The sequence below is a fragment of the Paraburkholderia sp. SIMBA_027 genome (assembly GCF_046535315.1).
Lineage (GTDB): Bacteria > Pseudomonadota > Gammaproteobacteria > Burkholderiales > Burkholderiaceae > Paraburkholderia > Paraburkholderia tropica.
Genome location: NZ_JAWRWY010000003.1, coordinates 1 through 57,671, shown reverse-complemented (window position 1 = coordinate 57,671; position 57,671 = coordinate 1). Strand labels below are relative to the sequence as shown.

45 protein-coding genes and 2 pseudogenes (1 of these 47 running past the window's edge) are annotated in these 57,671 nt (G+C 66.7%); 16 read left to right on the top strand and 31 right to left on the bottom strand.

Annotated elements, in window-relative coordinates; translation table 11 throughout:
- The 14 genes from hypF to SB764_RS05820 all read right to left on the bottom strand — a co-directional run.
- A protein-coding gene (hypF, locus tag SB764_RS05885) for a carbamoyltransferase HypF (RefSeq protein WP_410862923.1) crosses the window boundary here: on the bottom strand, window positions 1-1,975 show its 5' portion. The gene continues 416 nt to the left of window position 1, outside the view; 1,975 of the gene's 2,391 nt are visible here — the first part of the coding sequence; the start codon lies at window positions 1,973-1,975; its stop codon lies beyond the left edge, outside the window.
- 28 nt (window positions 1,976-2,003) lie between these two features.
- Complete coding sequence (hypB, locus tag SB764_RS05880) at window positions 2,004-2,837, bottom strand: hydrogenase nickel incorporation protein HypB (protein ID WP_410862921.1); 834 nt, start codon at window positions 2,835-2,837, stop codon at window positions 2,004-2,006.
- 63 nt (window positions 2,838-2,900) lie between these two features.
- A complete protein-coding gene (gene hypA / locus SB764_RS05875) occupies window positions 2,901-3,242 on the bottom strand; it encodes a hydrogenase maturation nickel metallochaperone HypA (RefSeq protein WP_322007007.1) in 342 nt (113 codons plus the stop codon).
- Window positions 3,235-4,320, bottom strand: a complete 1,086-nt coding sequence (locus tag SB764_RS05870; protein ID WP_410862919.1) for a HupK protein — start codon at window positions 4,318-4,320, stop codon at window positions 3,235-3,237. Before SB764_RS05870 ends, hypA begins: the two co-directional genes overlap by 8 nt.
- Window positions 4,317-4,838: a [NiFe]-hydrogenase assembly chaperone HybE gene (gene hybE, locus SB764_RS05865; protein WP_410862918.1), complete on the bottom strand. Its 522-nt coding sequence runs from the start codon at window positions 4,836-4,838 to the stop codon at window positions 4,317-4,319. Before hybE ends, SB764_RS05870 begins: the two co-directional genes overlap by 4 nt.
- The gene (locus SB764_RS05860) at window positions 4,825-5,043 is read right to left on the bottom strand and encodes a rubredoxin (protein WP_234775089.1); all 219 of its coding nucleotides are present in this window, start codon (window positions 5,041-5,043) and stop codon (window positions 4,825-4,827) included. The genes hybE and SB764_RS05860 overlap by 14 nt, the downstream gene beginning before the upstream one ends.
- Window positions 5,043-5,921, bottom strand: a complete 879-nt coding sequence (locus SB764_RS05855; protein ID WP_410862916.1) for a hydrogenase expression/formation C-terminal domain-containing protein — start codon at window positions 5,919-5,921, stop codon at window positions 5,043-5,045. The genes SB764_RS05860 and SB764_RS05855 overlap by 1 nt, the downstream gene beginning before the upstream one ends.
- The gene (locus SB764_RS05850) at window positions 5,918-6,355 is read right to left on the bottom strand and encodes a hypothetical protein (RefSeq protein WP_065065320.1); all 438 of its coding nucleotides are present in this window, start codon (window positions 6,353-6,355) and stop codon (window positions 5,918-5,920) included. Before SB764_RS05850 ends, SB764_RS05855 begins: the two co-directional genes overlap by 4 nt.
- Window positions 6,352-6,723 carry a HypC/HybG/HupF family hydrogenase formation chaperone gene (locus SB764_RS05845; protein WP_410862914.1) on the bottom strand — a complete coding sequence of 124 codons (372 nt, stop codon included), beginning with the start codon at window positions 6,721-6,723 and terminating at the stop codon, window positions 6,352-6,354. Before SB764_RS05845 ends, SB764_RS05850 begins: the two co-directional genes overlap by 4 nt.
- 5 nt (window positions 6,724-6,728) lie before the next feature.
- Window positions 6,729-7,415, bottom strand: a complete 687-nt coding sequence (locus tag SB764_RS05840; RefSeq protein WP_065065322.1) for a HyaD/HybD family hydrogenase maturation endopeptidase — start codon at window positions 7,413-7,415, stop codon at window positions 6,729-6,731.
- A 1-nt stretch (window position 7,416) separates the two neighbouring features.
- Entirely contained in the window at window positions 7,417-8,148 is a 732-nt protein-coding gene (cybH, locus tag SB764_RS05835) for a Ni/Fe-hydrogenase, b-type cytochrome subunit (protein WP_065065323.1), read from the bottom strand.
- A 20-nt stretch (window positions 8,149-8,168) separates the two neighbouring features.
- On the bottom strand, window positions 8,169-9,959 hold the full coding sequence (locus SB764_RS05830) for a nickel-dependent hydrogenase large subunit (protein ID WP_065065324.1): 1,791 nt from the start codon (window positions 9,957-9,959) through the stop codon (window positions 8,169-8,171).
- Window positions 9,956-11,074 carry a hydrogenase small subunit gene (locus SB764_RS05825; RefSeq protein ID WP_110325681.1) on the bottom strand — a complete coding sequence of 373 codons (1,119 nt, stop codon included), beginning with the start codon at window positions 11,072-11,074 and terminating at the stop codon, window positions 9,956-9,958. The genes SB764_RS05830 and SB764_RS05825 overlap by 4 nt, the downstream gene beginning before the upstream one ends.
- A 163-nt stretch (window positions 11,075-11,237) precedes the next feature.
- Window positions 11,238-12,284, bottom strand: coding sequence for a HoxN/HupN/NixA family nickel/cobalt transporter (locus SB764_RS05820; RefSeq protein ID WP_065065356.1), 1,047 nt, complete (start codon window positions 12,282-12,284; stop codon window positions 11,238-11,240).
- Window positions 12,285-12,979: 695 nt separating this feature from the next.
- Between SB764_RS05820 and SB764_RS05815 the strand changes: the two genes are divergently transcribed.
- Window positions 12,980-13,861, top strand: a complete 882-nt coding sequence (locus SB764_RS05815; RefSeq protein WP_110325679.1) for a peptidyl-prolyl cis-trans isomerase — start codon at window positions 12,980-12,982, stop codon at window positions 13,859-13,861.
- Between the two features lie 165 nt (window positions 13,862-14,026).
- Here SB764_RS05815 and SB764_RS05810 read toward each other — a convergent pair whose 3' ends face one another.
- Window positions 14,027-16,057, bottom strand: a complete 2,031-nt coding sequence (locus SB764_RS05810; protein WP_110325677.1) for a methyl-accepting chemotaxis protein — start codon at window positions 16,055-16,057, stop codon at window positions 14,027-14,029.
- Window positions 16,058-16,473: 416 nt separating this feature from the next.
- Window positions 16,474-19,086: a heavy metal translocating P-type ATPase gene (locus tag SB764_RS05805; protein WP_410862911.1), complete on the bottom strand. Its 2,613-nt coding sequence runs from the start codon at window positions 19,084-19,086 to the stop codon at window positions 16,474-16,476.
- A gap of 287 nt (window positions 19,087-19,373) precedes the next feature.
- Here SB764_RS05805 and SB764_RS05800 point away from each other — a divergent pair, with 287 nt between their 5' ends.
- The gene (locus SB764_RS05800) at window positions 19,374-20,807 is read left to right on the top strand and encodes a DUF1254 domain-containing protein (RefSeq protein WP_065065328.1); all 1,434 of its coding nucleotides are present in this window, start codon (window positions 19,374-19,376) and stop codon (window positions 20,805-20,807) included.
- Window positions 20,808-21,141: 334 nt separating this feature from the next.
- On the top strand, window positions 21,142-24,987 hold the full coding sequence (locus tag SB764_RS05795; protein ID WP_410862909.1) for a DUF748 domain-containing protein: 3,846 nt from the start codon (window positions 21,142-21,144) through the stop codon (window positions 24,985-24,987).
- A gap of 118 nt (window positions 24,988-25,105) precedes the next feature.
- Here SB764_RS05795 and SB764_RS05790 read toward each other — a convergent pair whose 3' ends face one another.
- The 4 genes from SB764_RS05790 to SB764_RS05775 form a co-directional block, all read right to left on the bottom strand.
- Complete coding sequence (locus SB764_RS05790; RefSeq protein ID WP_065065330.1) at window positions 25,106-25,567, bottom strand: SCP2 domain-containing protein; 462 nt, start codon at window positions 25,565-25,567, stop codon at window positions 25,106-25,108.
- Between the two features lie 25 nt (window positions 25,568-25,592).
- A complete protein-coding gene (locus SB764_RS05785; RefSeq protein ID WP_074980968.1) occupies window positions 25,593-26,480 on the bottom strand; it encodes a U32 family peptidase in 888 nt (295 codons plus the stop codon).
- 34 nt (window positions 26,481-26,514) lie between these two features.
- The gene (locus SB764_RS05780) at window positions 26,515-27,549 is read right to left on the bottom strand and encodes a peptidase U32 family protein (RefSeq protein ID WP_124260434.1); all 1,035 of its coding nucleotides are present in this window, start codon (window positions 27,547-27,549) and stop codon (window positions 26,515-26,517) included.
- Window positions 27,550-27,781: 232 nt separating this feature from the next.
- Complete coding sequence (locus tag SB764_RS05775; protein WP_110325665.1) at window positions 27,782-29,320, bottom strand: PLP-dependent aminotransferase family protein; 1,539 nt, start codon at window positions 29,318-29,320, stop codon at window positions 27,782-27,784.
- 177 nt (window positions 29,321-29,497) lie between these two features.
- Here SB764_RS05775 and SB764_RS05770 point away from each other — a divergent pair, with 177 nt between their 5' ends.
- From SB764_RS05770 to SB764_RS05755, 4 genes are all read left to right on the top strand, one after another.
- Entirely contained in the window at window positions 29,498-30,601 is a 1,104-nt protein-coding gene (locus SB764_RS05770) for an ABC transporter ATP-binding protein (protein ID WP_065065334.1), read from the top strand.
- 87 nt (window positions 30,602-30,688) lie between these two features.
- The gene (locus SB764_RS05765) at window positions 30,689-31,714 is read left to right on the top strand and encodes an ABC transporter substrate-binding protein (RefSeq protein WP_410863146.1); all 1,026 of its coding nucleotides are present in this window, start codon (window positions 30,689-30,691) and stop codon (window positions 31,712-31,714) included.
- 113 nt (window positions 31,715-31,827) lie between these two features.
- On the top strand, window positions 31,828-33,105 hold the full coding sequence (locus SB764_RS05760; protein ID WP_410862906.1) for an ABC transporter permease: 1,278 nt from the start codon (window positions 31,828-31,830) through the stop codon (window positions 33,103-33,105).
- Between the two features lie 13 nt (window positions 33,106-33,118).
- On the top strand, window positions 33,119-33,958 hold the full coding sequence (locus SB764_RS05755) for an ABC transporter permease (RefSeq protein WP_065065337.1): 840 nt from the start codon (window positions 33,119-33,121) through the stop codon (window positions 33,956-33,958).
- A gap of 62 nt (window positions 33,959-34,020) precedes the next feature.
- On the opposite strand, the pseudogene SB764_RS05750 reads toward SB764_RS05755, so the two are convergent.
- Window positions 34,021-35,495: pseudogene (locus SB764_RS05750) on the bottom strand (amidase).
- A 394-nt stretch (window positions 35,496-35,889) separates the two neighbouring features.
- Between SB764_RS05750 and SB764_RS05745 the strand changes: the two are divergent.
- The 6 genes from SB764_RS05745 (at window position 35,890) to SB764_RS05720 (ending at window position 42,269) form a co-directional block, all read left to right on the top strand.
- On the top strand, window positions 35,890-36,621 hold the full coding sequence (locus SB764_RS05745; protein ID WP_065065339.1) for an AzlC family ABC transporter permease: 732 nt from the start codon (window positions 35,890-35,892) through the stop codon (window positions 36,619-36,621).
- Window positions 36,614-36,913 carry an AzlD family protein gene (locus SB764_RS05740; protein WP_065065340.1) on the top strand — a complete coding sequence of 100 codons (300 nt, stop codon included), beginning with the start codon at window positions 36,614-36,616 and terminating at the stop codon, window positions 36,911-36,913. Before SB764_RS05745 ends, SB764_RS05740 begins: the two co-directional genes overlap by 8 nt.
- 191 nt (window positions 36,914-37,104) lie before the next feature.
- Complete coding sequence (locus SB764_RS05735) at window positions 37,105-38,028, top strand: LysR family transcriptional regulator (RefSeq protein WP_183713496.1); 924 nt, start codon at window positions 37,105-37,107, stop codon at window positions 38,026-38,028.
- 141 nt (window positions 38,029-38,169) lie between these two features.
- Window positions 38,170-39,639, top strand: coding sequence for an FAD-dependent tricarballylate dehydrogenase TcuA (tcuA, locus tag SB764_RS05730; protein WP_183713499.1), 1,470 nt, complete (start codon window positions 38,170-38,172; stop codon window positions 39,637-39,639).
- On the top strand, window positions 39,626-40,876 hold the full coding sequence (tcuB, locus tag SB764_RS05725) for a tricarballylate utilization 4Fe-4S protein TcuB (protein WP_410862903.1): 1,251 nt from the start codon (window positions 39,626-39,628) through the stop codon (window positions 40,874-40,876). The genes tcuA and tcuB overlap by 14 nt, the downstream gene beginning before the upstream one ends.
- Before the next feature lie 82 nt (window positions 40,877-40,958).
- Window positions 40,959-42,269 carry an MFS transporter gene (locus SB764_RS05720; RefSeq protein ID WP_074980961.1) on the top strand — a complete coding sequence of 437 codons (1,311 nt, stop codon included), beginning with the start codon at window positions 40,959-40,961 and terminating at the stop codon, window positions 42,267-42,269.
- Window positions 42,270-42,291: 22 nt separating this feature from the next.
- On the opposite strand, the gene SB764_RS05715 is transcribed toward SB764_RS05720, so the two are convergent.
- Genes SB764_RS05715 through SB764_RS05695 form a run of 5 tightly spaced genes read right to left on the bottom strand, consistent with a single transcriptional unit; the run spans window position 42,292 to window position 47,638 of the window.
- Window positions 42,292-43,770: an efflux transporter outer membrane subunit gene (locus SB764_RS05715; protein ID WP_410862901.1), complete on the bottom strand. Its 1,479-nt coding sequence runs from the start codon at window positions 43,768-43,770 to the stop codon at window positions 42,292-42,294.
- Window positions 43,771-43,777: 7 nt separating this feature from the next.
- Window positions 43,778-44,920 carry an ABC transporter permease gene (locus SB764_RS05710; protein ID WP_065065346.1) on the bottom strand — a complete coding sequence of 381 codons (1,143 nt, stop codon included), beginning with the start codon at window positions 44,918-44,920 and terminating at the stop codon, window positions 43,778-43,780.
- On the bottom strand, window positions 44,917-45,870 hold the full coding sequence (locus tag SB764_RS05705) for an ABC transporter ATP-binding protein (RefSeq protein WP_065065357.1): 954 nt from the start codon (window positions 45,868-45,870) through the stop codon (window positions 44,917-44,919). The genes SB764_RS05710 and SB764_RS05705 overlap by 4 nt, the downstream gene beginning before the upstream one ends.
- 26 nt (window positions 45,871-45,896) lie before the next feature.
- Complete coding sequence (locus SB764_RS05700) at window positions 45,897-46,901, bottom strand: HlyD family secretion protein (protein ID WP_065065347.1); 1,005 nt, start codon at window positions 46,899-46,901, stop codon at window positions 45,897-45,899.
- On the bottom strand, window positions 46,898-47,638 hold the full coding sequence (locus SB764_RS05695) for a TetR/AcrR family transcriptional regulator (protein WP_124260573.1): 741 nt from the start codon (window positions 47,636-47,638) through the stop codon (window positions 46,898-46,900). Before SB764_RS05695 ends, SB764_RS05700 begins: the two co-directional genes overlap by 4 nt.
- Before the next feature lie 270 nt (window positions 47,639-47,908).
- Between SB764_RS05695 and SB764_RS05690 the strand changes: the two genes are divergently transcribed.
- Window positions 47,909-48,511, top strand: a complete 603-nt coding sequence (locus SB764_RS05690) for a response regulator transcription factor (RefSeq protein WP_065065349.1) — start codon at window positions 47,909-47,911, stop codon at window positions 48,509-48,511.
- 214 nt (window positions 48,512-48,725) lie between these two features.
- On the opposite strand, the gene acnA is transcribed toward SB764_RS05690, so the two are convergent.
- From acnA to SB764_RS05665, 5 genes are all read right to left on the bottom strand, one after another.
- On the bottom strand, window positions 48,726-51,443 hold the full coding sequence (gene acnA, locus SB764_RS05685; RefSeq protein WP_110325653.1) for an aconitate hydratase AcnA: 2,718 nt from the start codon (window positions 51,441-51,443) through the stop codon (window positions 48,726-48,728).
- Between the two features lie 87 nt (window positions 51,444-51,530).
- The gene (locus SB764_RS05680) at window positions 51,531-52,985 is read right to left on the bottom strand and encodes a bifunctional 2-methylcitrate dehydratase/aconitate hydratase (protein ID WP_321871492.1); all 1,455 of its coding nucleotides are present in this window, start codon (window positions 52,983-52,985) and stop codon (window positions 51,531-51,533) included.
- Between the two features lie 19 nt (window positions 52,986-53,004).
- Window positions 53,005-53,541, bottom strand: coding sequence for a hypothetical protein (locus SB764_RS05675; protein ID WP_065065352.1), 537 nt, complete (start codon window positions 53,539-53,541; stop codon window positions 53,005-53,007).
- Between the two features lie 314 nt (window positions 53,542-53,855).
- Window positions 53,856-54,872 carry an HpcH/HpaI aldolase/citrate lyase family protein gene (locus SB764_RS05670; RefSeq protein WP_410862898.1) on the bottom strand — a complete coding sequence of 339 codons (1,017 nt, stop codon included), beginning with the start codon at window positions 54,870-54,872 and terminating at the stop codon, window positions 53,856-53,858.
- Between the two features lie 240 nt (window positions 54,873-55,112).
- The gene (locus SB764_RS05665) at window positions 55,113-56,096 is read right to left on the bottom strand and encodes a malate dehydrogenase (RefSeq protein ID WP_065065354.1); all 984 of its coding nucleotides are present in this window, start codon (window positions 56,094-56,096) and stop codon (window positions 55,113-55,115) included.
- Window positions 56,097-56,650: 554 nt separating this feature from the next.
- On the opposite strand from SB764_RS05665, the gene SB764_RS05660 reads away from it, so the two are divergent.
- Window positions 56,651-57,454: a GntR family transcriptional regulator gene (locus tag SB764_RS05660; protein WP_373681571.1), complete on the top strand. Its 804-nt coding sequence runs from the start codon at window positions 56,651-56,653 to the stop codon at window positions 57,452-57,454.
- Between the two features lie 148 nt (window positions 57,455-57,602).
- Window positions 57,603-57,671, top strand: a pseudogene (locus SB764_RS05655) (succinate dehydrogenase, cytochrome b556 subunit); the annotation flags it as partial.

The following is a 57,671-nucleotide window of genomic DNA, read 5'->3' as shown; positions in this document are numbered from 1 at the left end:
TATAGCTTTGCTCCGCGCAGACGCCCGCGAGTCCGGCGATGGCGTCGAACCAGCGGCCGAGGCTCGTGGTCGGCGGGCAGTGGAAGCCGCTGGCGAGTTGCGCGCGCAGACGTGCGGCCGTGGCGGCGTCGATGCCTGGCGGGATGCGGTTCTTGGTGCTGGCTTGCACATCGGCACGATCAAGCCGATCGAGTCGATCGAGCAGCGCGAGCGCCATGCGCGCGGGCGAGCGCGCCGCCAGATCGCCGCCGGGCAGCGCCAGCGGCGTGAGATGACCGAGACGCGTCGCACGGCCGGGATCGACGCGCAGCAACTCGCCGCCCCACGCCGTGCCGTCGTCGCCGTGACCGAAGCCGTCGAGCGCGACGCCGAGCGCCGCATCCGCGTGACCGTGCTCGGCCAGCACGGCGGCGATGTGCGCGTGGTGATGCTGCACCGGCACGACAGGCACGTTCCAGCGCGCGGCCAGCGTATGAGCGAGGCGCGTCGAGTAAAGATCGGGCTGGAGGTCGCAGGCGAGCGCGGCGGGCGGCGCGCCGCAGGCATCGACGAGCTGGTTCGCGGCGGCGTCGAGCGCGGCGCACGCCGCCGCGCTCGTGAGGTCGCCGAGGTAAGGCGAGACGAACGCGCGCGCGCCTTGCGTGAGCGTGACGGTGCTTTTCAGATGCGCACCGAGCGCGAGCACGGACGGCCCCGCGTGCGGCAGCGCGAGCGCTTGCGGCGCGTAACCGCGCGCGCGCCGCAGCGGCAGCGGCGCTTGCGGGGCGGCGGCGTCAGCGTGGTCAGCGTCGTCGGCGTTGGCGGCGAGCAGCACGCTGTCGTCGCAACGCGCGACGATCGCGCGGTCGTGAAACAGCATGGCATCGGCGATACCGGCGAGCGCGTCGCGCGCGTGCGCAGGATCGATTTCGAGCGGCTCGCCCGAGACGTTCGCACTCGTGGCGACCAGCAGCGTGGGTTGGTTCGCGTCCCGCCAGGCGTCGCCCGACGGACGGCCGAGCGCTTCGTGGAACAGCAGATATTGAAGCGGCGTGCACGGCAGCATCACGCCGAGTTGCGCGAGACCGGGCGCGATGCCGCTGAGCGCGTTGTCGTCGCATCGCGCGGCGACGACGACGGGTCGCGCGGGCGCGTCGAGCAGCGCGCGCGTGGCGGCGTCGCAGACGATCCAGCGGGCCGCCGAAGCGGCGTTGAGCGCGAGCAGCGCGAACGGTTTCGCGGGCCGCCGCTTGCGGGCGCGCAGACGCGCGACGGCGTCGGGCTGCGTCGCGTCGCAGATCAGCTGGAAGCCGCCGAGTCCTTCGACCGCGACGATCTCGCCGCGCGCAATCGCTCGCCACGCGTCAGCGACGGGATCGGTGTGATCGGCGTGATCGCGGCGCGCGCTGCCCAGCGGTGCTTCGAAACGCACACGCGGTCCGCAGACGGGGCACGCGATCAGTTCGGCGTGAAAGCGCCGGTTCGCGGGATCGGCGTAGTCGGCGGCGCAATCGGCGCATGGCGCGAACGGCGCCATGCTCGTGTTGGCGCGGTCGAACGGCAGCGTGCGCGTGACGGTGTAGCGCGGGCCGCAATCGCAGCAACTGTTCAGCGCGTAGCGATGGCGGCGGTCGCCCGCGTCGAAGATCTCCGCGAGGCAGGCGTAGCAGATTGCACTGTCGGTTGCCATTTCGCCGTCGCGCGCGTGCGTCTCGCCGCTTTCGACGATACGAAAACCCGGGCGCCCCGCCGTATCGAGCGGTTGCGCGCGTTCGGTATCGATCGCATCGATGCGCGCGCGCGGCGGCGCTTCCTGCGCGAGCGCTGCGCGAAACGCGCTCAGCGCCGCGCGCGTGCCCTGCACGTCGATCCGCACGGCGCTCGCGTCGTTGCGCACCTCGCCCGTCAGGCCGAAGCGTTGCGCGAGCCGCCAGACGAACGGTCTGAACCCGACGCCTTGCACGATCCCGCTCACGCGCAGTTGCTCTCGCCTCATCGCCGTGATGTCCTTGACGGTTGTACGCCTAGCGCGCGTCGGGACGCAGCGCCCGCGCCGCACCGCAGCCTGCGCGAATCCAGTCGAGCCATTGCGCGAAACCCTCGCCCGAACGCGCGGACACGCACAGCGCCTGAATACGCGGATTGACGCGGCGCGCGTAATCGAGCGCGGCATCGACGTCGAAGTCGAGGTGCGGCAACAGGTCGGTCTTGTTGAGCAGCATGAGGTCGGCGGCGGCGAACATGTCGGGATACTTGAGCGGCTTGTCCTCGCCCTCCGTCACCGAGAGCACGACGACCTTGTGCGCCTCGCCCAGATCGAACGACGCGGGGCAGACGAGGTTGCCGACGTTCTCGATCAGCAGCAGGCTGTTGTCGAGCGGCGGCAGGCGGTCGAGCGCGTGACCGACCATGTGCGCGTCGAGGTGACAGCCTTTGCCCGTGTTGATCTGCACGGCGGGCGCGCCGGCGGCGCGTACGCGCTCGGCGTCGTTCGAGGTTTGCTGATCGCCTTCGATGACGGCGATCGCGAGTTCGTCCTTGAGCGCTTCGATCGTGCGCACCAGCAGCGAGGTCTTGCCCGAGCCGGGACTCGAAACGAGGTTCAGCGCGAACGCGCCGTGCGCGCGCAGACGCGTGCGATTGGCCAGCGCATAACGGTCGTTCTCGCGCAGGATGTCCTGCTCGATGCGGACGCGGCGGCCGGGCGCGTGGTTGTGTTCGTGCGCGTGGTTGTGATCGTGATCGTGCGCATGTTCGTGCTCGTGCCCGTGCGCATGTTCGTGTTCGTGCGAATGCTCGCGCATCTGCGCCCCTTCGATTCGCACGTTGTCCGGGCCGCAGCCGCAGGTCGTACACATGATGATGTCCTTTCTCGATGCGTCCGGCGCGAACCGGACGCGTTGGATTTCGCGCCGACGCACTCAGTCGACGATCATGCCGGCGACGCGCAAGGTGTCGCCGCCGGTCACGGCCAGTTGGTAGCTGCCGCAGGCGGGGCAGGGTTCGCCGCGGCGCGCGAGCGCCACGTCGTCGCCGCAGCGCAGGCACACCGCCTGGCCCGGCGGTTCGGCGACTTCGAGCCGCGCGCCGTGAGCGATCGTGTCGCGCAGCACGACGTCGAGCGCGAAGCGCAGCGCGCCCACATCGACATTGGCCAGTTGCCCGATTTCCAGTTCGAGCGTGCGCACGCGCGTGGCGTGCTGGCGCGCGGCCTCGCGCTCGACGAGGTCCAGAATGCTGTGCGCGATGGCCATTTCATGCATACGGCTGGGCTCCTTGTAACGCTCCCGAATCGATGACGTGCGCCGCGCCGCGCTGCACGACGATCTCGTGCGCCACGCAGGGGTCGAGCAACAGCGCGAGACGGGCGGCGCGGCGTTGCGCGTCGTCCCAGCTACGCTGCGCGAGCGCCTGGCGCAGCAAGGCGGGCACGCCGAAATTCCATTGCGTGGGCGGCACGATGCGCCACGCGGCGATCACGCCGTGCTCGACGCGCGCCACGTGCACGAGCAGGCCGCGTGCGCCGCGCGCCCAGCCGATGCCGAGCGCGCCCGCGCGCCAGCCGCCGGAGACGGGCGGTGCGTCGTCGCCGTGAGCGCAGTAGTGCGCGAGGCGTTGTAGCCGCGCGATCAGCAGGCCGGATGCGAGATCGGGCATCCACGTGGGCGTGTCCCAGAGGTCGGCGTGCGGCGGCGCGTCGGCGTCGGCGGGTCTTGTCGACGATGAACCCGGCGCACACGGTATGCACGGCGCGCCCGCAAGCAGCGCGACGCCCGCGCGATCGACGTAATGCAGCACGCCCGCCGACGTCGCGATGCACGCGCGGTCGGCATCGTGCAGCAACGTGTTGAGCCAGCGCGCCGGGACGCGCGTGCCGCGCGCGGCCCAGGCGCGTTGGCCGCGGCTATCGAGCGCGAGCCACTGCGCGGCTTGCATGCCGAACACGTGGTCGGCGCACCAGGCCGCAATGGCCGCGTGCGAGTCGAGCTGCGGCCAGAGCGCGAGCGTGCCGGGCGCCCATTGTTCGCCGAGTTCGCCGGGCAGATCGATGAGCCAGCGGCGCAGTGTTTCGCGCGCGGCTTCGAGGCGCACGCGCGCATCGCGCCGGGCGTCGAGCGCGTGCAGCGGGCCCGGTTGCGCGGCCGCGAGCGCCCAGTGAGCCGCGGCGCAGTGCGCATGACGGCACAAGGCGAGCGCGGCGGGCACGAGCGCTTCCGCTTCGGCGACGCGCGCGCCGATCAGCAGGCGTTCGACAGGCAGCGGCTGCCATTCGGCGCTCACGTCGCGGACGCATTTGCTGTCGCCGCGCAGTGTCAGCGTGAGAACGTGGCTGCGGTTCATGGCCGGAGTCCGAACAAACGGCGGCGGCGCGGGTCGGCGGGCGGCGCGGGCGTGGCGACGGCAGCGACGGTGGCATCGGCCGACGCTTCCGGCTCGAACAGCAGACGCAACACTTCATGCGCGGTGGCGAGCGCGCTGGCCTGATCGGCGAATTGTTGGGCGGGCGAAAACAGCGAGCATTGCCGATACTCGCCGAGCGCATCGAGCCGCGCGGGCACGAACGCGAGCGTCGCGCCGGGCAGCGTCACGTCGATGGCGTCCGCCGCGCGCCAGGCCGCGAACGGCGCGTCGTCCGTGGGCAGTTGCAGCAGATTGATGCCCCACGGTGTGACCAGCACGCCGATCCAGCTCGACTGCCAGAGGCGAAAGCCCACGGCCGCGACCGCCAGGCGCGGATTCAGATACGGCAGATCGCGCATGCGCGTGGCGGCGATCTGCGCGAACGCGGCTTCGACGCGGCGCGACGGATCGTGCGCGGGATCGGTGGCGGCGCGGCGAACGACGTCAGGCGCGTGCATCGTCGAGCACCATGAATTGCTCGCGCGCGCCGTCGCAGACGGGGCATTTCCAGTGCGCGGGCAGCGCCGCGAACGGCGTGCCGGGCGCGATGTCCCAGACCGGATCGCCGAGCGCGGGATCGTAGACCCACCAGCAGATCTTGCATTCGAGCCGGCTGGCGGGGCGCAGCGCGCCGTTGTCGCCGAGGTAGCTGCCTTCGAACATCAGTGCGACTCCAGCCATTGCACGATTTCGCGCAGATGCTGCAACGAATCGCGCAGATCGTCGGGCGCGGCGAGCACGACTTCGGGCAGGCGCGTGATCTCGACGGTGTCGAGCAGCACCTTGCTCGTGCCGTCGAAATATCGCACGCGCCAGACGTGGCGCAGCGCCGTGGCCATCACCATGCATTTGCCGTAGCCGGTCGAGAACAACCCGACGCGCCCTTCGCCGAGCATGCCTTCGAGCCACGCGAGATCGTCGGGGCTGACCGGCAGCAGACTGAAGTTGATGGTGTGCTGGCCCGCGCCGCCGGTTTGCACGGCGCGCGCGTGGATGGCGGCGATTTCGCTGGCGAGCGAGGGCGCGTTCATCAGCGTGGCTTCGCCGACGGGCGGAATGGCCGCGTGCGCCGCGCCGCGCGCCGACGCTTCGAACACGACGGACGGCGCGGGCGCGATCTCGACGTAATCGGCGATGCGCTCGCCTTGCGCGCCGAGCGTGATCACGCGCCAGACGCCCGCGTAGCGCGCTTCCTGGATCTGCACGGTCGCGCCGTCGTCGCATGCGACGCGCGCCGAGACTTCGCCTTCGCCGAAGACCTGCGCGAGCAGGCGATGCGCGTCGGTGTCGAGCGCGTCGAGCGGAAAGCGGATGGCTTTGTCCGGCGACGCCAGGCTTTCGAGCGCGTCGATCATGCCGTGCAGCAGATGCAATACGGCGGCGGCGCCAGGCTCGCCCGGCTCGGGGAACGCGGGCGCGCGCCAGGTCTCGACTTCGACGGGCAGCGGCAGACAGGACCAGGCTTCGTCGCCGGGTTGCTGCGGCTGCGAGCCGGGGCCGCTCACGAGCGGCAGGATGGGAATGAAATCGGCGCGGTTCATCGCGTGACTCCCTTGGTTTCCGTGACGCCTGTGGCGGCGCCCGAGGCGCACAGTCGCGCGAACGCCTGCACGTATTCGCGCCAGTCGCGCAGACCTTCGATCGTGCCGGCGAGCGCGCCGAAGTGGAGGAACACCAGCGCGGGCTGGCGCAGCACGCCGAAGCGCCGCGCGAGCGCGACGGCGGCGGGCGGGCAGGCGTAGGCGACCGTGAAGGCGTCGTCGCCGAATTGACGCAGCAGCTCGGGCAGGATCACGAGCAGGTCGGCGAATTCGGGGCGCTGCGCGGGATTGTCGAGCGGCAGCAGCACGAGTTGCGCGGCGCGCGCGGCCACGCCGTCGAGCGTGTGCTCGTCGACTTCGACGTAGCCGTGGCGCGCGAGGCGTTCGCGCAGCGTGTCGAGGGTCGGGCCGCCGGAAAGCGTTGCGAGCGTCATGATGGGGTATCCGAAGTGTCCGGTGAGGCCGCGCCGTGGGCGGAACCGTGCGCGGCGCGCGCCCGCAGATGCGCGGGCAACGGCGGCTCGCGGTTCGTGAGGTCGGCGAAAAAGCGGTCGAGGCCCGCTGCCGCCTGCGTGCTGTCGATCTCGCCGCGTGCGATGGCTTCGAGCGCGTCGAGCGCCGCGTCGATGTCGCGCGCGCGGTCGGCGTCGATCACCTCGCGCGCCGCGCCGAGGAAGGTGAGCACCCACGCGCCCGCGGGTAGCGGGCCGGTGAGCGCGAGGTCGACGGCGCACGCGCCGTGACGCGTGACCGCCTGCGCGACGAGACCTTCGGCGCAGACGATGCGTGCGGGAATGCCCATGCACATCAGACGTTCTCCTGTGGGCGCCAGAAGCGCGTGTCGCCGTCGCGGTTCGCGAGGCGCTCGCTCGGGCGTCCGTTTTCGTAGGCCGCGAGCGCGAGGCTCGCCGCGTTCAGCGGCTCGGCGCCAGAAGGTGACGCGGAGGAAGCCGGCCGCGCGCGCGGCGCGGCCTGCCAGCGTTCGAGGAAACGACAGGCTTGCGCGATAGCCGGTTCGATCTGCGCTTTCACGGCGTCGCGCAGGCTGCCGCCGAAGTCGTCGAGTTCGACCGGCTGCACGCCGATCAGCACGATTTCCTGCGGATAGTTGCCCTTGAGTTGCGCGCAGGCGAGCACGTCGGCGAAACCCATCTGATGCAGGCTCATGCGGCGCGCCTGCAGGCAAACGGGTACCTCGTCGCCTTCGCGCACGTCGAGCGTGCCGGGCGCGAGACCGAAGTCGATCGCGTCGAACACGATCAGCTTGTGCGCCGACTCCACGAGCGGCAGCAGCGCGAGACCTTGCGTGCCGCCGTCGACGAGTTCGACGTTCGGCGCGCAGGCGTATTGCGCGTTGAGCGCCTCGACGGCGCGCACGCCGAAGCCTTCGTCGGCCCACAGCACGTTGCCGATGCCGAGCACGACGATGTGCGGCGGCGCTGCTTGAGGCGCGCTTTGCGGCACGTCTTGCGAATGAGAGATCGAGTCGCGCATGTCAGTTCTTGAACATGCGGAAGCCGCTGATCATCGTCGAGATCATGCTTTGCTTCGACATGATGTCTTCGCGAATCGCCGCATACACGTGGATCATCACGAACAGCACGATGCTCCACATGCCCAGACGGTGCCAGCTATGCAGCGCGAGACTGTTGCCGCCGACGAGCGAGATGACCCAGCCGAACGTGTGCGAGGCCCAGCTCGTCGTGCCGAGGCCTTCGCCATAGAGCGCGAAGCCGCTCACGCACATCAGCACCGCGACGATGAAAAAGCCGCACATCGCGAGTTGACCGAGCGGGTTGTGGCCGACATATTTCTTCGGATAGCGCGCGAGGAACAGATACCAGCGGAACTCGTAAAAAAGTTCGCGCCACCACTGCGGATCCCAGACCGGCACGAGAAATATCTCGCGCGAGAAGTGATTGCCGAAGAACGCCCAGCACACGCGGAACACGAGCCCCACGGCGAGCACGTAACCCGCCGTGAAGTGCGCGAAGCGCAGCCAGCCCATCATGAAATGCGCGCTCGCCTCGCCCGAGAGCGTGGGAAAAACCGGCTTGCCGATCAGAAAGCCCGTGCCGGTCAGCACGATCACCGCGAGCACGGTGAGCCAGTGCCACAGCCGCACGGGCGCCTGATACACGTAGACCGACGTGACGCGCTTGCCTTCGAATTCGGCAGGCGCGTTGCCATCGAAACTGTAGGTCTTAAGTTGCTTTTGCCTGGACATTGCGACCTCGCTTGCGCGCCTCAGCGCACCTGAACGTTGACGAGTTCCTCGCCCGCCGGCCCGATCACATGCGTCGAGCAGGCGAGACACGGGTCGAAGCTGTGCAGCGTGCGCAGGATTTCGAGCGGCTCGTCGGGCTTCGCCATCTTCGTGTTCATGAGGCTGGCCTCGAACGCGCCGATCTGGCCTTGCTCGTCGCGCGGCGAGCCGTTCCATGTGGTCGGGACGATGCACTGGTAGTTGTCGATCTTCGTGTCGCGGATCTGGATCCAGTGACCGAGCGCGCCGCGCGGCGCTTCGGTGAAACCGACGCCCTTGACCTGCGCGGGCCACGACGCGGGCTCCCATTTGTCGACGTTCGCGGTGGCCGTGTCGCCGGCTTTGAGATTGCCGATCAGGCGGTCGAAGAAGTACTTCATCTTCGTGGCGGCCCAGTCGGCTTCGAGCGCGCGCGCCGCCGTGCGGCCGAGCGTGGAATTGAGCGCGGAAACCGGCGCGCCGAGCTTCGCGAGCAGCGCGTCCACCGGCTCGCGAATGTCCGCGCGATTCTGGTGATAACCGATCAGATAGCGCGCGAGCGGCCCCACTTCCATCGCGTGGCCGCGCCAGCGCGGCGCCTTGATCCACGAATACTTGCCCGATTCGTCGATCTGCTCGATCTTCGTGCGATGGCCCTTGGTCGCGCCGCCCAGTTCGAAATGCGGCTCCGTCACGCCCTCGAACGGATGCAGGCCCTGCTTGCCGTCCGGATAGCGATACCACGAGTGCGCGACGAACTCCTGCACTTCCTCGGGGTTGTGCAGATCGACGGGCAGGATCTCGTTGAAGTTGCCGTTCACCACGGCGCCGCGCGGCACCAGCAGGTTCTTGTCGCCGTAGTCGTTGGCGTGGTCGGGGAAGTCGCCGTACGAGAGCACCGATTGCCCCGAAATGCCGCCGCCGATCGCGGCCCAATCCTTGTAGAACGAGGCGATGGCGACGACGTCGGGCAGATACACCTGCTGCACGAATTCGATCGTGCGGTCGATGATCTGCGAGACGAGATTCAGGCGCTCCATGTTGACCGCGCCGACCGCGCCCACGTCGTCGATATTGATCGCGCAGGGCACGCCGCCGACGAGCCAGTTCGGATGCGGATTCTTGCCGCCGAACACCGTATGCACCTTGACGATTTCCTTCTGGAAATCGAGCGCTTCGAGGTAATGGGCGACCGCCATCAGATTGGCTTCGGGCGGCAGCTTGTAGGCCGGATGGCCCCAGTAGCCGTTGCGGAACGGCCCGAGCTGGCCCGAATCGACGAAACGCTTCAGCCGCGATTGCAGATCGCGGAAGTAGCCCGGCGAGGACAGCGGCCAGTCGGAAATGCTCTGCGCGAGTTCGGAGGTGCGCTTCGGGTCCGCGTTGAGCGCGCTCACCACGTCGACCCAGTCGAGCGCGTGCAGGTGATAGAAGTGCACGAGGTGGTCGTGCACCCACAGCGTGGCCTGCATGAGATTGCGGATGAGATTCGCATTCTCGGGAATCGCGATGCCGAGCGCGTTCTCCACCGCGCGCACCGACGTGAGCGCGTGCGTGCCCGTGCAGACGCCGCAGATGCGTTCGACGAAGGCCCACGCGTCGCGCGGATCGCGGCCGCGCAGGATCACTTCGAGACCACGCCACATCGTGCCCGTGGAGACGGCGTTGGTGATGACGTTGTTGCTGTCGAGATTGACTTCGCAGCGCATGTGGCCTTCGATGCGCGTGACCGGGTCGACGATCACGCGGCGGCCGCTGTTGTCGAGCGTGAAGCCCTGGGTTGCGTAGCTCATTGCCGCGGCTCCTGATGGTTATTGTTGTCGTGGATCTCGTGCAGCGGCTTGAGGTCGTTGCGCTTGAGCACGGTGCTCTTGATCGCGCTGACGACCGCATGCGCGGCGATGGCCGCGCCCGCCACGCCGGCGACGCTCATGCCGATGCGGTCGGCGTTCTGCTCGATGCCGAACTGGTTGATGTCGACCACGCGGTCGTAGAAGGAACCCTTGTCCCAGAAGCCGTTTTCGGAGCAGCCGAGACAGCCGTGGCCCGACTGGATCGGGAACGACACGCCGTCGTTCCAGCGCACCGTCGAGCAGGCGTTGTAGGTGGTCGGGCCCTTGCAGCCCATCTTGTAGAGGCAGTAGCCCTTGCGCGCGCCTTCGTCGTCCCAGCTTTCGACGAACTGGCCCGCGTCGAAGTGCGGACGCCGGTAGCATTTGTCGTGAATGCGCTGGCCGTAGAACATCTTCGGGCGGCCCTGGCGGTCGAGCGGCGGCAGGCGGTCGAACGTGACCATGTAGGTGATCACGGCGGCCATCACTTCGGGAATGGGCGGGCAGCCCGGCACCTTGACGATGGGCTTGTCGAGAATCACGTCGGCGATCGGCGTGGCGCGCGTGGGATTGGGCTTCGCCGCCTGCACGCAGCCCCACGAGGCGCACGCGCCCCACGCGATGACGGCCTTGGCGTCGGCGCTCACGCGCTTGAGCTTTTCGACGAAGGGCTCGCCGCCGGGGAAGCAGAACATGCCGTCTTCGTTGAGCGGCGGATTGCCTTCCACGGCGACGATGTAGTTGCCCTTGTACTTCGTGCGGATGTCTTCGAGGATCGCCTCGGCCTGGTGGCCGGCGGCGGCCATGATCGTGTCGTCGTAGTCGAGCGAGATCATGGAGAGAATCGCGTCCTTCGCGAGCGGGTGCGCGCTGCGGATGAACGATTCGGTGCAGCACGTGCATTCGAGCCCGTGCAGCCAGATCACCGGCGTGCGCGGACGGGTTTCGAGCGCGTGTGCGATGCGCGGCACGAACGCCGAACCGAGACCGAGCGCGGTGGCCGTGAGACTGCAGAACTTCAGGAAGCTGCGCCGCGTCACACCCTGTGCGCGCATGGCGTCGTAGAACGTCTCCAAGATGGCCTCCTTGATGGACCGTGTGGGCTGCGAAAAAATGGAATGATCTGGCCTGGGTGGCCATCTTGTTTTGACCGGAGTCAATTCAGATTGGCTATCGGATAATTCCGATGCGTGAGGGCTTATTCAGCGGCACGCCGAGATGCGGGACTGTCAGAATTCGTCAGGAATGACCGGCCGGCGTGCGCGATGCGGGAGTGCCGGATCGGGCGCGAAAGCGCGCCATCGAGGCGAGCCAGCCGGCGGCGAACAAACCGGCCACGATGAACCCGCCGAGACCCAGCTGGTCGCCGAGCGTATCGGCGGCGCGCCAGACGCCGCCTTCGAGATGGAGACGCTGGCCGATCAGCGAGAGTGCTTCGATGCCGCCCACGACGACCGCCACGACGACCGAGAGCGCGGTCATCGACAGGTTGTAGCGCAGCTTGCGCAACGGGTCGTCGAGCGCCCAGCCGTAGGCGCCCAGCATGAGCAGGCTGTCGGTGGTGTCGGCGAGCGTCATGCCCGCGGTGAAAAGCGCGGGGAACACGAGGATCGCCCAGATCGGCAGGTCCTGCGTGGCGCTCGCGGCGGCGATGCCGAGCAGGCCGATCTCGCTCGCGGTGTCGAAACCCAGACCGAACAGGAAGCCGAGGAAATACATATGCCAGCCGCGCGTCACGAGCCGCATGAGCGGACGCAGCAGCCGCGCGATCAGACCGCGGCCCGCGAGCAGCACGTCGAGATCGGCTTCGCTCCAGGCTTCGCCGCGCCGTACGCGCCGGTAGGTGCGCAGGACCGAGCGCAGGATCAGCAGATTGAATAGCGCGATGGCGAACAGGAACGCCGCCGAAACGCAGGTGCCGATCAGCGCGCCGGTGTCGCGAAAGCGCTCCAGAGGACCTTGAAACGAGGCGGCCGTCGCGGCGATCGCCATGGTGGCGATGACAACGATCGTCGAATGGCCGAGCGAGAACGCAAGGCCGACTTCGAGCGGACGCTGCCCGGCTTGCATGAGCTTGCGCGTGACGTTGTCGATGGCGGCGATGTGATCGGCGTCAAACGCGTGGCGCAGACCGAGCGACCAGGCCAGCAGGCTCGTGCCGAGCAGCGCGGGATGATCGCGGAAAACGCAGATGGCCCACAGCCACGCACCCGTATTCAGGGCCAGCAGGAAGGCGTAGAGGGCGGCGATCTTGTGGCGCAAAGGCGGCCGGGAGGCGGGCGTCATGAAGCGGTGCTCGGGCTGGTGCGGGGTGCCGGGCGCCTGGCGCGTTGGCGAATCGGCGCTCAGGCGAAATTGAGCGCGCACGGTAACAGCATCGAGTGATTGCGAGCGCGGGTTTTGCGTGATGGTTGATCGGGCGCAAGGGGGCGGTGCGCGCGGATTTTGGCGGGGTGCCGGAGGATGATGAGCGGACAGTGTGAGCGGATGGATTCGCCGGCGTGTGCGGTGCTCGCCGAAAGTCTGGCGCGAACTTCGCCGCCGCTTCGCAGCCCCTGCGCAGCACCCCAAAGTTTTCCACAGTTTTCGTTGATAGCCCTGTGAGTAACCTTGGGGTGAGTGCGCCAACTTGCTGATGAATAAGCGTTTTCCCCCGCGATGCCCCGTTTTGGCACACCCCGCCGTGTGCCGCAAAAACAGGCACCATCTTGTCCACAGAAATTGTTGGCAGCCCTGTGGACAAGCTGTCTGCATCTCTGCCAGGCCGTTGATCTGGCAGCGATTCCTCGCAACGGACACTCAGTAAGCCACCTCAGCAGATCCATTCATGTGCTGACCTAAGTCACATCCCGGGTGACTACTTTTTAGCTTTGACACTTGCTGACGCATTCCTGAGCGAAGTTCCGCTAGATTCCCTCGATTGGCCTTCCGCCGCGAAGCGCACACGCATTCAAACCTTGGAGTTCCCCGCAGTGATCCGCATGTCCCACCTGATCCGCACGCTGTGCGTGACCGCATTCGCTTCCGTGGCTGTCAGCACCGTGCTGCCCACGCTCACCCACGCGGCCGGCGAATCCGGCGCGACGTCGCAGTCGGCGGCGTTGCCGGCCGGCGCGGTCGCCGTCGTCAACGGCGTGGCCATTCCGCAGTCCGCGCTCGACGACACCGTCCGCAAGGTCACCGCCAACGGCGCACCCGACGCGCCGCAACTGCGCGCAGCGCTGCGCGACGGTCTGATCGCCCGCGAACTGCTGCGTCAGCAAGCCGTCCACGACCACTTCGACAAGCGCCCGGAAGTCGCCCAGGCGCCCGAGGCCGAGAAGACCGACATGGCGATCCGCGCGTGGCTCGAAGCGAACGTGCGCGCCGCCGATCCGACCGAGCGCCAGATCAAGGCGCGGTACACCACCGTGAACGCCGAACTCGGCCAGTACGAGTTCAAGCCGCAACTGATCGTCGTTGCCGATCAGGCCGCAGCGCAAAACGCGATCGCGCAATTGAAGGCAGGGCAGACGTTCGACGCCGTGGCGAAGCAGGTCAGCCTGGCGCCGTCGAAGGCGAACGGCGGCCAGATGCCGTGGGTGAGCTTCAAGACGCCCGTGGTCGACGGCAAGACGCGCGGCGTGCCGACGGACGTCGCGCAAGCCCTCGCGCAGTTGCAGGTGGGCGGCGTCGCGCCGCAGCCGGTCAAGTCGGACGACGCGTGGGTCGTCGTCAAGCTGCAGGACAAGCGTCCGATGAAGGTGCAGAGCTACGCCGAAGTGAAGGACGAAATCCGTCGTCAACTGAAGGCCGAAGCGCTGGACGCCGCTGTGAACCAGCGCGTGCAGTCGCTCGCGAGCCGCGCGACCATCGTGCGTTAAAACCTTTGCGCGAAGCCGCGTGCTTTGCGGCCATATTCGCGGCCAACTTCGCATGCCGAATTTCGTATTCCAAAATTCGCAGTCGATAAAAAAAGCCGGACGGCGCGCCATGCGCCGTCCGGCTTTTTCGTTGCGGCCCGCGCGCCGAAGCGCACCAACTTTTGCCTAGCCGCGCACCTTGAACACGCTCACGAGTTCCGCGAGCGTCGCGGCCTGTTCGGACAAAGCGGCGGCGGCGCGCTCGGCGTCGCCGACCAGCACGGCATTTTGCTGCGTGGCCTCGCCGATCTGCGAGACCGCGATGTTCACCTGCTCGATGCCGCCCGACTGTTCGCGCGAGGCTACGCTGATCTCGGCGATGATCGAGCGCACCTCTTCCACGCGCGTGACGATCGCGCGCATCGTCGTGCTCGCTTCGCCCGCGATACGGTAGCCGGTATCGACGGTCGAGGTCGATTCGGTGATCAGTTCCGCGATCTCCTTGGCCGCTGCCGCGCTGCGCTGCGCGAGCGCGCGCACCTCGCTCGCCACCACGGCGAAGCCCTTGCCGTGCTCGCCCGCGCGCGCCGCTTCCACGGCGGCGTTGAGCGCGAGGATGTTGGTCTGGAACGCGATGCCGTCGATCACGCTCGTGATGTCGCCGATCTTCTGCGAGGCGCGGCTGATGTCCTGCATCGTCGCCACCACGCGTTCGACGGCGCGGCCGCCTTCGAGCGCGGCCTCGGCGGCGCCCGTCACCACGGTGTTGGCGCGTTGTGCGTGGTCGGCGTTCTGCTGCACGGTCGAGGTGATCTCTTCCATGCTCGCGGCCGTTTCTTCGAGGCTGCTCGCCTGACTCGCGATCCGTTCGGCGATCTCGCCGCTGCCCTGGGCGATGCGCGAGGTGCCGTCGCTCATTTGCGCGCTCGCGCTGCGCACCTGCGAGACGATCTGCGCGAGCCCCACGCCGATGCCGTCGATCGCGCGCGTGAGGCGGCCGATTTCGTCAGCGCCCTGGTTCTGCGCGTCGTCGAGCGAGGGGGATGATACGGATGATGCTTGCATCGACTGCGCGCCGTGCGGATCGAGCGACGCGCCGATGCGCACCGTGAGGTCGCCCGCCGCGAGCCGGCCGGCGGCGTGCGCGGCGGCGTCGAGCGGCTGGCTCACCATGCGGCGCGCGGCGTAGATCGAAAGCGCGGCGAACAGCACCACGAGCACGAAGCCGATCGCGGCGAAGCGGTTACGCGTGGCGTTCACTTCGGCCATGATCTCGTCGCGCGGCACCACGCCGCCCACGAGCCATTGCCATTGCGGCGCGCTCACGAACGAGACCAGTTTCGCGCGTGAGTCGCGCTCGCCGAGCGAGGCGTCCGCGCCCGTGAACTCGAAGGTGCCTTCGCCGGCTTCGAGCATGCGCGTGTAGGGCGCGTTGGCGTCGTCGTAATGCTTGCCCGCGTCGGCCGGATGGACGATGAAATTGCCGCGCGTGGCGCCGTTCGACGCATCCAGCACGAAGTAATAGCCGGTCTGGCCGAGCTTGAGCTTGCCGATTTCCGACTTGATCGCGTCGATCTGCTTGTCGACGTCGACGCCCACGAACAGCGCGCCGATCACCTTGCCGCCGGCGTCTGTGATCGGCCGGTATTCGGTGATGTATTGCTTGCCGAACAGTTGCGCGAGGCCCGCGTAGCTGCGTCCGCCGACGATCGGCTCATAGGCCGGGCCTTTGCGGTCGAGCAGCGTGCCGATCGCGCGCGAGCCGTCCTGCTTCTTGAGCGAGGTCGTCACGCGCACGAAGTCGTCGCCGCTGCGCGCGAACACGGTCGCGATGGCGCCGCTGCGTGCGAGGAATTGATCGGGGATCGAGAAGTCGAGATTCAGCACGTGGTCGCCGACCTTGAAGGTCGGCGTGGCCTTGCCGTTGATGTCGACGGTCTGCGTGGGATCGAGCGCGAACTCGCCGGGCAGGAAGCTCGCAAAGAGCGACATCGAGCGGTCGACTTCGGCGTCGAGTGCGCTGTCGATGAGGGCGATCGTCGAGGCGACCGAATGGTCTTTCTCGGCGATGCGCGCGCGCACCTGGTCGCCGACCTGGTTGGCGGCGCTGTTCGTGAGCGCCCATGTGAAGGCCGCGAAGATCGCGGCGACGAGCACGCACGAAAGTAGCGCGAGCCGCACGCCGACGCTCGTGCGTCGCTGGACGGATGGAATCATTGAAGCGGTTCCTGAAAAGAATAATGCGGAGGGACCGGGCGCTTTCGAAGCGCTGGCAAACGATTTACGGCCAGCTTCGTGAATCCTTGAGGGGTACGCGAAAAAATGTGCGGCGATGCAACGAAACGCGCGGCACAGACAGGAAAATCCGCGATACATCGCGATTTTTGCGTTATATCTTCGGATGAATATCGCTCGCGGCGCGCGTGCGCACGATGCATCAACCGCAATAATTGCGCGTTAGCCACGCGTTAGCAGCATGCACTCAATACTTCGCACACGAAAATAATGCATTCCGATCCGCGCAATAAATGGGAATGCACGGCGCAACAAAAAAAGCGCGCGACGGCGGTGACCGTCGCGCGCTCAGTTTGAACAATGTGTTTGAAAAAGGATCGTGCGCTGAGGCGGGCGCTTTAGCGTTTGTCGCGCCAGGTGCGCAGCAGCAGCGCATTGGTCACGACGCTCACGCTGGAGAACGCCATCGCCGCGCCTGCGAGCATCGGATTGAGCAGCCCGAAAGCGGCGAGCGGAATCCCGATCAGGTTGTAGACGAAGGCCCAGAACAGGTTCTGCTGGATCTTGCGCCACGTGCGCCGCGAGATGTCGATCGCCGCGGCGACGAGCGCCGGGTCGCCGCGCATCAGCGTGATGCCGGCGGCGTTCATCGCCACGTCGGTGCCGGTGGCCATGGCGATGCCGATGTCGGCGGCGGCCAGCGCGGGCGCATCGTTGATGCCGTCGCCGACCATCGCGACGATCGCGCCGCTGCGAATCTTGAGGTCGCGGATCGTGCGCGCCTTGTCGTCGGGCAGGACCTGCGCGTGGACTTCGTCGATGCCCAGTTCGGCGGCCACGGCATGAGCGCTGCCCGCGTTGTCGCCGGTCACGAGCACGCTGCGGATGCCCATCGACTTCAGACGCGCGATGGCGTCGCGCGCGGTCGGCTTCACGGTGTCGCCGAATGCGAGCAGGGCGAGCACGGTGTCGGGTTTTGCATTCGGATTTGCCTCCGATTGCGCGTTCGACTGCGCGCCGGACTGCGTCCCGATCAACCACGAAATCGTGTTGCCTTCGGCTTCCAGCGCCGTGGCGCGCGCCGCGAGCGCGGACGGCACGTCGAGCGCGAGTTCCGCGACCCAGCGCGCGCTGCCGATGGCGAGCTGCCAGCCTTCGACCTGCGCCTGTACGCCGCGTCCGGGCACCGCGCGCGCGTCGTCGGCGGCGGGCAGCGGCGCGCCCTGCGAGGCGTCGTCGTAGGCCTTCACCACGGCCTTCGCAAGCGGATGATCGCTGTGCTGCTGCACGGCGGCGGCGAGCGCGAGCGTCTCGTTGCGCACGAAGCCGCCGGCGGGCTCGAACGCCGTCAGCGAGGGCTGACCGAGCGTGAGCGTGCCGGTCTTGTCGAAGGCGACCACGCCGACGTTGTGCGCCGTTTCGAGCGCTTCGGCGTCCTTGATCAGCACGCCGTGACGCGCGGCTACGCCGGTGCCCGCCATGATCGCGGCGGGCGTGGCGAGCCCTAGCGCGCACGGACAGGCGATCACCAGCACGGCGACCGCGTTGAGAATCGCGGTTTCGGCGGACGCGCCCGCGAGCAGCCAGCCGCCCAGCGTGATCGCGGCGATCACGAGGATCGCGGGCACGAACACGGCGCTCACGCGGTCGACGAGACGCTGGATCGGCGCTTTTTCCGCCTGCGCGCTTTCAACGAGACGGATGATGCGCGCGAGCGTGGTTTCCGCGCCGATTTTCGTCGTGCGCACCGCGATCAGCCCTTCGCCGTTGATCGAGCCGGCGGTGACGGGCTCGCCGGGCTCCTTCGGCACCGGCAGGCTTTCGCCGGTGATCAGCGATTCGTCGACATGACTGCGGCCCTCAAGCACGACGCCGTCGGTCGGCAGGCGCTCGCCCGGCCGCACGACCACGATCGCGCCCACGCGCACCTGCGCGAGCGGCACGTCGCGCTCCGCGCCATTCTCGCGCAGACGCGCGCGTTCGGGGCGCAGCGCGTTGAGGGCGCGGATCGCGTCGGTGGTCTGGCGCTTGGCGCGCGCTTCGAGCCACTTGCCGAAGCGCACCAGCGTGATCACGACCGCCGAGGCTTCGAAATAGAGATGCGCGGTGTCGCCCGGATGCGCGAGCATCGCGTAGACGCTGACGCCCCACGCGGCCGAAGTGCCGAGCGCGACCAGCAGATCCATGTTGCCCGCGCCCGCGCGCACGGCCTTCCAGGCGGCGCGATAGAAGCGCGCGCCAAAGCCGAACTGGACGATCGACGCGAGCACGAGCTGGGCGGCGGCGGGCAGCATCCAGTGCAGACCGAGCCAGTGGCCGAACATCGGCACGACGAGCGGGGCGGTGAGCACGGCGGCGATCAGCACGGCGCGCAGTTCGCGGCGCGCGGCGTCTTCGGCGGCCGCGGCGCGTGACGGCGCGCCGCCGTGGGCGGCCGAATCCGTGGCGGCGTGAGCCGCGGACCCGGCGGGCGCGTCCTTGACGATCGGCGTGGCCTCGTAGCCGGCCTTTTTCACGACGGCGACGAGTTGATCGCTCATCTCGCCCGAAAGCGGCCCGTTCAGCGTGACGGCGGCTTCCTCGGTCGCCAGATTCACGCTGACGCTCGCCACGCCCGGCACTTTCGCCAACACTTTCTCGACGCGGTTCGAACAGGCGGCGCAGGTCATGCCGCCGATGGCGAAATGGGCGATTGCCGGGGAATCGGCGTCGTTATCCGCCGATGCGGGATTTTCGTCGACAATAGGCGCGGCTTCGTAGCCGGCTTTTTCGACGGCGGCCACGAGGCGATCGGCGAAGGCCGAGGCGGCAACCTGAGCGCCTTCGGCGTCGGCATTGGCTTCGACGGTGGCTTTTTCCGTCGCGAGATTCACCGACGCGCGTGTGACGCCCGGCACTTTCGCGAGCGCTTTTTCCACGCGCATCGCGCACGAGGCGCAGGTCATGCCGTGAATTTCAAGCTCGGCGACGCGGCTGGCGGCGGCGCTGTCGGCAACGAGAGGTTCGTTCATGATGTTGGGGCGCGAACGTGAACGCGCGCAATGACGATTCGACTTCACGCAGTATCTACGTTCCCATGATGGGAAGGTCAAGGGCTCTCTCGATCCCCCTCACGCCGGGTAAAGCAGATTTACTTCCGTCAGACTTTTCACGGCAAGGCGCGGGCGATACGATACCACCCGGCGGCATTGGCACCTTGCTGCGCGCACGAGACCACGGCCCTGGGGGGGCCGCGCGCCGCGTCGGAAGCCGGTCGACGTCACTTCATGGACCGCCCCTGCTTCGCACCTATATAGAAATGAAAAGAAAACGCCGAGAGTTTCCCTTTTTCCGCACCTGCGCCGCGCTGGCGGGGATTGCGCTGATTGCCGGTTGCGCGTCCGCGCCCGCGGGCGTCGCGCCCAGGAGCAATGGCTGGGTCAAGGACGAGGTGTCGGATTCCTACGTGTTCGGCTATCCGCTCGTGCTGATGGACGTCTCGCGTGAAGCCGCCACCGGCAGCGCGCCCGGCCAGGCCGAGACGAACACGCTGCGCCACGCGCAATCGCTGCCGCCCGTCGGCGCCTCCAGCCCGCCCGAGCCGAATCTCGACACGCTGGCCTCGTCCGGCTGGTTCGACGTGAGCCGCGAGCCGGTCATCGTCGCGCTGCCCGACACCCACGGCCGCTATATGGACGCCCGCGCGCTCGACATGTGGACCAATGTGGTCTGGTCGACGGCCGCGCCGCCGAAGGAACGCGTTGCCGGTCAGAAGGCGCAAACGATTGCGTTCGTGCCGGCCGGCTGGCAAGGCACGCTGCCCGCGCGCGTGAAGCGCATCGAAGTGAGCACGCGCTACGTCTGGTTCCTCGCGCGCATCCAGACGCGTGGCGGCGGCGATATCGCGGCCGTGCGCCGCCTGCAACGCGGCATCCGCGTCGCGCCGCTGTCGGCCTGGGACGAACACGGCAAGCGTGGCGCGCAAGCCGATGCGTCCTCGGGCGCGGGCCTGAGCGGCGACCCTGTCGCCACGGGCGCGCCGGGCGCGCAGGTCGCGGCGCTCGACGCCAACGGCTTCTTCACGCGTCTCGCGCAGGCGATCGACGACAACCCGTCGATGCCCGACGATCCGCACGCGATCAAGATTCTCGGTGACATCGGCGTGCACGCGGGCGAGACGGCGCAACTGCCGTCCGGCTCGAAGGACGCCGCGCTCGTCGCGGCCGGTTTCGAGGACGGCCGCGCGCGCGTCGCCACGCCGCCCGCGAATCTGCTGGCGGGCAACGGCTGGCTCTGGATCGGCGACGACGCGGGCAACTACGGCCCCGACTACGCATTGCGCGCCTACGCGGCCTACACCTCGCCGGGTCTGCCGACGAGTCTCGACGAAGTGCGCGCGCGCGTCGCCCAGGACAGCGACGGCCACACGCTCAACGGCGCGAACCGCTACGTGATCCACTTCACCGCGAAGCAACTGCCGCCGGTGCGCGGCTTCTGGTCGATCACGGCCTACACGACCGACGGCGCGCTCGACAGCGACGGCCCGGTGCGCGTCGCGTTCGGCGACCGCAACGGCGCGCGCCGCAACCGCGACGGCTCGCTCGACGTGCACGTGAGCGCCGAGCGTCCGCGCGGCGGCGCCAACTGGGTGCCGGTGCCGAAGGGCGATTTCCGCCTCGTGCTGCGTCTGTACGCACCGAAACCGCAAGCCACCGACGGCTCGTGGCAACCGCCCGCGGTCGAGCGTCAGTGACATCGACGCGTCGATGAAACGCGCATAGAGCGGCGGCGCCATCCTCCCCGGATGTGCGCCGCAGTTTTTTTGTCGGAGCGGATGCCGTGCGCCTGACGGACACGCGCCGCCACCGCGCGCGCCGACGCCAGCAAACCGCTCACCACGCGGGTCGCCGCGCGCGCGGATGTGCCGCCGCGTCATCGCGCGCCGGCTGCGAAGCCCATGACGCCGGGCGTTTTACTGCCGCGCAAAACGGCATCGGGCCTATACTTCCGGCTGTCGGACTTTTCCGACAAAACGCCCCAGTCTTTCACTCTGCGACAACGTACTGTCGCGTCATTGGCCAGCAAGCATGGCAAGCATCAACAAAGCATCGCTGACGACTTCCCTGCAATCGGTACGCGCCGTCGCGCGCGCGCCCCGCACACGACGCATCCTTACGGGCGTCCTGATCTTCCTCGTGGTGTTCGGCCTGCTCGGTTTCTTCGCCGCGCCGCCGCTGATCCGCCACATCGCCGAACAGCAGTTGAGCAAGCAGCTCGACCGCCCCGTCACGATCGGCCGCATCGGGCTCAATCCGTACACGCTGCGGCTCGAAGCCGATCGCGTGCATATCGGCGAGCGCGGCGGTCAGGGCGACTTCTTCGACGTCGAACGGCTCGTGGTGAAGCCGTCGTGGTCGTCGCTGTTCCGCCTCGCGCCGATCGTCGACGAAGTGCGGCTCGACTCGCCGCGCGCGACCATCGTGCGGCTCGACGCGCAGCGCTTCAACTTCTCCGATCTGATCGACAAGTTCTCGAAGCCGTCCGACAAGCCGAGCAGCAAGCCCGCCGAGTTTTCCGTCTCGAATATCCGCGTGGAGAACGGCCAGATCACGTTCGACGACCGCCTGCTCAACGAGAAGCACGTGATCGACCGCTGGACGCTGGGCATTCCGTTCATCGCCACGCTGCCTTCCAAGACCGATATCTTCGTGCAGCCGATGCTGCGCGCGCGCATCGACGGCGCGAGCACGCTCGCCATTGACGGCAAGACCAAGCCGTTCGCCGTTTCGCGCGAGTCGGAAGTCGAACTGCATCTCGCCGATCTCGACGTGCCGAAGCTGCTCACGTACGCGCCGTCGAAGCTGCCGGTCACGCTGAAGAGCGGCAAGCTTTCGACCAATCTGAAGCTCGATTTCGTGATGTCGGGCGAAAAGCCCACGCTGCGCGTCTCGGGCACGACGGACCTGAACGACATCGATGCCAGCGACAACGCGGGCGCGCCGCTGCTCAACGCGCGCAGCCTGCACGTGGCGGCGAATTCGCTCGAACCGTTCAGCAACAGCTATCGCTTCGACCAGATCAGGATCGATGCGCCGACGGTTTGGGTCGCGCGCGACAAGGCCGGCGTGCTGAGCTTCGAAAAGCTCGCCAACGCGCCTGCCGCGAAGGCCGAAGCCGCCGCCGCCGCGAGCGGCGCGTCGGCGGGCGTCGCGGCGATGCCGCCGGTTGCGTCGTCGGCGTCGGCGTCGGCGGCGTCCGGCGCACAGGCTACCGCGAGCACTCCGGCCGCGCCCGCCGAAAAAGCGCCGCCGCTCGACCTCTCGATTCGCCAGTTCGCACTCACGGGCGGCACGGTGCATGTGCACGACGAGGCCGCCGCGCGGCCCGTGCAACTGGACCTGAACAACCTCACGGCGACGCTTGCCAACTTCTCGTCGACGGCGAAGCAGCCCGCCGCCTACACGCTCGCGTTCGCCGCGCCCGAAGGCGGCACGGCGCAGGTCTCGGGCAACTTCGGCATGGCCGCGCAAAGCGCCGACGCGAAGATCGCGCTCAACGCGCTCGCGCTGCCGGCGCTGCAGCCTTATATCGACAACGTCACGGCCGCGCAGATCGTCGACGGCAAGCTGAGCCTCGATGCGCTCGTCAACGCGAACTGGGCGAAGCAGCCCGCCGCCGTGACGGTCGGCGCGAGCACGCTGACGCTCGACGCCCTGAAGGTCGCCGCGCGCGGCGCGAAGGCGCCCGCGCTCGCGCTCGCGAAGGGCACCGTGCAGCTGACCCAGGTCGATCTGGCGGCGCGCACGGCGCAAGTCGCCTCGGTGGACACCACGGGTCTGGCCGTCAACGCCGAGCGCCTGAAGAACGGCAAGATCGATCTGATGGAGCTGGCGGCCACGCATGAAGCCGCGCCGCAGCGCACGGCGATTCACGCGGCGCAGAAGTCGGTGCAGGAAGGCCCGACGTGGCGCTTCAAGATCGACGCGGTGAGCGTGAACGACGGCTCGGTCAACTTCACCGACAGCACCACGCCGCGCCCCGTGAAGCTCTCGATCGCGCCGCTCGACCTCAAGGTCCAGCAGATCAGCGACGACATGAAACACGCGCTGCCGATCGAGTTGAAGGCGACCGTCAACAAGAAGGGCACGCTCGCGCTCGACGGCAACGTGAATCCCACGCCGCTGAAAGCGCAGTTGAAGATCGACGCGAACCGGCTCGATGCCGCCGCGTTCGAGCCGTATTTCGGCAACCAGCTGAACGCGGTGATCGCGAGCGCGCTGCTCAACATGAAGGGGCAGTTGTCGGTCGAGCAGGGCAAGGCGATGCGGGCGAACTATCGCGGCGACGCGGCGCTCGTGGACGTGCGCATGCTCGACAAGGCGACCTCGGACCCGTTCGCGGGCTGGCGCTCGCTCGCGCTCACGAACCTCAAGGCGAATTACGACGAGGCGCGCGGCACCGACGTCGACGCGAGCCGCGTGACCTTCGCGGGCTTCTACGGGCGCGTCCTGCTCGACTCGCAGGGCAAGCTGAACCTGAAGGACGTGGTGGCGCACGAGAGCGGTCAGGCGCAGTCGCTCACGCGCGACACCGGCGCCGCGCAGCGCGGCGGCCGCGAGCCGGTGCCGCTCACGCCGCAGGCCGCGAGCGAACCCGCAGCCGCGCCGGTGCAGACGGCGTCGGCGCCTGCCGCCGCGTCGGTCGCGGGCGCGACCGTGACGGCCGCGCAGCCGCCGAAGAATCCGGTGCGCCTGCACTTCGGCCAGCTCGTGCTGCAAAACGGCCGCGTGAACTACACCGACAACTTCATCAAGCCGAACTACACCGCCGACCTCGTGCAGATCCAGGGGACCGTGGGCGCGTTCGGCACCGAGTCGACCACGCCCGCGCCCGTCGATGTCTCGGCGAAGCTCGCGGCCAACGGCCCGATCACGATCAAGGGTACGGTGAATCCGCTGATCGCCAAGCCGTCGCTCGATCTCACCGCGAGCGCGCACGACATCGAACTGACCAATCTCACGCCGTACTCCGCGAAGTACGCGGGCTATCCGATCACGAAGGGCAAGCTCAACGTCGACCTGCACTATCAGCTCGCCGACGATCAGCTCACGGCGAACAACCACATCTTCATCGACCAGTTGACGTTCGGCGATCACGTCGACAACGACACGGCGACGAAGCTGCCGGTGCGCCTCGCGATCTCGCTGCTGAAGAACCGTCGCGGCGAAATCGACGTGAACATTCCGGTGTCGGGTTCGCTCTCGAATCCGGAGTTCAGCATTGGCGGGCTGATCTGGAAAGCGGTGCTGAACCTGATCGCAAAGGCCGTGACCGCGCCGTTCTCGCTGCTCGCGAATGCGTTCGGCGGCAGCGGCGAAGAACTCGGTTATGTGGAATTCGCGCCGGGCACGGCGACGCTCACCGACGCCGATACGAAGAAGCTCGACACCATCGCCAAGGCGCTCGACGACAAGCCGTCGATCAAGATCGATCTGATCGGCCGCGTCGATCCGGCCGTGGATACGCCTGCGCTGCGCGAGCAATACGTGGATCGTCTCGTGCGTCAGCAGAAGGTGAAGGACACCGTGGGCAACGGCGAAAGCGTGGACACCTCGGCAGTGAAGGTCGATCCGAAGGAGTACAACAAGTATCTCGAGAAGGCCTATAAGTCGGGCGACTTCAAGAAGCCGCGCAACATGATCGGCCTGACCAAGAGCTTGCCCGAGGACGACATGAAGCAGGCGCTCGCCGAACACGCGCCCGTGGACGACGCGACGCTGCGCGATCTGGCGCAGCGGCGCGCGCAGGCGGTGCAGCAGTATTTCGAGGGCAAGGTGGATCCGAGCCGCGTGTTCGTGGTGGCGCCCAAGCTCGATGCCAAGGGTATCGACGACAAGGGCGCGACGACGCGGGTGGATTTCGGCCTGAAGTAAGCGGCTGACGATGCAAAAAAGGCGCGCCCTTGTGAGGCGCGCTTTTTTATTCCTGTGCGTGCAATGGGCCGGGTTTGCGCCATTGCAGCAATACACCACGTCACTGCATTTCGAACCTTCACGGGCTTCCCGCCACCTTGCCGCGAATGCGTCCCAACACTCGCTCAAATTCGAACCACGGCCATTCGATCGAATCGAGCGAACTCTTGATGCACACGCCCAGTTCCGTATCGCCTTCCATCACGAGACGGCGGCTGAAAAAAAGCGTATCGGCATCTTCTTTACGGCGCATGAGCGCGAAAAAATCGCGCGCAACGGCGCTAATGACGAGATCGGGTTGCCCGGACGAGCGCAACGCATGAAAGGCGTTCGCCCGAAACATGAAATCGAGCACGAGGCCCGCATCTTTCACGTCGATGCGCAACGCGCGCCCCTCGATCGACGATTTCAGATCGCCGGGAAGATGGGGGCGAAGTGCGAGATTCAGCGCTCTGGCGAACAGTATCGTGCCGGGATACGCGGGTAACAGCGACAGCATGCGCTTGACGGGCGACGGAATGCGATGAAACAGTTCATTCATTTCAGGTCCTCTGCACGGCATCCATTCAGGATCGAACGAATTCGAAGCCGGGTTTCGAATGCCAATAGCCATTGCACGGCGCGGCGGGCATCAAGGGGAGCATGTGCGCCAAGGCATCCGCGGATTCGGACGGCTCGCGAATGACGCGGTGAAAGAGCGACACAAGTTCTTCGGTGTGATGTTGCTGCGGGCTGATGCGCACGATATCGACGCCCATGTTTTTCATCGTGCCGATTTCGTCGATCAGCGTGTAGATATGCGCGGTCTGCGTGGAGATGCCGTTGAGCACGAAAAGCGGCTGCAATTCGCGCGTTTCCAGCAGCATGCCGTCGGCATAGTCTTTGCACACATACTGGCAATTGTCTTTGGGGAAATTGCGGTTGCGTGCGCTGAAACAGCGTGCGGAATACGCCAGCGGCAAACGTCCATAAGCCAGCACCTCGGTTTGCATGCCGGCCGGTCGCGCATGCTGCAACGCGCGCAAATCGAACTGATGCATTTCGTGCGGCGCCACCCAGCGTTTTGCACCTGCCTCCGCGAAGATGTCGAGTGTCGGCGGATTGAAAATATTCAGCGATGCGCCTGCAACGAAGGGCTTTCCTCGCGTACGCTGCACGGCGCCCACGTCGTTGGCCTCGACGCCGTAGCAGCCGTTATCCGCGATGTCCGCAAGCACGCGCATGTCCTTGCCGGATTCCAGCAAGGTTTGCGTGCTCAGTACGACTTCCTTGCCCGCATCGGTTAAGCGTGCGGCAACGTCCATCCAGTCCGAAAACCGCATTTCGTGGCGGCGCGAACACACCACTTCGCCGAGGTAGACAATATCGACCGGCAGGGTCGCCACGCGCTCGTAGAACGCGAGCAATGTCGTGCGCGGCCAATAATATTGAACGGGTCCAAGCGAGATCTTCAAGATTGACGCTCCGTGCGATGCGCGTGGCAATGACTCATTTCCAGGGGCGATGCAGTGCGCCCAAAGTCTGCTGATGTCCTTCGGAAAGCCGCGAAAGATCCGTCTGCCAGTCGGGTTGAACGCGAAAGTGCAGCGGGTCGCGCAAACACTGGTCGATCGCTTCGCGCCAGACACGCGTGACTTGTTCGACATACGCCGAACTGCGTTGCCGTCCTTCTATTTTCACCGCGCGTACGCCCATCTCGATCAGCTTCGGCAGCAGTTCGAGCGTGTTCAGGCTGGTCGGTTCTTCGATCGCGTAATACGCTTCGCCTTCGACCACGAAACGTCCTTTGCACAGCGTCGGATAGCCGCTCTTTTCATTGACGTCGTAGCGGTCGATCAGCAGACCGTTGAGCCGCGATTCGAGTCCCGCCGCCGTCTGCAACCAGCGCACGGCTTTCGCGGGCGAACACACGCCGTTCAGATTCGGCGATTCGCCGGTCACATACGACGACAGCGCACAACGGCCTTCCGCCATCACGCACAGACTGCCGAAACCGAATACCTCGATTTCGACCGGCGTTTGGCCGATCAACTGCTCGACTTGCGACAGCGACAGCACGCGCGGCAAGACCGCGCGCGCAATGCCGAATTGCTCGTGATAGAAGTTGACCGCCTGATGATTGGTCGCCGATCCCTGCACCGATAAATGCAATCGCAACCCCGGGTGATGTCGCGAGGCGTAACGCATGAGACCGGGGTCGGCGAGAATCACGGCATCGACGCCGAGATCCGCGGCGGCATCCACGGCGCTGTGCCAGTTCGCGATCGAGTCCGGTTGCGGATAGGTGTTGAGCGCGAGAAAGACCTTGCGCTTGAGCGCATGCGCGTAGCGAATGCCGGTTTCTATCGCTTCGCGCGTGAAATTCAGCCCGGAAAAGTTGCGTGCGTTTGTCGCATCACGAAAGCCGAGATAGACACAGTCGGCGCCATTGTCGACCGCGATCTTCAGTGCGGGAAGATTGCCGGCGGGGCAGACCAGTTCGATCGGCGACGGGTCCGGTTGAGCGTCTTTGGGGAAATGCATTTTCGACTTCACTCAAGGCAAAAGCAGTCGTGAATTCAGTGCGGTGCGTCACGTCGACACTTGATTTCCAGTGGCAACGAGCGGCGCCGCGTAATCGACGAATGCTTTTATGGAGTTGGGTTGAAAATGAATATAGGCAACTACGGCACGAAGGGAAATTACCGTTTTGATATCGATGAAAAGACAAAACGGTATAGATATACCGCGATTTCTGACCTCACTTCGCTTCGCTTCACGCCGCGCGTTTCCCGAACGCATGTTTCTCGATCACGCGCGCGAGCGTGTCGAACGCTGGCTCGATGTGCTCGTGCGGCACGCATGCGTAACCGGTTAGCAATCCTTTGCGTTGCTGCTTGCCGAGATAATACGAAGCGAGTGGCCGCACGATCACGCCCGCGTCATAGGCCGCCGCCGTCACCACGCGGTCGTCGCAATGATCCGGCAGTCTGAGCACGAAATGCAGACCGGCTTCGTCGCCCATCACGGGCAGCGCGTCGCCGAAATGCCGCGTCACGGCATCGATCAACAATTGCCGACGCTCGCCGTAGAGCGTGCGCATGCGGCGTACGTGCGAAGTCAGATAGCCGTCCATGATGAATTCGGCCAGCACGGCCTGCTGCATCAATTGACCTTCGCGATACAGTTCCGCCACACCGGTGCGAAACGTCGCCGCGAGTCGTTCCGGCACCACCATATAGCCCACGCGCAAACCCGGAAACAGCAGCTTGCCGAGACTGCCCACATAGATCACGCGATCCGATTCGTCGAGCCCCTGCAGCGACGCAAGTGGCCGGCTGCCGTAGCGAAACTCGCTGTCGTAATCGTCTTCGATGATCCAGACCTTGTGCTGGCGCGCGTATTCGAGCAGCGTGCGGCGGCGCGCGAGGCTCATCACCATGCCGAGCGGATACTGATGCGACGGCGTGACGAGCGCCATGCGCGGCGGATGGCGCAGGTCCGATTCGCGCGGATTCAATCCTTCGGCATCCACAGGAATCGGCGCGAGTTTGATGCCCGAGGCCTGCAGCACGCTGCGCGCGCCCCAGTAGCACGGTTCCTCGACCCACGCGCGGTCGCCGTGGTCGGCGAGCAGCCGCACGGCAAGATCGATCGACTGATGAATGCCCGTGGTGATGATGATCTGGTCGGGCGTGCAGCGCACCGAGCGCGCGACGCGCAAATAGTCCGACAAGGCGCGCCGCAAAGGCCGATAGCCGCCGCCCGGCGCATAGGTGAGCAGATCGTGGCTCGCCGACTTCCAGAGCCGCGATTGCAGGCGGCTCCAGGTGCGCGCGGGAAACTCGGCCACGTCCGGCACGCCGGGCATGAACGCGCCCCATTGCTTGGCGGAGACGCCCGCTTCGTCGATCAGGCGCTGCCCGCGCACCGACATGTCGCCGCGCGGGCACGCCGCCGGTTCGGCATTCGCGGCATTCGCGGCCGACGCGTCGGCGCCGTCCGGCGTGGCCGCGGTCGCGCGCGGGCCGACCGCGGCGGAATCCGGGCGCGTGTCGGCCACATAGGTGCCGCTGCCGGTGGTCGAGAGCACGTAGCCTTCGGCGCTCAACTGGTCGTAGACGTGCAGCACCGTATTGCGCGCGATGCCGAGATCGCCGGCCAGCGTGCGCGAGCTGGGCAGCTTGGTGCCGGGCGCGAGTTTTCCGGTCAGAATGGCCTGCTGCATCAGGCGCAGGAGCTGCCGGTAGACGGGTTCGACGTCGTTTTTGTCAAGCTGCGCGGCCAGCCAGTCGGACAAGATGACCATGACCAAGTGGTTCCATCAGGAATAATGAAATGGCTCCATTGGATAGAGCCGGGACAGACTATAGTAATCCGCACGTCAGATCTGGTTAATGCAAGCGACAGAATTTATTTAATCGCGCCGGATCGGCGGTTCGCGGCAATACGGGCTCGCGGCAATACGGGAATAGAGACAGGAGACTGGGCGATGAAGCACTCGGACGTGATCGTCAGCTTTCGCGGCGTGCGCAAGACCTACGACGGCGAAACGCTGGTCGTGAAGCAACTCGATCTGGACATCTATCAGGGCGAGTTCCTGACGCTGCTGGGGCCGTCCGGCTCCGGCAAGACCACGTGCCTGATGATGCTCGCCGGCTTCGAGTTTCCCACCGGCGGCGAGATCCGTCTCGAAGGCAAGCTGCTCAACAACGTGCCGCCGCACAAGCGCGACATCGGCATGGTGTTCCAGAACTACGCGCTGTTCCCGCACATGACGGTCGAGCAGAACGTGGCGTATCCGCTGGGCGTGCGCAAGGTGCCCGCCGGCGAGCGCGCCGCGCGTGTGAACGATGCGCTCAAGATGGTGCGCATGGAAAGCTTCGCGAAGCGTTACCCGGCGCAATTGTCGGGCGGTCAGCAGCAGCGTATCGCGCTGGCGCGCGCGCTGGTGTTCCAGCCCAAGCTCGTGCTGATGGACGAACCGCTCGGCGCGCTCGACAAGCAACTGCGCGAACATATGCAGTACGAACTGAAGTCGCTGCACGAGAAGCTTGGCGTCACTTTCGTCTACGTCACGCACGATCAGGGCGAGGCGCTCACGATGTCGGACCGCGTCGCGGTGTTCGACAAAGGCATCGTGCAGCAGCTCGACAGCGTCGACCGCCTGTACGAGTCGCCGTGCAACGAGTTCGTCGCGAACTTCATCGGCGACAGCAATCGTCTGCGCGGCAAGATCGCCTCCGTCGAAGGCGAGTTCTGCGAAATCCATCTGGCCGACGGCACGCGTCTCAAGGGCCGCAACGTTGCGGGCGCGCAGGCGGGCGCCGACGCCATCGCGTGCATCCGTCCCGAGCGCATGAAGCTCGCCGCGAACGGCTTGTCGAATGGCGCGCTGAACGGTGCGAACGCCATCGCGGGCGAGGCCCGCAGTCTGATCTATTACGGCGACCACGTGCGCATGCGCTGCGGTCTGCCTCAGCAGGACGAGTGCTTCGTGAAGGTGCCGCTCGGCACCGCGGCGCTCGCCGGTTTCGCGCCCGGTCAGCCGGTCGCGCTCGAGTTTGCGCCCGAACATCTGCGCGTGTTCGCGTGAAGACGACCGGGCCACGCCTTGCGTGCTGAAGGGCCCGGCAAGACAACCACCAAGGAGAAGGGACTCACCATGAAGAAGATCGGCAACATGCGCGTTGCGGCGGTCGCGGCCACGCTCGCACTCTCGTTCGGCGCGGCGCACGCGGCGGAACTCACGGTCGTGAACTTCGGCGGCGCGAATGGCAACGCGCAGAAGGCGGCCTTCAACGAGCCGTACCAGGCGCAATCGGGTACCAAGATCACCACCGTCGAGTACAACGGCGAGCAGGCCAAGGTCAAGGCGATGGTCGAGGCGAAGCACGTCAACTGGGACGTGGTGGAAGTCGAAACGGGCGACATCGCGCGCGGCTGCGACGAAGGCCTGTACGAAAAGCTCGACTGGTCCAAGCTCGGCAACAAGAGCGACTTCATCAAGGCCGCGCAGCAGCCGTGCGGCGCGGGCTTCTTCGTGTGGTCGACGGCGCTCGCCTATAACGCCGACAAGCTCAAGACCGCGCCCACGAGCTGGGCCGACTTCTGGGACACGAAGAAATTCCCGGGCAAGCGCGGCATGCGCAAGGGCGCGCAGTACAACCTCGAATTCGCGCTGATGGCCGACGGCGTCGCGCCGCAGGACGTCTACAAGGTGCTCTCGACGAAGGCGGGCCAAGACCGCGCGTTCAAGAAGCTCGACGAACTGAAGCCGAACATCCAGTGGTGGGAAGCGGGCGCACAGCCGCCGCAGTTCCTCGTGGCCGGCGACGTGGTGATGTCCACGGCCTTTAACGGCCGCATCGACGCCGCGCAGCGCGAAGGCAAGAACCTCAAGGTCGTCTGGAACGGCAGCATCTACGATCTGGACTACTGGGCGATTCCGAAGGGCTCGCCGAACAAGGACGGCGCGCTCAAGTACATCGCCTATACGCTCTCGCCGAAGCCGCAGCAGGAGTACGCGAAGCACATCGCCTACGGTCCGGTGAACCAGAACGCCATCAAGGCGCTCGATGAGAAGACGCTGGAAAACCTGCCGAACTCGCCGGCCAACGGCAAGAACGCGGTGCAGCAGAACCTCACGTTCTGGACCGACCACGGCGACGAACTGGAGCAGCGCTTCGCATCGTGGGCCGCGAAGTAAGCGCCTGAATCAACGCATGAACCGTTGAAGTATCCGTTGCGCGGCGCGCCTCGTTTTTCTCGGGGCGCGCCGCGCGGCAACGGAGGCAGTGCAGGAGACTTGATGTGACAACGATGACGACCGCGACCCAAGTCGCCGACAACGCAGGCGAATCGAGCGCGCGCCTCGAGCGCGAGCTGCGCCTCGCGCAGGCGAAGAAACGCACGATGGCGCTGCTGCTGATCGCGCCGCTGGCGATCTTTCTGGTGCTGATTTTCGTCGTGCCGATCGCGGCGCTGCTCACGCGCGCCGTGCAGAATCCCGAAGTGGCCACCGCGTTGCCGCACACGGTTGCGGCGCTGCACGGCTGGGATCGCAAGAGCGCGCCGCCCGACGCGGCGTATGCCGCGCTCGCGCAGGACCTCACCGCGGTGCAGGACGGCGACGCCATGGGCGCGCTCGCGCGCCGCCTGAACGTGGAAATCGCGGGCTACCGCTCGCTCGTCGCCAAGACCGCGCGCGCCATGCCGCTCGCCGACGACGACGGCAAGCCGCTCACACTCACGCCCGCACAGACGCGCGCCAAAATCGTCGAACTCGACGACCGCTGGAACGACGTCGCGTACTGGCAAGCCATCGCGAAGAACAGCGGCCGCTATTCGCCGTTCTATCTGCTCGCGTCGCTCGATCACAAGCAGGACGCATTCGGCAGCATCGTGGCCGCCGATCCCGAGCAGCAGATCTATCTCGCCGTCTTCGGCCGCACCTTCGTGATCAGCGTGTTCGTCACGTTGTTCGCGCTCGCGCTCGGCTATCCGCTCGCCTACTGGATCTCGACGCTCTCCGAGCGCCGCGCGAATCTCGTGATGATCCTCGTGCTGATTCCGTTCTGGACGTCGATTCTCGTGCGCGTGGCCGCGTGGATCGTGATCCTGCAAAGCGAAGGGCTCGTAAACAAAGCTCTGATCGGCACCGGCATCATTTCGTCGCCGCTCGCGCTGCTGTTCAACCGCGTGGGCGTCTATATCTCGATGACGCACATTCTGCTGCCCTTCATGGTGCTGCCGCTCTACAGCGTGATGAAATCGATTCCGCCGACGTTTCAGCGTGCGGCCGTCTCGCTCGGCAGCCATCCGTTCGCGGCCTTCTGGCGCGTGTACGTGCCGCAGACCTATCCGGGCATCGGCGCGGGCGTGCTGCTCGTCTTCATCCTCTCGATCGGCTACTACATCACGCCCGCGCTGCTCGGCGGTCCGGCCGACCAGATGGTGAGCTACTACGTGGCGTACTTCACGAACGTGTCGATCAACTGGGGCATGGCGTGCTCGCTCGGCGCGCTGCTGCTCGCCGCCACGACCGTGCTGTACTTCGTCTACGTGCGCTTCACGCGCACGAACCTGAGCCTCGGCTAACGGAGGCCACGTCATGAAATTCGCGAAACCGCTGTTTGCGCCGCATACCTCGGGCATCGAACGCATCTGGTACTTCACGTTGCGCGGCCTTGCCGTGCTCACGCTGCTGTATCTGATCCTGCCCGTGCTGGCGATCGTGCCGCTGTCGTTCTCGTCGAGCACGTTTCTCGTCTATCCGATTCCGGGCTGGTCGCTGCGCTGGTACGAAAACCTCGTGATGTCCGACGAGTGGCGCATGGCCGCGAAGAACAGCTTCATCGTCGGGCCGCTCGCGACGGTGGTGGCCACGGTGCTCGGCACGCTCGCGGCCATCGGTCTGAACAAGGCTGATTTCCGCGGCAAGTCGCTGCTGATGGCGATCCTCATTTCGCCGATGATCGTGCCCGTGGTGGTGGTGGGCGTGGGCATGTATCTGTTCTTCGCGCCGCTCGGCCTCGCCAACACGTATATCGGGCTGATTCTCGCGCACGCGTCGCTGGGCGTGCCCTTCGTGGTGACGACGGTGTCGGCGACGCTCGCGGGCTTCAATCACAATCTCGTGCGCGCGAGTCTCTCGCTGGGCGCGAATCCGGTCACGACCTTCTTCCGCATCACGCTGCCCGTGATCGCGCCGGGTGTGATTTCGGGCGCGCTGTTCGCGTTCGCGACGTCGTTCGACGAAGTGGTCGTCACGCTGTTCCTCGCGGGCGCCGATCAAACGACGCTGCCGCGCCAGATGTTCACCGGCATCCGCGAAAACATCAGTCCGACGATTGCCGCGCTCGCGACGATCCTGATCGTGTTTTCGACCTGTCTGCTGCTGGCGCTCGAATGGCTGCGCGGCAGGAATGCGGCGCGTGCGATCAAGGCCTGAAGTCCTTCGGCTCAAAAAAAGCGGCGCATCTGCGCCGCTTTTTTCTTGTCCACTCGTTGTGTTTAAACCGCGATGCTCGCGGGCACGCGCCGCTTCACCCAGCGCGTCGCCTCGTCATAGGCGTTCGCCAGTTGCAGCACGGAAAAGTCCGCGCGCGGCTTGCCGATCAGTTGCAGACCCATTGGCAGCCCTTGCGCGTTGAAGCCGGCCGGCACGCTCACCACGGGCAGCCCGGCGAGACTCGCGCCGATCACCACTTCCATCCAGCGGTGATAGGTGTCCATCGCGCGGCCCGCGATCGACTTCGGCCAATGCTCGTTCGCATCGAACGGGAAGATCTGCGCGCTCGGCAGCGCCAGGTAGTCGTACTGCTCGAACAGCGCGAGCAGCGCGTTGTACCACTGGCTGCGCGCGACCGAGGCTTGCCACACGTCCTCGCCCGAGAGCGCGAGGCCGCCTTCGACTTCCCATTGCGCTTCCGGCTTGAGCAGCGCGCGCTTCGCGGGATCGCGCCAGAGCGCGCCGAGCGTGCCCGCGACCGAGAAGTGACGCAGCGTGCGCCAGCACTCCCAGAGCTTTTCCATCGGATAGTCGGGACGCGCGGCCTCGACCGTGCAGCCGATCGCGCCGAAGTCCCCGAGCGCCGTCTCGCAGAGCGCGAGCACGCCGTCTTCCATCGCCAGATAGCCGCCGTAGTCGCCGAGCCAGCCGATGCGCGTGCCGCCGAACTCGCGCGCGAGCGGCGCCGTGAACTGCGCGGGATCGTCGCCGAGCGAGAGCGGCGCGCGCGCGTCGTAGCCCGCCTGCGTCGCCAGCAGCATGGCGAGGTCGGGCACGCTGCGGCCCATCGGCCCCGCGCTGCCGAGCTGGTTTAGAAGAGATCGACGGCGGGCGCGTTGGGCACGCGGCCCTGCGAAGGCCGGAAGCCGAACACGTTGTTCCAGCCCGCGGGATTGCGCAGCGAGCCCATCATGTCGCTGCCGTCGGCGACCGGCAGCATGCGCAGCGCGAGCGCCACGGCCGTGCCGCCGCTGCTGCCGCCCGCGCTGCGGCCAGGATCGTACGCGTTGAGCGTGGTGCCGAACACCGTGTTGTAGGTGTGCGAGCCCAGTCCGAACTCCGGCGAGTTGGTCTTGCCGATGAAGATCGCGCCTTGCGCACGCAGCCGCGCGACCATCAGCGCGTCGCTCTTCGGCACTTCGTTGCGGAAGATCGGCGAGCCTTGCGTCGAGGCGAGGCCGGCCGTCGCCGAAAGATCCTTGGGCGCCTGCGGGATGCCGTGCAGCCAGCCGAGATACTCGCCGCGCGCGAGTTGCGCGTCGCGTTCGTCGGCTTCGGCCAGCAGCGCGCCGCGTTCGCGCAGCGACACGATGGCGTTGGCCGGTGTGTTCACGCGCGCGATGTGGTCGAGGAAGGCGTGCATCACTTCGCGGCACGAGACCTTGCGCAGGCGGATCCACTGCGAGAGTTCGAGCGCGTCGGCGGCGACGATGTCGTGGGGCGCGAGCGGGGCGGACGGGGGCAATGCCTGATTCATGCGTGACTCTCGGTGAAGATGGTGACGGATGGGGCGGCTGGAGCGGGCTCCGGTTCATTGTCGCCTGGCCTGCGCGCGCGCGAAAGCGAACGGCTGGTTGTCGCGTGAATCAGCGGTTGCCGCCTTGGGTGCGTTGCTTGTGCGTCGTCGATATGCGGCGTTTGCTTTTTGTAAGCGCGATGACGACAATAGCGCCTCTTGCGCGCCGGGGTGCATGTCGGCGGTATTCAGGGCGCATTCGTGCCGACCATGCGCCGGATATGCGCCGAATATGCGCCGCCCCGAGCGCCGTACGGCCACACGCCGACCGCAGGAACGTTCAAGCCCGACGCCCGGTTGGCGCGGTAGGCTTCGTGCTCGTCGCTTGATTGAAGATCTGGTTGAAGGAAAGGTAATGAGCAGTTTGTATTCGCCCTCGATGGCGTCGCGCGGCTCGCAGGTCCGCGCCGAAATGGCCCGAGGGATGCGCGCCGCGCTGCCCGTCATGCTGGGTTTCGTGCCGTTCGCGCTGGTGCTGGGCGCGCAGGCCGCCCAGAAGGGCCTCAGCGTCCTCGAAGTGCCCATGATGACGGGGATGAACTTTGCGGGCGGCTCGGAGTTCACGGCCGTCCGTCTGTGGACCTCGCCGCCGCATATCGCGCTGATCGTCCTGATGTCGTTGCTCGTGAACGCGCGCCATATCCTGATGGGCGCCGCGCTCGCGCCTCGCCTGCGTCACGTGCCGCTGCCGCGCGCGCTGGCCGCGCTGTTCCTGATGTGCGACGAGAGCTGGGCGCTCGCGCTCGCCGACGCCAACGGGCGCAAGCAGGACTCGATCAGCCTCGCCTACTACCTCGGCGCGGCCGTCAACCTGTGGCTGACGTGGGTCGCTTTCACGGCGCTCGGGGCCGTGCTCGGACCGGTGCTCGGCGACGTCGAGCGCTATGGCTTCGACATGGCCTTCACGGCCGTTTTCCTCGTGCTGCTCAAGGGCATGTGGAAGGGCGCGCGGGCGTCGAGCCCGTGGTTCGTGAGCCTCGTGGTGGCGGGCGTCACGTACCGGCTCGTGCCGGGCGCGTGGTATGTCGCGGCGGGCGCGTGCGCCGGTCTGCTGGCGGCGGTTGCGATGGAGAAGCGCGATGCTTGACTGGACCACCGTACTTGTCATCGTGCTGATGGCGGCGTCGACCTACGCCACGCGCGTGGTTGGCTTCGTGGTGCTGCGTGACCGCACGCTGAGCCCGCGCATGCAGGCGATCATGCAGAACGTGCCGGGCTGCGTGCTGATCTCGGTGATCGCGCCCGCGTTCGTGTCGAGCCGTCCCGCCGATCTTCTCGGCCTCGCGGTCACGCTCGCCGCCGCCATGCGGCTTTCGCTGCTGCCGACTGTGGTGATCGGCGTAGTGGCGACGGGGCTGCTGCGGCACTTCGTCGGCTGAACGTGATGGGAGCGTCGGCGCGCTGAGCGCGTGCCGTCCTTGAATCCTTCGCCGTTCGAGCAAGATAGTTCGGATGCCAAATGATTACTGATGCGTACGCGTAGCAGCTTCGTTGCGCGTGGTGTTTGCGTTTTGTGGCGTCGCTATCGACAATAGCGTCTGTCGCCACCGGAGCCGCGAGCGGAGAGAACATGGAGCTACGCCAACTGCGCTATTTCGTCAGCGTGATCGAGCACGGCAGCATGGGCCGTGCGGCGCTCGAACTGGGGATGGTCACCTCGGCGCTGAGCCAGCAGATCAGCCGGCTCGAAAGCGAACTCTCGACGCGTCTCCTGCAGCGCACTTCGGGCGGCGTCGTGCCCACCGACGCGGGTCTCGCATTCTGGCGTCAGGCGCAGCTTGCGCTGCGTCACGTCGATGCCGCCGCGGCCGCCGCGCGCGAAAAGCGCCTCTCGGGGCAGGTGAGCGTGGGCCTCGCGCCCAGCACGAGCGGCGTGCTCGCGGTGCCGTTCATGCGTGCGATGCAGGAGCGTTATCCCGATGTGCGTCTGCGTATCGTCGAAAGTCTCTCGGGTTATCTTGGGTCGATGCTCGGCGCGCGGCAGATCGATCTCGCGGTGATTTTCCGCGAGGAGCCCGCGCAGCGCTGGAGCGTGATGCCGCTGCTCGACGAGCGTCTGTTCGTGATCGGCGCGAAGGATCTCGCGGGCATGCCGACGGGTTCGCGCGTCGCGCTCGCGAAGCTCGGCGACCTGCGGCTGATCTTGCCGAGCGGGTCGCATGGTTTGCGCAGTCTGCTCTCGAAGGCGTTCGAGCGCGCGCGCAGCGCGCCGAACGTGGTCGCGGAAGTCGACGGTCTCGCCGTGCTGATGGACGCCGTCTGCCACGGCCTCGCCGCGACGATCCAGCCTGGCGCCGCCCTCGCGCGCGTCGCGCCCGGCACGCTCGCGAGCGTGCGCGTTTCGGACCGCGACGCGCTGCGTCCCAATCTGCTCGTCAGTGTCTCCGACGACGAACTCTCGCCCGCCGCGCTCGCGGCCCGCGTCGTGCTCGCCGACGTTGCGCGCGAACTCGTGCAGGCCGGGCGCTGGCCCGGCGCCGCGTTGCGCGCATAACGTCGCGGTCGGGATTGCCGCAGCGCTTCGCCACAGCGCTTCGCCGCAACCCTTCACGAATCGTGAAGCCCTGTTGCCGTGCGCCTGCTGGCGCGCGCGGCGTGTGCCCTCTAGAGTGCGTCTCGAAGGAGACATACGAAGATGGCCGAAGTATTGAACGCGACCCACAGCGCGATCCCCACCGCGACCCCCGCCGATATCGTCGCCGACGTCCTCGTGATCGGCGGCGGCAATGCCGCGCTCTGCGCCGCCTTGATGGCGCGCGAAGCCGGCGCTTCGGTGCTGCTGCTCGAAAGCGCGCCGCGCGAATGGCGCGGCGGCAATTCGCAGCACACGCGCAATCTGCGCTGCATGCACGACGCGCCGCAAGACGTGCTCGTCGACGCCTATCCCGAGGAAGAATACTGGCAGGACCTGCTCAAGGTCACGGGCGGCATCACGAACGAGCCGCTCGCGCGCCTCGTGATCCGCGCGTCGTCGACGTGTCGTCCGTGGATGCGCAAGCATGGCGTGCATTTTCAGCCGCCGCTCTCGGGCGCGCTGCATGTGGCGCGCACCAACGCATTCTTCATGGGCGGCGGCAAGGCGCTCGTCAACGCGTATTACCGCAGCGCCGAAGCGCTCGGCGTGCAGATCCGCTATGAAACGCCCGTCGATCGCATCGAGATGGACGGCACGCGTTTCGTCGCGGCATACAGCGGCACGCAGCGTTTCGCGGCGCGCGCCTGCGTGCTCGCAGCGGGCGGCTTCGAATCGAACCGCGCGTGGCTGCGCGAAGCGTGGGGGCAAAACGAACGCGGCGAATGGCCCGCCGACAACTTCCTGATTCGCGGCACGCGCTTCAACGAAGGCGTGCTGCTCAAGCACATGATCGAGGCGGGCGCGGACGCGATCGGCGACCCGTCGCAATCGCATTGCGTGGCCATCGACGCACGCGCGCCGCTCTACGACGGCGGCATCTGCACGCGGATCGACTGCGTGTCGCTGGGCGTGGTCGTGAATCGCGACGCCGAACGCTTCTACGATGAAGGCGAGGACTTCTGGCCCAAGCGTTACGCGATCTGGGGACGTCTCGTCGCGCAGCAGCCGGACCAGATCGGCTATTCGATCATCGACTCGAAGGCCGTGGGCCGCTTCATGCCGCCGGTGTTTCCGGGCGTGCAGGCGAACACGCTGCCCGAACTCGCGCGCCAGCTCGGCTTGCCCGAGGCGCGCTTCGTCGAGACCGTGCAGCGCTATAACGCGGCGTGTCGCGTAGGCACGTTCGATCACACGACACTCGACGACTGTCACACCGAGCACTTGCAGCCGCCCAAGACGCACTGGGCGCTGCCGCTCGACGCGCCGCCGTTCTTTGGTTATGCGCTGCGGCCCGGCATCACGTTCACGTATCTCGGGCTCAAGGTGAACGCGCACGCGCAGGTGCACTTCGGCGGCGAGCCGAGCGCGAACCTCTATGTGGCGGGCGAAATGATGGCGGGCAACGTGCTCGGCAAGGGCTATACGGCGGGCGTGGGGATGTCGATCGGCACCGCGTTCGGGCGCATCGCGGGCACGCAGGCGGCGCGGGCCGCATTCGAATCGAAGGGAGCAGCACGTGCAGCAGCTTGAAGCATTGACGCGCGAGGCGCGCGAACTGGCCGCGTCCGGCGCGCGCGCCGACACGGCAACGAACGCAGGCGCGCCGCAACCGGCGCTGCGCGAACAGGCGATCCGCTTCGCGCCGCAAGCCATGACCGCGCACGAAAGCGAAGTCGCGCGGCAGATGCAGATCTGCAACGCGTGCCGCTATTGCGAGGGATTTTGCGCGGTCTTTCCGGCGATGACGAAGCGCCTCTCGTTCGCGAAAGCCGACGTCAACTATCTCGCCAATCTCTGCCACAACTGCGGTGCGTGTTATCACGCGTGCCAGTACGCGCCGCCGCACGAATTCGCGGTGAACGTGCCGAAGGCGATGGCGCAGGTGCGCATGGACACTTACACGGAATATGCGTGGCCGCGCGCGTTCGGCGCGCTCTACAAGCGCAACGGTTTAACGGTCGCGTTCGCGCTGGCGCTCGGCCTCGCGCTGTTCATCGCGCTGGGCGCGGTGCTCGGCGGTCCCGCAGTCGGACGCCCATTCAACAGCGCGATTCCCGGCGCCAACTTCTACGCGATCTTTCCGCACAACGTGCTCGCGACGCTGTTCGGCGCGGTGTTTCTGTTCGCGATGCTCGCGCTGGGCGTCGGCGTCACGCGTTTTCTGCGCGACGTCTCGACCGGCGACGCCACGCCGGGCGCACTCGTCGAAGCGGCGCACGATGCGCTCACGCTCAAGTATCTCGACGGCGGCCACGGCGAAGGCTGCAACGAAGCCGACGACCGCTTCACGCTCGCGCGCCGCCGCTTCCATCATCTGACGTTCTACGGCTTCATGCTGTGCTTTGCGGCCACGGCGGTCGCCACGCTCTATCACTACGCGTTCGGGCTGGAAGCGCCGTATCCGTTGCTGAGCGCGCCGGTGCTGCTCGGCACGGTGGGCGGCGTGAGTCTGCTGGCGGGCGCATCGGGATTGCTGTGGCTGAATCTGCATCGCGATCCGGCGCGCACGGACTTGCGTCAGCGTCCGATGGACCGCGCGTTCATCGCCCTGCTGATCATGACGAGCGCAAGCGGACTCGCGCTGCTTGCCTGGCGCGACACCGCCGCGATGGCCGGGCTGCTGGTCGTGCATCTGGGCGCGGTGATGGCGCTGTTCGCGACCATGCCCTACGGCAAGTTCGCGCACGGCATTTTTCGCAGCGCGGCGCTCGTGAAAGCGGCCATCGAAAGGCGTACGGCGAAGGCGCCTGCCACGGCATCGGACTGACGCGAGCCCCCGAAAAACAAGCAGCACAAGCAAAACCCGCAGCACCCGCAGCACCCCACAAAACCACAAGGAGACACGCATCGTGACCCCGTCCACCGTCGCCGGGACGCGCCCGGCCCGCACGCGCGCATCGACGGCTGCCGCCGTGCTGCGCGTGACGAGCGGCAACTTCCTCGAGCAATTCGACTTCTTTCTGTTCGGCTTTTACGCGACCTCGATCTCACGCGTGTTCTTTCCCGCCGACAGCGAGTTCGCCTCGCTGATGCTCACGTTCGCGGTATTCGGCGCGGGCTTTCTGATGCGGCCGCTCGGGGCGATTTTTCTTGGCGCGTATATCGACAAAGTGGGCCGCCGACGCGGCCTGATCGTCACGCTCGCGATCATGGCGAGCGGCACGATTCTGATCGCGGCGGTGCCGGGCTACGCGGCCATCGGCGTGGCCGCGCCGTTGCTCGTGTTGCTCGGGCGCTTGCTGCAGGGCTTTTCCGCGGGCGCGGAACTGGGCGGCGTCTCGGTCTATCTCGCCGAACTCGCGACGCCGGGCACCAAAGGCTTCTACACGAGCTGGCAGTCGGCGAGTCAGCAGGTGGCGATCGTCGTGGCGGCGGCGCTCGGTTATGCGCTCAACTCGTGGCTCAGCGCGAGCGCGATTGCCGCGTGGGGCTGGCGCATTCCGTTCCTGATCGGCTGCGCGATCGTGCCGTTCCTGTTTCTGCTGCGCCGCACGCTCGCGGAAACCGAGGCGTTCGCGGCGCGCACGCATCATCCGCGCGCGCGTGAAGTGTTCGCGCTGCTGCTCGCCAACTGGCGCATCGTGATCGCGGGCATGCTGCTCGTCGCGATGACGACCACGACGTTCTATCTGATCACCGTCTATACGCCGACGTTCGGCAAGACCGTGCTCAAGCTCACGACCGCCGAGAGCCTGATCGTGACGCTGTGCGTGGGCGTCTCGAACTTCTTCTGGCTGCCGGTGGGCGGCGCGATTTCCGATCGCATCGGCCGCAAGCCGATTCTCATCGGCATCACCGTGCTCGCGTTGCTCACGGCGTATCCGGCGCTGTCCTGGCTGGTGGCGAGCGCGAGCTTCGCGCGCATGCTCGCGGTGCTGCTGTGGTTCTCGTTTTTCTTCGGCATGTACAACGGTGCGATGGTCGCGGCGCTCACGGAAGTGATGCCCGCGCAGGTGCGGGTCGCGGGTTTCTCGCTGGCGTTCAGCCTCGCGACGGCGCTGTTCGGCGGCTTCACGCCGGCGGTCTCGACGTGGCTGATTCAGGTCACGCACGACAAGGCCGCGCCCGGTTACTGGCTGTGTTTCGCGGCGGCGTGCGGGCTGGGCGCGACGCTGGCGCTGTACCGGCGCGGCGCGCCGCTCGCGGTCGCACAATCGTAGATATTGATCGCGACGACGGGCGTTATGGCGCGGCGTCGCCAGGCAGCGCCGCGCCGCCGAGCGATTGATAGAGCGCGGCGGTATCCGCGAGACGCGTGGCCTGCGCGCGCGTGCGGTCGAGCGCGGTTTGCAGCGCCTGGCGCTGCGCATCGACGAGATCGAACTCGCTCACGCCGCCCGCCGCATATCTGGCGCGCGCGATATCGGCGCTCGCCTGCGCCTCGCGCGCGGCCGTGTCGCGCGCCTGCAGTTCGAGCGCGTCGTCCTGCAGCGCGTGCAGCGTATCGGCGACCTGTTGCAGCGCCAGCAGCACGGTTTGCCGATAATCGGCGAAAGCCGCGTCGTAAGCCGCTTGCGACGCGCGCCGCTTCGCGCGCAACTCGCCGCCGTGAAAAATCGGTTGCGTGAGACCGAGCCCGACGTTCCAGATGTTCAGCCCGCCGATCACATCGGCGACGCGCGTGCGCTCCGAACCCACGCTCGCCGAGAGCGAAATCTGCGGAAAGAGATTCGCCGTCGCCACGCCGATATTCGCGCTCGCCTGATGCAGCAGCGCCTCCGACGCGCGGATGTCGGGCCGTTCGCGCGCGAGCGTGGCGGGCAGCGTGAGCGCGACGGTGTCGGGCAGATGCAGCGCGTCGAGCGTGAGCGCATCGCGTGCTTGCACGTAGGCGTCGCTCGACGGCGGCGCGCCCAGCAGGATCGCCAGTTGATGATCGGTCTGCGCGAGTTGCGTCGTGAGCGGCGGCAGCGTGGCGCGCGTTTGCGCGAGCAGCGTGCGCTGGCTGTGCACGTCGAGGCGCGCGACGCCGCCCGCCGCGAGCCGCGCTTCGATGATCGCGAGCTGACGCGTTTGCGCGTCGATCAGTTGCTGCGTCGTGTCGATCTGACTACGCAGCGACGCGCGCCGCAGCGCGGCAGCGACGACGTTGCCCGCCACGCTCAGCTGCGCCGCTTGCAGTTCGTATTCCTGATAATTCACTTGCGCGAGCGTGGCTTCGAGCGCGCGCCGGTTAGCGCCGAAAATATCGAACACATAGGAGATGCTGACCGACGCATCGTAGAGCGTGAACGGGCCCGGATTCGGCACCTGCGTGATGCCGAACGCGGCCAGGTCGATCTTCTGACGCGTGCCGCTCAGCTTGGCGTCGATGGAAGGAAACAGCGTCGCGCCCGCTTGCGCGTTGTAGTTCTCGCGCGCTTCGACGAGCTTCGCGCGCGCCGATTCGAGCGTGGGACTCGCGCGCAGCGCTTCGTCGACGAGCGCGTCGAGCGCGGGACTGCCGAACTGCGTCCACCAGGCGCGCGGCGCGTGATCGGCGCTCGCGAAGGTTTGCGGCGCGCCGCCCGTGCCCGGCGCGGAGGCGGTGGCGGAGGGCAACGCCTCGCGCGTGTAGGTCGGTGTATCGGGCGCGGCGGGCGCGTGAAAATCGGGACCGACGGAGCACGCCGCGAGCACGAAACTCGACGCGAGGACAAGAGAGCGGGCGGGCGTCGTCATCGTCGTCTCAGTCGAGCGTGCGCCGGTAGAAGCGCACGGCGATCGCCATCACGATCGCCGTGAAGACCGCGAGCGGCCACACCGACGGCCACAGATCGGCCCAGCCGTTGCCCTTGAGCAGAATGCCGCGCACGAGGCGGTTGAAGTAGGTGAGCGGCAGCACGCCGCCGATCCACTGCGCCCAGCGCGGCATGCCCGCGAACGGGAACATGAAGCCGGACAGCAGCAGGCTCGGCAGAAAATAGAACACCGTGAGCTGCATGGCCTGCAACTGGTTCTGCGCGAGCGAGGAGAGCGTGATGCCCACCGTGAGATTGGCGGCGATGAACAGCAGCGCCGAAAGATACAGCGCGACGAGACTGCCCGCGAACGGCACATGAAACACGTAGCGCGCGGCCAGCACGATGATACTCGCCTGCACCAGCCCGATCGCCACGTAAGGCACGATCTTGCCCGTCATCACTTCGATGGGCAGCACGGGCGTCGCGAGCAGATTCTCCATGGTGCCGCGCTCGCGCTCGCGCGTGATGGCGAGGCCGGTCATCATCACCATCGTCATCGTGAGGATCACGCCCATCAGGCCGGGCACGACGTTGTACTGCGTGATGCCCTCGGGGTTGTAAAGGCGGTGGATCCGCACGTCGAAGGCGGCGGGCGTGCCGTTCAGGCGCGCGAGCGGTCCCGTGAGATCCTTCGCGGCGGCGGGCGCGACGAGGCCCGGCAGCGCCGCGAGCGCGGTGGTGATGGCGGTGGGGTCGGCGGCGTCGGCTTCGACGAGCAGCGCGGGGCGCTCGCCGCGCAGCAGACGCCGCGAGAAGTCGACGGGAACGCTCAGCACGAACTGCACGCTGCCGCGCGCGAGCGCGTGTTGCGCGGCGGCTTCGTCGGGCAGCGTTTCGATCACGTCGAAATAGGCCGAGTTCTTCATGCCCGCGACGAAGCTGCGCGCGAACGGACTGTCGTCGTGGATCACGATGGCCGTGGGCAGATGCTTGGGGTCGGTGTTGATCGCATAGCCGAACAGCGTCAACTGGATGATCGGCAGGCCGACGATCATCGCGAAAGTCACGCGGTCGCGCTTGAGTTGCAGAAACTCCTTGAGCACGATGCTCCACCAGCGCGAGACGGAGAACGCGGGCGCGAACTTCATGTCGCGCCTCCATAGTTATCCTGAGCGTGGCTCATCATGTAGATGAAGACGTCTTCGAGTCCCGTGTCGATGCGCTCCGCGCGCAGCGGCTTGCCCGCGGCGGCGTGCTTGACGGCGTGTTCGATGGCGGCGGCGAGCGCGGCGTGGTCGCGCCCGCTCGCATGCAGCGACGAGCCGAACACCACCGTCTGATCGACGCCGGGTTGCGCGCGCAATTGCGTGGAGAGTTCGCTGAGCTTGTCGCCGTGAATCGCCCAGGTTTCGAGGTTCTGCGAAGCGATCACCTCGGCGGCCGTGCCTTGCGCGAGCAGCTTGCCGTAGGCGATATAGGCGAGCTTGTGGCAGCGCTCGGCCTCGTCCATGTAGTGCGTGCTCACGAGCACGGAGATGCCGCGCGCGGCGAGTCGATGCAATTCTTCCCAGAAGTCGCGGCGCGCGGTGGGATCGACGCCTGCCGTGGGTTCGTCGAGCAGCAGCAGTTGCGGTTCGTGCAGCATGCACGCCGCGAGCGCGAGACGCTGTTTCCATCCGCCCGAGAGCGCGCCGGTGAGCTGGCTCGCGCGGCTGGCGAGGCCGAGCGATTCGAGCGCGCGGTCGACGGTCTCGCGACGGTTCGGCATCTGATAGATGCGCGCGACGAAGTCGAGATTTTCGCGGATCGTGAGGTCGTCCCAGTACGAAAAGCGTTGCGTCATATAGCCGACGCGCCGCTTGATCTGCGCGCTCTCGCGCACGATGTCGTAGCCGAGGCAGGTGCCTTCGCCCGAGTCGGGCGTGAGCAGACCGCACATGAGGCGGATCGAGGTGGTTTTGCCGCTGCCGTTCGGCCCCAGAAAGCCGAAGATCTCGCCGGGCGCGACGCGCAGCGAGACGTCGTTGACCACGTGCTTGTCGCCGAAGCGCTTGTTCAGATGGCGCACGTCGATCGCGTAGCGGGCCGGGTCGCTCATCGCCGCCTCATTGCTGCTCATTCTGTTCATTGGAGCCGCACTTCCACCGGCTGGCCCGGATGGAGCTTCGGCGCGTCGGCGGCGCTCGGGCGTGCCTCGATCATGTACACGAGCTTGCTGCGGCTCTCGTTGCTGTAGATGACGGGCGGCGTGTACTCGGCGGCGTTCGAGACATAGCTGAGCGTGGCGGGCACGTCGGCCGCGCAGCCGTCGCAATGCACGAGTATCTTGCGGCCCGGCGCGAGCGCGCCGACCGCGCTTTCCGGCACGAAAAAGCGCAGCTTCACGTTTTGCGGCGGCAGCATCTGCACGACCGGACTGCCCGCCTGCACCCATTCGCCGACACGATAGAGCGTGTCGTAGACGAGCCCGTCGCGCGGCGCGGCCACGCGCTTCTGGTCGAGCTTCCACTGCGCCTGCGCGAGCGTGGCTTGCGCGGCCTTGACGTCGGCGGCCTGTGCGGCGATCTGCGCCGTGCGGCCGGGCAGGTTGGCGACGCGCACCTGATTGCGCAGCTCGCGCACCTGCGCGGCGGTGCTGGCGGCCTGCGCGCGCGAGTCGTCGAGCTGCGCCTGGGCGATGCCGCCCGCGCGCCACTGCGCCTCGTCGCGCGTGAGCTGGAGCGCGGCTTTGTGCGCGTTGGCTTCGGCCTGCGCGAGCTGCGCTTCGGTCACGCGCACTTCGGGCGGGCGCTTGCCCGTTTGCAGATCGGCGAACTGCGCCTGCGCCGCTACGAGCCGGTGACGCGCCTCGTCGAGCGCGGCGGTTTCGCTGACGGATTCGAGCGCGAATACCGGCGCGGCGGCGGCGACCTGCTGGCCGCGCCGGACGTCGAGTTCCGTGAGCGTGCCGGCTTGCGACGAGGCGAGATAGACGTACTCGCCTTCGACATAACCCTGATAGACCGGCGCTTCGTGGCGCGAGCAGGCGGGCAGCGCAGCGACCGCAACGAGAGTGAGGGCGACGGCCGCGGCGCGCGCTGCCCGGCGATGGGCTGCCCGGCGATGGGCGATGGCGATGCGCGGGCTCATGAGCGTGCTCCCGGCGCGCGGCGTGAGCGCGCGCGCGTGCTCGTGCGGGTGGCGGCTTCGGGGCCGCCGTGTTCGAGGTTCGCGCCGTCGGCCGCCAGCGCGCCTGCGCCTTCCGGCATGCGCATCGCGCCCGCGAGCAGCGCGGTGACGTGACGGCGCAGCGCCTCGCGCTCGACTTTCGGCAGGCCGCGCGTGCTTTGCCAGAGCTTCGAAGTCGCGAGCGGAAGCATGACGAGCGCGAGGATCGACATGAACAGCAGTGGCGCTTCGAGGCCAGGATTCACGGCGCCCGCCTGCTGCGCCGCGCCGATCTGCGCGGTGAAGCGCTGCAACTGCTCGATGGGCAGGCGTTTGAGCATGCGCTCGCGCAGCAGGCCGCCTTCGTTGACGATCTCGCGCAGCCAGAGCGGCGGCAGCCACGGCAGTTGCGCGGTGACCTCGAATAGCCGTTCGACGAGCGCCTGCACGAGCGCCTGCGGATGGGCGGGGCGTTCTCCGCCTCCGCTGATTCCGCTGATCTCGCCGACTTCGCTGGCCTCGCCGCCCCACACGTAAGCGATGGCGGGCGCGATGCGCTCGTCGACCACGGCGTCGAGCAGCTTTTCGCGATTGGTGAAGTAGTAATGCACCATGGCCGACGTGACGCCGGCGGCTGCGGCGATCTGCGTCATGGTGGTGGTGGCGATGCCCTGGTCGGCGAACAGTTGCGTGGCGCCGGCCAGCAGGCGCTCGCGCATATGCAGGTCGGGATCATGGCGACGCCGGCCGCGTGGTTTCACGGCGGCCCGGCTGGGCGATGCGGCGGTGACGGCACGCGTCTTCATCTTTTCAGTCTAATTCACGCATTAGTTAAATCCAATGCGTTAGCGCAAGGGGTTAACCCGTTTATCGAATTGGGCGCCCTTTCGGAACTTTCCTATACAAAAAGAAGAGGGTGTCGTTCAGTCTGTGGGTTTGTGCCGCAAGGTACGCCCGGTTCACGCCCCAAAAAGAAAATGGAACAACAAATGAAGCGCATCGTGGTCATCGACGATCATCCAATCGTCCTCAAGATGCTCGCCAACGTGCTGAACACCGAATACGCGCTCGTGGGCGAATGCGGTGACGGCGAAGAGGGCCTCCATCTCGTCCAGACGCTGCAACCCGACCTGGTGATCCTCGACCTCGAATTGCCGAAGCTCGACGGGCTGTCGGTCATTCGCGGCATCCGCGCGAAGCAGGCCGCCACGCGCATCATCGTGCTGTCGGCCAAGCCGGAGCAGGTCATGGCGAACCACACGCGCATCGCGGGCGCGAACGGCTATGTGAGCAAGAGCCGGGGCGTGGAAGAGCTGTGCGGCGTGGTCAAGGCAGTGCTGCTCGGTTACGACTGCTTCCCGGCGGGCAGTTGCGGCGGCGGCCGCGACGTCGCGCTCAACGGGCTGTCGCCGCGCGAGGTCGAGGTGCTGCAATATCTCGCGCGCGGCATGAGCAACAAGGGCGTCGCGGCGCGGCTCGGTCTGTCGGATAAAACCGTGAGCACCTACAAGACGCGCGTGCTCGACAAGCTGGGCGTGTCGTCGCTGGCGGCGCTGATCGAGTTTGCTACGTTGAACAAACTGATCGATTGAGTCGCTGTGCGCGTTCAGGCGCATGGCGGGCAAAGTGCGTCGCGTGTGGCGCGCTTTTTTATTGGCCGCGCGAAGCCGGTCCGGAACCCGGTCCGGAACACCACGCAGCGCAAATACAGCCGAAAAAAAAGCCCGACTCGCGTCGGGCTCCAAGTGTAACCGCACCCGTTGCCGGGCGCGGTACCTGCAAAAACTGCGATGCGTCGCGGCCTGCTTACGCGGCCAGCAGCGAGCGCAGCACGAACGGCAGGATACCGCCGTGCTTGTAGTAGTCGACTTCGATCGGCGTGTCGATACGCAGCAGCACTTGTACGCGTTCGTCCTTGCCGTCCTTGCGATGGATCACGAGCGTCAGGTCTTGCTGCGGCTTGAAGTCGTCGGTGAGACCTTCGATGTCGAACGTTTCCTCGCCGGTCAGGCCGAGCGTTTGCACGCTGTCCGCGCCCTTGAACTGCAGCGGCAGCACGCCCATGCCCACGAGGTTCGAGCGGTGGATACGCTCGAAGCTGCGTGCGACCACGGCCTTCACGCCCAGCAACTGCGTGCCCTTGGCCGCCCAGTCGCGCGACGAGCCCGTGCCGTACTCTTCGCCCGCGAACACCATCGTGGGCGTGCCGGCGTCGATGTACTTCATGGCGGCGTCGTAGATCGACAGCTGTTCGCCGCTCGGCTGATGAATGGTCAGACCGCCTTCCACGCGCGTGCCGTCGGCCTTCGCCGGGATCATCAGGTTCTTGATCCGCACGTTCGCGAAGGTGCCGCGCATCATCACGTCGTGGTTGCCGCGGCGCGAGCCGTAGCTGTTGAAATCGGCCTTCTGCACGCCGTTTTCCTTGAGCCACTTGCCGGCGGGCGAGTCTTCCTTGATCGAACCGGCCGGGCTGATGTGGTCGGTCGTGACCGAGTCACCGAAAATGCCCAGCGCGCGCGCGCCCTTGACTTCGGCGACCGTCGACGACGGTGTCATCGAGAAGTCCGAACCGAAGAACGGCGGCTCGGCGATATAGGTCGACTTCGGCCAGTCGTAGACCTGACCTTCCTCGCCCTCGATCTTGCTCCACAGGTCGCCCTTCTTCGTGAGCTGCGCGTAGTTCTTCTGATAGACGTCGGCGTCCATCGCGAACTTGAGCAGCGCGTTGACTTCCTCGCTCGTCGGCCAGATGTCGCCGAGATAGATATCGCGGCCGCCCTTGCCCTTGCCGACCGGTTCCGTCATCAGGTCGCGCGTGATCGTGCCCGCGATCGCGTACGCGACCACCAGCGGCGGCGAGGCCAGGAAGTTCGCGCGGATGTTCGGGTGAATCCGCGCTTCGAAGTTGCGGTTGCCCGAGAGCACCGCCGCCGCGACCACGTCGTTCTTGACGATCGACTCGTTCAGTTCCGGCGTGAGGTCGCCCGCGTTGCCGATACAGGTCGTGCAGCCGTAAGCCGCGAGTTCGAAGCCGAGCTTCGAGAGGAACGGCAGCAGGCCCGTCTTCGTCAGGTATTCGGTGACGATGCGCGATCCCGGCGCGAGCGAGGTCTTGATGTGCGGCGCGACCGTCAGGCCCGCTTCCACGGCCTTCTTCGCGAGCAGGCCGGCCGCGAGCAGCACGCTCGGGTTCGACGTGTTCGTGCACGACGTGATCGCGGCGATCAGCACGTCGCCGTTATGCAGCTTGACCTTCTCGCCCGCCGAGTATTCGGCGGCGAGGTCGGCGGACTTCTTGTTGAAGCCGTTTTCGGCGACCGGCTTCGAGAACAGGTCGCTGAAGGTCGACTTCACGTTGCCGATTTCGATGCGGTCCTGCGGGCGCTTCGGACCGGCCAGCGACGGCGCCACCGTGCCGAGGTCGAGCGTGAGCGTCTTGGTGTAGTCGATGTCGCCGGCCTTCGGGACACCGTACAGTTCCTGCGCCTTGAAGTAGTTCTCGAACGCCGAGATTTCGGCTTCGGTGCGGCCCGTGCCCTTGAAGTAGTCGATGGTCTTGTCGTCGACGGGGAAGAAGCCCATGGTCGCGCCGTATTCCGGCGCCATGTTGCCGATGGTCGCGCGGTCCGGCAGCGAGAGCGACGCCGTGCCTTCGCCGAAGAACTCGACGAACTTGCCGACGACCTTCTCCTTGCGCAGCATTTCGGTGATCGTCAGCACGAGGTCGGTGGCCGTGCAGCCTTCGCGCAGCTTGCCCTTCAGTTCCACGCCCACCACGTCGGGCGTGAGGAAGTAGACCGGCTGGCCGAGCATGCCGGCTTCCGCTTCGATGCCGCCCACGCCCCAGCCCACCACGCCGATGCCGTTGATCATCGTGGTGTGCGAGTCGGTGCCCACGAGCGTGTCCGGGTAGTAGACCGTGTCGCCGCCGTCGGCCTTCTTGTGCACGCCGCGCGCGAGGTATTCGAGGTTCACCTGGTGAACGATGCCGATGCCGGGCGGCACGACCTTGAACGTGTCGAACGCCTGCATGCCCCACTTCATGAACTGGTAGCGCTCGTTATTGCGCTGGAATTCCAGCTTCATGTTCAGGTCGAGCGCGTCTTTCTGGCGGAAGTAGTCGATCTGCACCGAGTGGTCGACGACGAGGTCGACCGGCACCAGCGGCTCGATGACCTTCGGGTCCTTGCCGACCTGTTTGGCGACGCCGCGCATGGCCGCGATGTCGGCGAGCAGCGGCACGCCGGTAAAGTCCTGCAGCACGACGCGGGCGACGACGAACGGGATTTCATCGACGCGCGCAGCCGTGGGCTTCCAGTTCGCGAGCTGCTCGATGTGCTCTTCCGCGATCTTCTTGCCGTCGTAGTTGCGCAGCACGGACTCAAGCACGAGACGGATCGACACCGGCAGGCGGTCGATCTTCACGCCGAGCTGCTTGCCGAGTTGCGGCAGCGAGTAGAACTTGCCTTTGCCGGAACCGCTGTCGAATTCCTTTAGCGTTTTGTGGAGGTTGTGGGCCATGGTATTTTCCTTCGTTTAATCGCGGAAATAACGCTTACTGCACGTTTGCTGCGGGTACTTACAGGTACAAGACTGATCGGATCACGCTCATGTCACATACAAGTCGACGTACTCGTGCACGGGCATGGCCTCGAGCCGTGCCGCATCCAGCGAGACATCGAGAATCGCCTGCTGCTGCTTCGCGGCGAAGCGCCGCGCGAGGTTGGTCCTGAACTTTTCGATCAGCAGCGGGATGCCGGCTTCGCGGCGTCGCTTGTGGCCGATCGGATACTCCACCACGATTTCGTCGAGCGTCGTGCCGTCGTTCAGCTCGACGGTCAGCGCATTCGCGATCGAACGCTTGTCGGGATCGTGATAATCGCCCGTGAACTGCGGATCTTCGACGCAGACGATCTTCGCGCGCAGGGCGTCGATGCGCGGGTCGCGCGCGACATCGTCTTCGTAATCGGCGGCCGTCAGTCGTCCGAAAAGGATCGGCACGGCCACCATGTACTGGATGCAATGATCGCGGTCCGCCGGATTCGCCAGCGGGCCGGTTTTGTCGATAATGCGGATCGCCGCTTGGTGCGTGCGGATCGTGATGCGCGCGATGTCTTCGGCGCTCTTGCCGCGCTGAACGAGCAGGGCGTGCAGCGTCATGGCCGCTTCGGCGGCGGTCTGTGCGTGGAATTCGGCGGGAAACGCGATCTTGAACAGCACGTTCTCCATCACGTACGTGCCGTAGGGGCGCTGGAACGCGAAGGGGCGGCCCTTGAACGAGACGTCGTAGAAGCCCCACGTTTTCGCCGTGAGCGCCGAGGGATAGCCCATTTCGCCGGTCTTCGCGATCAGCGCGAGGTGCACGCCGCGCGCGGTGGCGTCGCCGGCGGCCCACGACTTGCGCGAGCCGGTGTTGGGCGCGTGGCGATAGGTGCGAAGCGCCTGGCCGTCGACCATCGCCAGCGACACGGCGTTGATGAGTTCGTCGCGCGTGAGCCCGAGCAGCTGGCCGACCACGGCGGTCGAGGCGAGCTTGACGAGCAGCACATGGTCGAGACCGACCTGGTTGAACGCGTTTTCCAGCGCGATGCAGCCCTGGATTTCGTGCGCCTTCACCATGCCTTCAAGCACGTGCTGCATGGTGAGCGGCGGTTTGCCCGCGGCGACAGCCGTGCGCGAGAGCCAGTCGGCGGTCGCGAGTATGCCGCCCAGGTTGTCCGACGGATGGCCCCATTCGGCGGCGAGCCAGGTGTCGTTGAAGTCGAGCCAGCGGATCATGGCGCCGATGTTGAAGGCGGCCTGAACCGGGTCGAGCTGGAATGCGGTGCCCGGCACCTTCGCGCCGTGCGGGACGATCGTGCCCGGCACGATGGGCCCGAGCAGCTTGGTGCAGGCGGGATAGGAGAGCGCCTCGAGTCCGCAGCCGAGGGTGTCCAGCAGGCAGTAGCGCGCCGTCGTCAGCGCGGTGGCGCTGTCGCCGGGCAAGCCGTTCAGGACGTAGTCGACGATATCGACGAGGACCTGATCCGGCTGTGGCCTGACATGGGGATTCGGCGCGGACATCGAGGCGTCCCGGCCGTTCTTACTGGCCCGAAGCGGCGCTCGCGCCCGCAGCCGGAGCGGCGTTGCGGTTCAGCGCGTTAGCCTGGGTCGGCGCCGGTGCGCCTTGCTGCATGGCCGTCGTCTTGCACTCGTCGGCCAGACGCGAGCTGTCCTTGTCCGAGAACAGCATGGCCTTCGTCGGGATCACGACCAGGTCGAGGCCGGTGGCGGCATCGTGGAAGCGGTCGGCGCCCGTCGTCGTCGTTTGACGCGGCAGGTTGTAGTTCTTGTTCGCCCAGTGAACCGTGACGATCTGGTCACGCGCCATGTCGCCCTTCAGGTCGAACTGCATGCCTTCCGCGCAGTTCCAGTGTTCCGAGCCTTCCGGGATCGGATCGACCTTCGCTTCCTTGGCCGGATTGGCCTTGCGCTTGATGATGCGATGCTTCGGAGCCGGCTTCTTCGGCGTAGCCTTCTTGGCCGTGGTCGACGAGGTTTGTGCGGCGGCGTCGGTCGCAGCCAGCATCATCGTCGAGGACAGCGCGCCGATAACGGCAGCGATCAGCAATTTCTTCATGGAGTCAGACCTTTATCTCTCAAATCGGTTGAACAGTGCGCGGCTGCGCCTTGCAGCCGCCGGATGCACTGCGCGCGCCCCGAAAGCACGCAGCGAACGCTATTTTCACCTATTTATCGGTACGAACTGCAGATTTTGCGGTCTGTTGCAAATTGCCTTGCCGTGGCTCTTGTCAGGCTTCCGTCGACTGTGTTGCTCATCGCAAAGCATCTCCTCGATGACTCACTGGGCGGCACGGCGTGCAAGAGGCGTGCGCGGCCGCCGAAAACGTTTTCAGGCCCCAAGCCTGACCTTAACCCGAGCCCGGGCCGCGCTCACGACGCGGCGGCCTGCGCCAGCTCGCCCGGCGCGAACAGCGGCGCGGCGTCCTGCGGTACGGCGCGGCCCGTCGCGCGCGCGCGGCGCAGCACGGACCAGTAATAGCGGTAGCTCGCGCGGTCGTGCAAGGTGTCGCCGTGACGCGTCGGACCCCACTGCGCGCTCTGCGCGGCGAGCAGGATCTCGGCCGCGGTGGCGATTTCCTCGTCGCGCGGCGCGAAGGCCGCCACGATGGCCGGAATCTGCGCGGGATGAATGCTCCACATGCGCGTGTAGCCGAATTCGTTGCGCGCGCGACGAGCGTCGTTGGCGACGACCTCCATATCGCGCACTTCCGTGCTGACATTGTGTGACGCAGCCTTGCCGAACGCGTGGCAGGCCGCCGAAATTTCGAGCTTCGCGCGCCGCACGAGCGGGTGATCGAACTGGCCGGGCGAGCGCATGGCGGTGTCGGGGATCGCGCCGTCGTGCGCGGAGACGAAGTCCATCAGACCGAAGCTCAGCGACTGCACGCCGCGCAGCGCCGCGAGATCGAACACGCGCGCGAGCGCGCCATGCGTTTCGATCAGCAACTGCACGGGAATCGGCTGGTCGATGCCCATCTCGACGCGCGTGGCTTCGATGAACGCCGTCATTTCCGCCGCGTCGCCCACAGCGCGGACCTTCGGCAGCATGATGAACGCCGGCGCCCGGCGGGCGGCGCGCAGGATCAGGCGGACGTCGTCGCGCCAATGCGGATGGTGGAAGTCGTGGATGCGCACCCCGACGCGCCCGAAGCGGTCGTGTTCGCTGCCGAGGAACGAGGCGACGAGTTCGGCGTGTTCGGCCTCGCGGCCCACCTGGGCGCCGTCTTCGCAGTCGAGCGTGATGTCGAATACCGGGCCGAGCTGCTGCTGCAGCGCGAGCGATTTCAGCATCAGCTTCTCGCTGCCGGCGTAGTGGTCGCACGCGGGCAGGATGGTCGGCGGCGCTTCGCCGTCAAACAGCACTTCGGCGGGTGTGATGGCGCGCATCTTCGGCGGCGGGTGTCGAATATTGGAGGGGGAACCGGATTCGGATGCGTCCTGCGAAACTTGAGGCAAGGCGCGTGCGGATCTGGGGCGCGAGGCGGGCGGGGTACGGGTGCGCGGCGGCGTGCACCGCATGCGACCCGCGACGAACCGCGCCGCGCTCACGCTCGCGCGCCATGTGGCATGGCGCGCGCGAGGCCGGTGCCCGCCGCGTGGCGACGGGAGGCCGGCCGGTCTGCCCGATTACTTGAGCAGGTGAGCGACGCCTTCGCGCTCTTCGAGCAGCTCGTTGAGCGTGCCGTCCATCTTTTCGCGCGAGAACGCGTCGATTTCGAGGCCTTCGACGCGCTTGTACTCGCCGTTTTCGCAGGTGACGGGCACGCCGTAGATGATGTCTTCGGGGATGCCGTACGAGCCGTCCGACGGGATGCCCATCGTGACCCACTTGCCGTTCGTGCCGAGGACCCAGTCACGCACGTGGTCGATCGCCGCGTTGGCAGCCGAAGCCGCCGACGACAGGCCGCGCGCTTCGATGATCGCTGCGCCGCGCTTGCCGACCGTCGGGATGAACGTGTCGCGGTTCCACACGTCGTCGTTGATCAGCTTCGTCAGCGACTCGCCTTCGGCGGTTGCGACGCGGAAGTCGGGGTACATCGTCGGCGAGTGGTTGCCCCACACGGCGAGCTTTTCGATCGACGCGACCGGCTTGCCCGACTTGGCGGCCAGTTGCGACAGCGCGCGGTTGTGGTCCAGACGCAGCATGGCCGTGAAGTTCTTCTTCGGCAGATCCGGCGCCGACTTCATGGCGATGTACGCATTCGTGTTGGCCGGGTTGCCGACGACCAGCACCTTCACGTCGCGGCTGGCGACGTCGTTCAGCGCCTTGCCCTGAACCGTGAAGATTTCGGCGTTGGCCGACAGCAGATCCTTACGCTCCATGCCCTTCGAGCGCGGACGTGCGCCCACGAGCAGCGCGACGTCGGCGTCCTTGAACGCGACCTTCGGATCGTCCGTGATGACCACGCCCGCGAGCAGCGGGAATGCGCAGTCGTCGAGTTCCATCACGACGCCCTTGACGGCGGCTTGTGCCTGCGGCAGGTCGAGCAGTTGCAGGATGACGGGCTGGTCCTTGCCGAGCAGGTCGCCGTTCGCGATGCGGAACAGCAGGGAATATGCGATCTGACCTGCGGCGCCGGTGACGGCAACGCGCTTTGCGGGCTTAGCCATTGAAAATCTCCAGGAAGATGCGTTAGACGCCAGGGTAAAACGCCATTCTATATGCGCGTTACGCGAAGCGTTCAGGAATCAGGCGGTCCTTTTGCCGAACGCACGCGCGCGGCGGATGCAAGCGGGTTGCAAGCGCCGCGCCGCACGCCGGGAGGCGGGGCCGCGGACCGTTACCGGTGCGACAATGCTCAAGGGAATGACGGGGACACCCTGGACAGGGACGCCTGACGCTGGCCGCTTCGCGTGTGCCGGCTCCTGCCACAGCTCGCTTCGGAAGGTCCGCGGGCGCGGCGCGGGCGCTATTGAATCAGGCAGCGGCGCGGGCGGGGCGGATCGAAACCTCTACTGCATGAAGGAACAGCATGTGCAAGGCGGCCCGCGGCGCAGTTGGCCACGAGGTGGATGCTGCCGGCGGCTCCCATGAGTCGCCCGCAAACCCTTGCTCGATCGGCAGTGTAGGAGCCGTAAGGGCCAAAGTCAACAGTATCTTATGTCTTATATAAGACATATCTATTGAAGCGAAAGGGTAGATTTCCGGGGGGCTTTATGTTGAAATGCGCGCCATGAGTGCGAACCCGGTCAGCAACGCGAATTCCACCGCTCCAGAGAGCGGCCCTTCGGCGTCTGCGCCCGCTTCGCCGTCCCCGACCTTCAGTCCGCTTTATCAGCAGATCAAAGGGCTCATTACCCAGAGCCTCGAGTCCGGCGAATGGAAGCCCGGCGAAATCATCCCTAGCGAAGTCGAACTGGCCGCCCGTTACAAGGTGAGCCAGGGGACCGTACGCAAGGCGATCGACGAACTGGCCGCCGACAACCTGCTGGTGCGCCGCCAGGGCAAAGGCACGTTTGTTGCGACGCACAACGAAGATCGCGCCCAGTTTCGCTTTCTCAGATTGCTGGCCGATGACGGCGCCGAACATCCGCACATCAGCAGGCTGCTGGAGTGCCGGCGGCTGCGCGCGTCGGCCGAGATCGCCCGCCAGCTGGACCTCAAGCCCGCCGACCCGGTGGTGCTGATCAAGCGCCTGCTGCAGTTCGACGGCGAAAACACCGTGCTCGACGAAATCTGGCTGCCCGGCGGCGTGTTCCGCGGTCTGACGGCCGAGCGCCTCGCCGAGTATAAAGGACCGCTCTACGCCATGTTCGAAGCGGACTTCGGCACGCGCATGATTCGGGCAACTGAGAAGATCCGCGCGGTGGGCGCCGAGCCTGCGGTGGCCGATCTGCTCAATGTTCCGGCAGGTTTTCCTTTGCTATCGGTTGATCGGGTGTCCTATACCTATGGGGACCGGCCAGTCGAAGTGCGCCGCGGTTGGTATGTCACAACCGGGTACTACTATCACAATGATTTGAGTTGAAAGGATGCCCGCGCACCGGTGCGGGCGGCCTTCCCCACGTGCCTGCGTTCGCGCGCAACTGCGGTTTCCGAAGGCGGATTTCGCTGCAGCGCGAAATGAAAAGGCGGTAAAATTGCGTATTAGTGTTAACACATAGTAGGGGTCTAGCATGGCAGAAGCCGCAAAAAAACCGAGGCCGGAATACCGGAACATCGGGATTGGGCAGATATTGTTCGCA

Bases quoted from the DNA above. Each gene is read 5' to 3' on its own strand.
- SB764_RS05870 (WP_410862919.1), bottom strand. From the start codon at position 4,320: ATGAACCGCAGCCACGTTCTCACGCTGACACTGCGCGGCGACAGCAAA.
- SB764_RS05850 (WP_065065320.1), bottom strand. From the start codon at position 6,355: ATGACGCTCGCAACGCTTTCCGGCGGCCCGACCCTCGACACGCTGCGC.
- SB764_RS05765 (WP_410863146.1), top strand. From the start codon at position 30,689: ATGCGCGTTGCGGCGGTCGCGGCCACGCTCGCACTCTCGTTCGGCGCG.
- SB764_RS05695 (WP_124260573.1), bottom strand. From the start codon at position 47,638: ATGCGCGAGCGCCTGCTGGCCGGCGCCACGCAACTGTTCGCCGACCAG.
- SB764_RS05690 (WP_065065349.1), top strand. From the start codon at position 47,909: ATGAAGCGCATCGTGGTCATCGACGATCATCCAATCGTCCTCAAGATG.
- SB764_RS05845 (WP_410862914.1), bottom strand. From the start codon at position 6,723: ATGGGCATTCCCGCACGCATCGTCTGCGCCGAAGGTCTCGTCGCGCAG.
- SB764_RS05795 (WP_410862909.1), top strand. From the start codon at position 21,142: ATGGCAAGCATCAACAAAGCATCGCTGACGACTTCCCTGCAATCGGTA.
- SB764_RS05755 (WP_065065337.1), top strand. From the start codon at position 33,119: ATGAAATTCGCGAAACCGCTGTTTGCGCCGCATACCTCGGGCATCGAA.
- cybH (WP_065065323.1), bottom strand. From the start codon at position 8,148: ATGTCCAGGCAAAAGCAACTTAAGACCTACAGTTTCGATGGCAACGCG.
- SB764_RS05810 (WP_110325677.1), bottom strand. From the start codon at position 16,057: ATGATTCCATCCGTCCAGCGACGCACGAGCGTCGGCGTGCGGCTCGCG.
- SB764_RS05680 (WP_321871492.1), bottom strand. From the start codon at position 52,985: ATGTCCGCGCCGAATCCCCATGTCAGGCCACAGCCGGATCAGGTCCTC.
- SB764_RS05660 (WP_373681571.1), top strand. From the start codon at position 56,651: ATGCGCGCCATGAGTGCGAACCCGGTCAGCAACGCGAATTCCACCGCT.
- SB764_RS05745 (WP_065065339.1), top strand. From the start codon at position 35,890: ATGAGCAGTTTGTATTCGCCCTCGATGGCGTCGCGCGGCTCGCAGGTC.
- SB764_RS05665 (WP_065065354.1), bottom strand. From the start codon at position 56,096: ATGGCTAAGCCCGCAAAGCGCGTTGCCGTCACCGGCGCCGCAGGTCAG.
- SB764_RS05820 (WP_065065356.1), bottom strand. From the start codon at position 12,284: ATGACGCCCGCCTCCCGGCCGCCTTTGCGCCACAAGATCGCCGCCCTC.
- SB764_RS05840 (WP_065065322.1), bottom strand. From the start codon at position 7,415: ATGCGCGACTCGATCTCTCATTCGCAAGACGTGCCGCAAAGCGCGCCT.
- SB764_RS05705 (WP_065065357.1), bottom strand. From the start codon at position 45,870: ATGAGCGACCCGGCCCGCTACGCGATCGACGTGCGCCATCTGAACAAG.
- SB764_RS05860 (WP_234775089.1), bottom strand. From the start codon at position 5,043: ATGTTCGAAGGCAGCTACCTCGGCGACAACGGCGCGCTGCGCCCCGCC.
- hybE (WP_410862918.1), bottom strand. From the start codon at position 4,838: ATGCACGCGCCTGACGTCGTTCGCCGCGCCGCCACCGATCCCGCGCAC.
- hypA (WP_322007007.1), bottom strand. From the start codon at position 3,242: ATGCATGAAATGGCCATCGCGCACAGCATTCTGGACCTCGTCGAGCGC.
- SB764_RS05800 (WP_065065328.1), top strand. From the start codon at position 19,374: ATGAAAAGAAAACGCCGAGAGTTTCCCTTTTTCCGCACCTGCGCCGCG.
- SB764_RS05790 (WP_065065330.1), bottom strand. From the start codon at position 25,567: ATGAATGAACTGTTTCATCGCATTCCGTCGCCCGTCAAGCGCATGCTG.
- SB764_RS05815 (WP_110325679.1), top strand. From the start codon at position 12,980: ATGTCCCACCTGATCCGCACGCTGTGCGTGACCGCATTCGCTTCCGTG.
- SB764_RS05830 (WP_065065324.1), bottom strand. From the start codon at position 9,959: ATGAGCTACGCAACCCAGGGCTTCACGCTCGACAACAGCGGCCGCCGC.
- SB764_RS05675 (WP_065065352.1), bottom strand. From the start codon at position 53,541: ATGAAGAAATTGCTGATCGCTGCCGTTATCGGCGCGCTGTCCTCGACG.
- SB764_RS05780 (WP_124260434.1), bottom strand. From the start codon at position 27,549: ATGCATTTCCCCAAAGACGCTCAACCGGACCCGTCGCCGATCGAACTG.
- SB764_RS05760 (WP_410862906.1), top strand. From the start codon at position 31,828: ATGACGACCGCGACCCAAGTCGCCGACAACGCAGGCGAATCGAGCGCG.
- SB764_RS05805 (WP_410862911.1), bottom strand. From the start codon at position 19,086: ATGAACGAACCTCTCGTTGCCGACAGCGCCGCCGCCAGCCGCGTCGCC.
- SB764_RS05740 (WP_065065340.1), top strand. From the start codon at position 36,614: ATGCTTGACTGGACCACCGTACTTGTCATCGTGCTGATGGCGGCGTCG.
- hypB (WP_410862921.1), bottom strand. From the start codon at position 2,837: ATGTGTACGACCTGCGGCTGCGGCCCGGACAACGTGCGAATCGAAGGG.
- SB764_RS05855 (WP_410862916.1), bottom strand. From the start codon at position 5,921: ATGAACCGCGCCGATTTCATTCCCATCCTGCCGCTCGTGAGCGGCCCC.
- SB764_RS05715 (WP_410862901.1), bottom strand. From the start codon at position 43,770: ATGACGACGCCCGCCCGCTCTCTTGTCCTCGCGTCGAGTTTCGTGCTC.
- tcuA (WP_183713499.1), top strand. From the start codon at position 38,170: ATGGCCGAAGTATTGAACGCGACCCACAGCGCGATCCCCACCGCGACC.
- acnA (WP_110325653.1), bottom strand. From the start codon at position 51,443: ATGGCCCACAACCTCCACAAAACGCTAAAGGAATTCGACAGCGGTTCC.
- SB764_RS05700 (WP_065065347.1), bottom strand. From the start codon at position 46,901: ATGAGCCCGCGCATCGCCATCGCCCATCGCCGGGCAGCCCATCGCCGG.
- SB764_RS05770 (WP_065065334.1), top strand. From the start codon at position 29,498: ATGAAGCACTCGGACGTGATCGTCAGCTTTCGCGGCGTGCGCAAGACC.
- SB764_RS05735 (WP_183713496.1), top strand. From the start codon at position 37,105: ATGGAGCTACGCCAACTGCGCTATTTCGTCAGCGTGATCGAGCACGGC.
- SB764_RS05710 (WP_065065346.1), bottom strand. From the start codon at position 44,920: ATGAAGTTCGCGCCCGCGTTCTCCGTCTCGCGCTGGTGGAGCATCGTG.
- SB764_RS05670 (WP_410862898.1), bottom strand. From the start codon at position 54,872: ATGCGCGCCATCACACCCGCCGAAGTGCTGTTTGACGGCGAAGCGCCG.